Genomic DNA, 45917 nt, shown 5'->3' on the forward strand with positions numbered 1-45917 from the left:
AATGCCAGTGAATCTGGCAGATTGGTTGGAATGAATAAATTTATGGAAGCTTGTGGGTTAGGCTGCGGAAAGTTGGTTAATCTACAGGCTCGTTAGATTACAAAACGAGGAATTTATGGAAGATAATGGAATATATGGTTCCGCTGCATTGTTTGAGTCACTTATTGACGATGTGGGTAATAACTTTAAGGTATTGGAGTCAAATAAGAAATCACAAACATACAGGCGAAATGCAATAAGAGCAGTGTTTGGATTTATAGAGGGTGTTAGCACTGTATTGCTAAACGAAGTAATCATAAAGAGACGAAAAATATCTAATAAACTGTCTAGTAAAGAAATTAAGGTACTTGATGGGTCTGAAACAGACCTAGTGCAGCGCTTAAAGAAATCATTTACATCTTATACTAAATTACATGGTTTTAATTTTACTTTAAATACTTCAAGCTCAGGGTATGATGACTTCAAGAAAGCCAAGCAAATTCGTAATAACCTAACGCACCCAAAGAGATATCGTGATATTGAAATATCAGAAAGTGATATGTCAATAATTGCTGGCGGGTACTTGTGGGTTAAGTCTGAGTTTATGCGTATTATGCAAGAAATGATTAACTTTAATTTACAAAAAATGCAGCCAGAAGATCGCGAAGCGTTTAATAAGCTATTGAGCAATGAAAATCAAAACTAACAATTGCATGCACTCGGACAATGAAAAGCACTGCTCTTCGTTGCTATGCTTTTGCTGCCGGTGATGCAAAGCGTTTAGATTTAGGAGGAATTGTGCCAGTAACGATCCAAGAAAAATTAAGCTGGGTTCCTATTCAGATAGAGATACTTTATAACCAAGAGATTCTTGGCGTAGGCACAGCATTTTTTTATTTCTTAGAAGATAGTAGTTTTCTAGTTACCAATTGGCACAACGTCAGCGGACGAAGGCCGGATAGCTTGACGATAATTCACAAAGAAGCTGCGATTCCAAATAAACTCAGATTGTTTTATCCACAAAACAAAAACGGATCTGACGAATTGCCTGAAGGGGACTCATTTGTAGGATGGAATGCCGTAGAATTAGATCTTTATGAGAATGACGAACCTATTTGGTATGAGCACCCAAAACACAAACAAAAGGTCGATGTTGTAGCAATCAAGCTTGGTATAGATGGTACTAGAATTTATTCTGCCAATGCAGAAGAACTCGATTTTACGAAAATCACCTTGCGTCCAAGTTTAGATGTTTTTGTTTTGGGCTACCCTCGAGGGTTAACTGGTGGCGCAAGGTTTCCAGTATGGAAGAGAGGTAGCATAGCCTCGGAGCCCGCAATTGACTTAGACGGACTTCCTAAATTTTATATCGATACGGCAACCAGAGAGGGAATGTCTGGTTCCCCAGTTTATGTACAGCATCCAGTTTATGTACAGCATAATGGTTACTGTGTCCCCGAAGGCGGTAGCGGTACCAAAGACGCAATAATCGGTGAAGCCAGAAGGTTTGCTGGAATATACTCTGGTAGAGTAGGCGATGATACTTTTAAGGCTCAGCTAGGCATTGTTTGGAAGGAGTCAGCCATTACTGAAATAATATCAGGCCGCATCAAGGGAAAGTCATCATTTGAAATCTAACAAATTGCTCCATTTGACGCAGCGGTCTACACTCCTTTTTGTGCATCGCCTACGGCCATTGTTGCACAAAAATCCACTACAACCGCCGCGCAAATGAGCAAAGCGTTAGAATTGTTCTGAGTTAAACATTTATGTCCTACTATTACGATCTTCCTGAGGATCAGAAAACCATTTCAAAAGCTGAGTTGAAGTCCAGACCAGAGAGATTTCAAATCGAGGTAATGAGAACCTGGTTTTTCCAGCGTTACCAAGATCCTGTTCATGAATGTCCCTACGACGGAAGAGAGGGCGGATATCAGTATATTCATGGTGGACCTTATGAAGCTGGCGAAGAGCTTTTTGATGAATTTGGTGAATTTATCGATGAGGAGATCATTGAAAAATTAGCAAGTGAGCTTGAAGATGAATGTATTGAATGGTCTGGAATTTCACAGCCAGACGATTATGACGACTACCTTTTTGATATTGCTGGTAGTGTCGCAGACCCTTATAAAGATCTCTTAGCATCAATTGAGAATCTGCGCTCTATGATCTCAATGGAGCTTGATGACAGTCATCAACAAACACTGTTTAAGATGGTTTTCACCAGCACAATTACATCTATGGAGGCTTTTCTATCAGAGTATTTCATAGGTAAAATTGAGCGAGAACCTTACTCCCTTCGTAAATTTGTAGAAACGAATACAGATTTCAAAAAAGAGAAGTTTTCACTATCTGAAATATTTGATAGAAGAGAAAATATTGATAAATATGCCAAAGAATATTTAGTTGATCTGCTTTGGCACAACTTACCAAAGATACGCCCTATTTATAAGAAGGCGTTGAATATAGAGTTCCCAGAGTCAATTGAGAATCTTGTCAAAGCCACCCACATGCGACATGATTTAGTTCACAGAGCTGGCAAATCAAAAGAAGGCAATACAATTACATTGCACAAAAAAGATGTCGTTGATTTGATCGATGAAGTAGAGAAATTTGCTAAGCATATTGAGCAAGCTGGAACACCAGAATTCTAACTACTGGTTCCAGGTGACGCCTACGGCGTACCCGTACCGGGCGCTCCAAGGGTTGATAGTTCGGTATTTCTACCGTCGTTCAGCCAAACTCGTTTATGTCCAGCTCCGACGCAGCATGGCAACCTGACTCATAAGTGCCCCATTGCGATTTATATAACGCTGTTCTGAAAAAACCTCTTTCGCAGGGAGTTATGATAGTTTGGCATCTGATAGTGATAGAAGGAATTTTGAAGAAAAGGATATTAGTAGAGTGAGCAATTTATCAATTAATTCCTATTTATTAATACAGCTAAATGGCAAACAGAGCGCGCAGAATGCTGGCATATATTGCATGAGTGTGAGCCTGACCTAGAGTATTTGCCTGGTAATAAAATACTCTGGCTTTTCTCAGGTTAAAACCGGGTCTGAGTCTCGTTCAATAATCTTTGTGCTTTGAACATGTTGCAGAGCGTCGGATGTGTTTCCATCTAACCGCTCGGTAAAGAACTTCCCAATTTTTTCGCCCAGCTGCTTCGGAAAAGCTTCAATACTCGTCAACGGCGGTGAAGTATGTTCACAGGCGGCGCTGTTGCCGTACCCCATTATGGCGATGTCCTTTCCGGGCACAAGGCCAAATTCACGGCAAGCAGTCATGGTGCCTATCGCGATGTCATCGGTGGTACAAACAATAGAGGTTGGTCTGGGCTCGGTTTTAAGCAGCTTTAAAGCGGTGCGGTAGCCATCGTCAATATTCAGACCAGACTCAACCAACCAGCGTGGGTAAAATGGTATGCCGCTGTCTTTTAAAGCCTGAACATAGCCTTCAGTTCGTAGCTGCGCGTAGTTATAACGCGACTTTGTGCTGATGAAGGCAATTTGCCGGTGGCCGCGCCCTACCTGGCGGATCACCGCGCTGTAAATGGCCTGCTCATGATCAACATCGACCCAGGTATGCTTGGTTTCTTTTTCGGTGCGCCCATAGGTCACAAACGGAAAGTTGTGCTGCAGCGCAAACTCTACTCTGGGGTCATTCGAGTGAGTTCTCAAAATCAGCAAGGCATCGACAAGCCCACGCTGGAACATTTTTCGGTAACTCACCACGTCATCGTCGCTGGCGCTGGTTTTTTGCGTGGTTACCAGAAGCTGTAAGCCAGATTTTTCCAGCTCAATAACCAGCGACCCCAGCATAGTTGAGTAAAAAGGCTCAATAAACGCGCCGTTATCCAGTGGTGGTGGCAAGACCACTCCAACTGCATTCGACTTGCCTTGTTTTAGCCGTTGAGCAACGGGATTAGGAATGTAGCCAATTTCTTCGGCGCGTTTTTGCACGCGTTCTCTCGTTTCAAATGAAACGTCGGGGTAATCATTTAGTGCTCGGGAAACAGTGGACTTCGATAAGTTCAGATCCTTGGCCAGCTGAGTAATCGACATATCAGATTCATGTTTTTAATAAGTAGGAACTTACGACTCTATCACTGCAGAAAGTTGAAGTGCAATTTTCGCCCGCCTTGCAAAGTACAGGTAAGTCTTATTTTGGTGCGACTCGCCTCATTTTGGGGAGCCGAATTAGTGCATTTTTGAAATTGAGTGCTTTATGTACCACCGAAACCGGTTTTGTATTTCACCGGAACCGGTTTCGGTGATTGGCATTTGGGTTGCAAATAGAGACTTAGGATGCCTGTTATAGGCGATAACTGTGAAATACACATAGAAATTCTGAGGGTTGCCATGAAAACGTTAAACATCAAGAGTTTGAAAGAGCTCGCCATGAAGAGCAAAAAGTCTACCGGAACCCGTCTGCTGGGTGCGTTGATGGGAGGCGCATTGGCGATCTCGTCTGCTGTGCCAGGCATGGCATTCGCGGCCAGTTCGGAGCCGGTTGTTGTCGCCTCGAAAATCGACGGTGAAGGTGCGCTTTTGGGTAATATTTTGGTGCTGATGCTTGAGAAAGCGAACATCCCATATGTTGATAAAGTTCAAATGGGTGCAACCAATGTTGTTCGTCAGGCTCTGCTAGCGGGCGAGATCGACATCTACCCAGAATACACTGGCAATGTGGCCTTCATGATGAATGACCCGGTTAATCCGGCCTGGAAAAACTGGCAGCAGGGTTACGACCTGGCTAAAAAGCTGGATTTCGATGCGAACAAATTGGTTTGGCTGCAGCCATCACCGGCTAATAACACCTGGGCGATTGCTGTACGTGAAGACGTAGCTGATAAATACAAGCTGAGCTCGCTTTCTGACTTACCTTCCGCTCTAGACAGCGGCATGAAGTTCAAAATTGCCACCAGCGCCGAGTTTGTTGAGCGTGCCGATGCGCTGCCGAGCTTTGAAAACACTTACGACTTTAAACTGACTCAAGATCAAATTCTGGCATTCCCGGGTGGTGATACTACGGTCTTTATTAAGTCGGCAGCCGAGAACAACTCTGGTGTGAACGCAGCGGTTGTTTATGGTACCGACGGTTCGGTTTCGGCACTGGGTCTTAAAGTTCTGGATGATCCAAATGGTGCGCAACCAGTGTATGCACCGGCGCCGGTTGTTCGCGCCAGCGTTCTGGAAAGCCACCCTGAAATTGCTGAGCTGCTGGACCCGGTATTCGACACGCTGACGACAGAAACCCTTCAGAACTTGAATGGCGCTGTCAGCATTGATGGTATCGATGCCAAAACCGTTGCTCGTGAGTACCTGACCAGCAAGGGCTTCCTGTAATGAAACGCGTTAATGCGGTACAGCTGACGTTGACTGTTCTTGTGTGGGGCGCATTGTTCGTCCTGCCACTAATGGGCATGGCACCAAACCGCATTCTTACACCCAAGGGCCTTTCTTTGTGGTCTGATATTGGCGGCACGCCTTTGGTGGTGATGCTGATATTGGGTGTTTTGTTAACCCTGTCTGTGTTGCTACCAGCCAAGCTTTCGGCACAGGCCAAAAAGCTCAGCAATGGCCTGATCTATTTCTTCAGCGCGGCGATAGTGGCTTACCTTTTCTGGCTGGCGGGTGATTTTGCCGCCTCGCAAGTTGAGCTATCTGCACGGGTGCGTTGCTCGTTCGGCGCGGGCTTTTGGGCGCTGCTGCTGCTGTGGCTTATGTCCATTGAAGCGGTGCGTCCACTGGCGAAAACGCCGCTCGTGAGCACGCTGATGGCGGTGATCTTTTGGCTGCCGCTTATGGTGCTGGTTTCGCAATCGCACTTTCAGTATCTGTCGCTGTTTATTGAATACCGAGCCAACAAGAGCGCCTTCGACAACGCCTTTTTTGTGCATAGCCAAATTGTGCTGATTACTCTAGTGCTGACCATTGTGATTGGGCTCTGGCTGGGCATTCGCAGCTATCGTAGCCCGCGTTTTGGTCGCGCCTGCTTGAGTACGCTAAGTATTCTGCAAACCGTGCCGTCCATCGCGCTGTTTGGCTTGCTGCTGGCACCGTTGTCTTACCTCACCAAGAAGTTGCCGTTTTTATCGGAGTTAGGTATCAGCGGCATTGGTATGACCCCGGCTATTATTGCGCTGTTGCTTTATTCATTGCTGCCCATGGTGCGCTCAACTCAAACGGGGCTTAAGCAGGTTTCGCCACTGATGTTAGAGGCCGCCTACGGCATGGGCATGAGCCGCTTTCAGTGCCTGTGGAAAGTGCATTTTCGCCTGGCGTTGCCGGTCATTCTTTCGGGCTTGCGCATTACCACGGTGCAGGCCATTGGCCTGACCATGGTGGCCGCGCTGATTGGTGCCGGAGGCTTCGGTGCCATCATGTTTCGCGGGCTGTCGGGCAGTGCAATTGATTTGGTGCTGCTGGGTGTGATCCCGGTGGTCATCATGGCTGCCGCGGCCGATACCTTTTTCAAAATGTTGGTTCACCTGACCGAACCGTCGCCAAAATCTGAAGCGGCAACGCTCGCACAAGGAGGCTAAAACCAATGATCGAATTTCAAAATGTCAGCAAGAGTTATCACGGAAAAGCGGTGATTGAGAATCTTTCTTTGCACCTGGAGAAAGGCAAAATCACCGTGATTATCGGCTCTTCAGGTTCCGGTAAATCGACCACGTTAAAAATGATTAACCGCCTGGAAGAGCACAACGCCGGCAAGATTCTGTTTGCCGGTGAAGAGATTGCCAGTATCCCGGTTGAGCAACTGCGTTGTCGTATGGGTTATGCCATTCAGTCGAACGGCTTATTCCCGCATTGGAGCGTGGCTGAGAACATTGCCTGCGTGCCAAACCTTCTTAAGTGGGATAAGCAGAAAATTGCCAGGCGAGTCGATGAACTGTTAGAAGTTCTGGACTTGTCGCCAGAGCAATATCGGGATCGTATGCCGCACCAGCTCTCGGGTGGACAGCAGCAGCGTGTTGGCGTAGCCCGCGCCATGGCTGCTGACCCGGAAATACTGCTCATGGATGAACCCTTTGGTGCGCTCGACCCGGTGACACGGGCCAGTATGCAAAAAGAAGTTCGCCGCATTCATCGCCTGTACGGTAAAACCATTCTGGTCATTACTCATGACATCGACGAAGCGCTGTATTTGGCCGATCACCTGATTCTTATGGATAAAGGCGCCATTGTTCAGCAGGGCGCGCCGATGGAAATTTTAACCCAGCCCGCTAACGACTTTGTGCGCGACTTTATTGGTCGCAGCGACATCGGCTTAAAGATGCTGTCGCTGCAAACCGTTGAAAGCCATATGGTGCCGGGTGAGTATCGAGCCGGCTGCGGCGTGATCTCCAGCGATATTGCGTTAAACGAAGCGCTGTCACGTTTTATTTCTGAACAGAGCGATGTGCTGAATGTGACCGGCGCCGATGACGTGCACTTAGGGCTGGTCACCTTTAGCGGTCTGCTGAAAATACCAGCACTGCAAAGCCAAATGGGAAGAGGGGCCTGATATGTCTACACAGGCAATAAAGGCGCGCGCTAACCAAGCCATATGGTTGTTTCTGGGTTTGCTGGTGGCCTTCAGTGTGGGTATGCCGCATCTGGAGACAGTTTTTCATGCGCTGTTTCCTAAGCTGGCACGGCCGGTTTATCTGCAAACCAGCTTTGTTGATTTGCTGTTTTCACACATTTGGCTGGTGGTGGTTTCCAGCGTGATTTCGGTGTTGATCGGTGTGGGCGTTGCGCTGTTCGTAACACGGCCAGCCGGTGTTGCCTTCCGGCCGCTGGTAGAAACCGTGGTGGCCATTTGCCAAACCTTTCCTCCGGTCGCGGTGTTGGCTATTGCTGCACCTTTAATTGGCATGGGTTCGTCTCCGGCACTAATCGCGCTGGTGCTCTACGGGTTGTTACCGGTCGTTCAGAGTAGTATCGCCGGGTTAACCAGTGTGAACCCAGCGGTGCTTGAAGCGGCCAAAGGGTTGGGCATGTCACCCTTCGACCGGTTACGCCGTGTTGAACTGCCGTTGGCGTTACCGGTGATATTAGCTGGTATCCGTATTTCGGTGACCATTAACATTGGCACCGCGGCCATTGCCTCGTCAGTTGGCGCAAAAACTCTGGGTACGCCCATCATCATTGGCCTTTCCGGTTTTAACACAGCCTATGTGATTCAGGGCGCAATAGTTGTGGGGTTACTGGCGATTACTACCGACATGCTGTTTGAACTGCTCCAGCAACGTTTGGAACGTTCCGTTAATAATACTGAGAAGAATTAATATGCAAGATACGAAAATCTATGACCAGCTTTTGCTCGGTCATGTGGTTCTGCACGACTGCGAAATACCCAAAGGGTATGTTGCCATTCACGGTGGGCTGGTTGCAGACGTTGGTGATGCTACCAGCGGTCACCCCGAAGCCAGTGTAGTTGAAGACTTTGGCAGCAACTTTTTGCTGCCGGGCTGTATTGATGCGCAAACGCACAGCCGCAGTCAGAAAGATAACGAAGATTTCATTTGGTCGACACGCACCGCTGCGGCAGGTGGTGTGACGACCATTGTCGATATGCCTTACGATGCAGGTTTACTTATTTGCAATGCAGAGCGTTTTAACCAGAAAAAACAGCAAGCCGCCGAGCAGGCTCGCGTCGATTTTGCCCTGTACGGTACCGCGCACCCGGAAGAAGGCAGCACTAAGCTGGCCGAGCTAGCTGAGGCCGGCGCCATTGGTTATAAGTTTTCAACCTTTGGCACCGACCCGGACCGCTTCCCGCGAATTCCGCCATACCAGATGCATGACTGCTTTAAAACCGTTGCCGAGTTAGGACTGGTTTGCGGCGTGCATAATGAAGACGATGAAAGCGTCAAACACCTTATTGAACAGGTGAAAGCGCAGGGCAAAAGGGACTACCAGTCGCATACGCTTTCGCGGCCTAAATACACCGAAAACCTCGCAATTGCACAGGTTTATGAGCTGGGGGCCGACACCGGCTGCCGGGCGCACATTGTGCACTGCTCCAACAAGCGCGGCATCGATATTTGTAAAAGCTTTCAGGATCAGGGCTTTGAAAGCACCACCGAGGTTTGCCTGCATTACTTCACCCTGTGTGAGGAAGAAGACGTGGCACGCCTAGTGGGCAAAGGCAAAGTTAACCCGCCTATTCGTGACGGAGCTGAACGCGAAGCACTTTGGCAGCACCTTGATCAGGGCAATATTACCGCTGTTTCGACCGATCATGTCAGCTGGTCTGAAGACCGTAAAAACAAACCCAACATGTTTGAAAACGCCTCTGGCGCAACCGGCCTGGAGCTGCTGCTAACGCTGATGCTGACCGGTGCTGAAGCTCGCGACATTGCCTTCCATAAAGTCGTAAAAGCACTGAGCTGGAATGTGGCGCGTCTGTTTAAGCTCGATAACTGCAAAGGCGCACTGGAAGTTGGCAAAGACGCCGATATCGCCGTGGTTCGTCGTGAACCTTATCAATATAAAGCCACCTCCAGCGGGCACAGCTTTACCGACTGGTCACCCTACGATGGCCGCACGGTGAACTATCGCGTCAGCAAAACCATGCTGCGCGGTCAGTGGATTTTCGATGGCAAAGATGTGTTAGCTGAGCCCGGCAGCGGCCAGTTTGTTTCACCGCTTACCAAGAGGGCCAACTAATGAACCCTACTTACCCAAATAAACAACGATTTTGGGATTGGACCATGGCGTTAGCTGAAATCTCAGAACCCGGTGTACCTTACACGCGGCGCTCGTTCAGCCCGCTCTTTATGGAAGGGCGACGCTGGTTAGAACAGCAAATGCAGGCGCTGGGCTTAACTACTTCGGTCGATGCGGCCGGTAACCTTATTGGTCGTCTGGAAGGCACCGACCCAAACGCTAAGACCATTATGATTGGCTCGCACAGCGACACCGTGCCCAGCGGTGGCCGCTTTGACGGCATCGCCGGTGTAATTGCCGGGTTGGAGTGCATTGCCAGCTGGAAAGATGCCGGTAAGCAGCTGCGTCACTCGGTTGAGATTGTTGATTACTTGGCTGAAGAACCCAGCGAATGGGGCATCTCCTGCGTGGGCAGCCGTGGCATTACCGGTTTTTTAACGCCTGAGCTGCTGGCAACGGAACACCCAGACACCAAAGAGCTGCTCAGCAGTGCGTTAAAACGTGTGGGCGGTGACGGTGAGCAACTGTATAAGCGCGAAGACGTTGCCGCCGCATTTGAACTGCACATCGAGCAAGGCACCGTGCTTGAAACCGAGCGGTTGGATGTCGGCATTGTCAGCGGCATTGTTGGCATTTTACGCCTCAACATTCTGTTTGAAGGCGCAGCCGGGCACGCCGGAACCACGCCGATGGATATTCGCCGCGATGCCTCGGTTGCTGCCGCTCGCACTAACTACCTAGCCAGCGAGGCAGCGACTCGCATCTGGAAAGACAGCGGCTACTACCTGACCGCAACCTGCGGGCAAACCTTTATTCACCCGAACGCCAGTAATGTAGTACCGGGTAAAGCAGAGCTGGTGTTCGACATCCGCTCTGACGACAAAGCCACCATGGAAGCCTTTGCCAGCGAACTTAAACGCATCGCCGAAGAGTCTGCCGAGCTTGCCAACGTCGAGGTCACCGAGTTTCAGCGCATGACCGACACCTACCCGGTGAGAGCCGATACCCAACTGATGGCAAACATTCGCAGCGCCTGTGATACGCACAACATAAAAGCACGGGAAATGCCCAGTGGCGCGGGTCACGATGCCGCATTTCTTGCTCATATCGCACCCATGGCCATGGTGTTTGTGCCAAGTAAAGAGGGTGTGAGCCACCGTCCCGATGAGTGGACAACAGCCGAACAATTTGAAAAAGGCATCGCCGCGTTAATCACGGCTGTTGAGTCTTTTGATCAACTTAATTAAATGAATTTTTGGAGGGGAAAATAATGGGTCGCATTCTGACACTGAAAGATGTGGATTTTGCAATTAAAGGTGGATCAATTTACGCCTGTGGCGGCGGCGGTTGGGCCGAGCACGGTCGCATGCTGGGCACAGCGGCGGTCAGCGCTGGTCAGCCAGAACTGGTAAGCATGGACGAAGTGGACGATGACGCCTGGATAGCCACGGCAGCCGCCATTGGTGCACCGGGTGAAAGCACCAACTGGCAAATGCTGGGTATGGATTACGTGAAAGCCACCGATTTGCTGCAAAAAGAGCTGGGCGCACCTCTGTATGGTTTAATTATTGGTCAGAACGGTATGTCTTCTACGCTGAACGCCTGGTTGCCCAGCGCCGTTTTAGGCACCAAAGTGATTGATGCCGTGGGCGACTTGCGCGCTCACCCAACCGGTGACATGGGTTCACTGGGCTTGGCTTCTTCAACTGAACAAATGATTCAGACGGCTGTTGGCGGTCACCGTGAAAGCAACTCTTACATTGAGCTTTGCACACGCGGCGCAACGGCCAAGGTGTCGCCGGTACTGCGTAAAGCGGCCGATATGTCGGGTGGATTTATTGCCAGCTGCCGAAACCCGATTCGCGGCAGCTACGTTAAACGCCATGCTGCACTGGGTGGTATTTCTATCGCACTGGGTCTGGGCGAAACCGTTGCTGCTAACGAAGGCCGTGGTGCCACGGCGCTGCTCGATGCGATCTGCGATTACAGCCAGGGCAATATTCTGGCCTCTGGGGTGGTCAGTAAGCGTGACATTGTTTATACCGATCAGGCCTTCGATGTAGGTACTATTGAGCTGAAGACCGATAAAGGCACCGTTGTACTGCATGTCATGAACGAATACATGGCCGTCGACACCAAAGAAGGCGAGCGCCTTGCCACTTACCCAGATGTCATCACCACGCTCGATAAAGAAGGTGCTCCGGTCAGTGTTGGTCGTGTAAAAGAAGGTATGACGCTGCACGTATTGCATGTGCCAATGGATAACATTCCACTGTCCAGCTCGGTAAAAGACCCTGAGGTTTACCCGATTGTAGAAGAAACACTAGGCATTAACCTAAGCGACTATGCCTTAAAAAATACCGGTGCCTAAAGCAGAGTTCAGGGAGAAAACCATGACAACCAATAAAGACCGTAAAGAATTTGCCGTCACTTCCGGCACCGAGCTTCGCTGCCCGAGCTGGCGGGAAGAAGGCCTGCTGCGCCTTTTGGAAAATGTACTGTCGGTGGGTGAAGACCCGTCACGTTTGGTGGTGTATGCCGCGTTAGGCCGTGCTGCTCGCGACTGGGATGCGCACGATGAAATCGTCGCTGGCTTAAAGCGCCTTAAGGCTAATGAAACCTTGGTGATCCAGTCTGGCAAGCCGATTGGTGTGTTAAAAACCCACGCCAAAGCGCCCAAGGTGATTATGGCTAACTGTAACCTGGTGGGTCAGTGGGCGAAGGCTGAAATCTTTTATGAGCTTGAAAAGAAAGGCCTCACTTGCTGGGGTGGCTTAACGGCCGGTGCCTGGCAGTACATTGGTAGCCAAGGTGTGATTCAGGGCACTTATGAAATTTTCTGCCGTATTGCCGAGCAAAACTTTAATAGCGATCTTGCCGGCCGCTTTATTTTAACAGCTGGCCTGGGCGGTATGGGTGGCTCACAGCCGCTGGCGGGTGTGATGGCCAAAGCGGCTATTTTGGTGGTCGAGATTGATCCGGAGCGCATCGCCAAGCGTATCGATAACGGTTACCTGCAACACAGCGTAACCGATTTAGACGAAGCCCTGGCGCTGATTGATAACGCCCGAGCCAAAGGCGAAGCCGTTTCGGTGGGTCTGGTTGGCAACGCCGCCGAGGTTTACCCGGAAATTCTGCGCCGCGGCATTGTGCCGGATATTGTGACCGACCAAACATCAGCGCACGATCTGGTGTATGGCTACATTCCTAAGGGTTACACTGTTGCGCAGGCCAAATCGCTGCGCGGTGTCGATAACGAGCGCCTGATGAAAGACGGTATTGAATCGATTGCTGAGCATGTTGATGCCATGCTGGCCTTCCAGAAAAAAGGCAGTGTGGTGTTCGATAACGGCAACCTGATTCGAACTCAGGCAGAAAAAGGCGGCATCGCCAACGCCTTCGATATTCCGGTATTCACTGAAGCCTTCCTGCGACCGCTGTTCTCGCGTGCCATTGGCCCGTTCCGCTGGATGAGTTTGGCCAACTGCCCGGAAGACATCGCGAAAATTGATGCCTACATTCTTGAAGCCTTCCCAGAGAACAAAATTGTGACCAATTGGGTCCGTCTAGCTAAAGAAAACGTACCGTTCGAAGGCTTACCGGCGCGCATTGCCTGGTTGGGTCATGGTGAACGTACCTCATTGGCGGTTTCTGTGAACAAGATGGTCGCCAGTGGCGAACTGTCTGGCCCGGTCGCGTTCAGCCGTGATCACCTGGATGCCGGTGCCATGGCACACCCGAATATCATGACGGAAAACATGCGCGATGGCTCCGATGTAATCGCCGACTGGCCATTGATTAATGCCATGGCCATGTGCTCATCGCAAGCCGATCTGGTCACCATTCACTCGGGCGGTGGTGGTTATGCCGGTTACATGACCAGCTCCGGTGTAACCGTAGTGGCCGATGGTACTGAGGCGGCTGAAGAACGCCTGACGCTGTCGTTAACGAACGATACCAGCCTGGGTGTGATGCGTTATGCCGATGCCGGTTATGAAGAAGCGTTGGATGAAGCGGCTATCAAGGGCATTGATTACATTGATTTGCACAATGAGTAAATTTTCAGAAATACCCACCGAGCAACCGGCGCTGCCAAAATTGGTTTTAGACCCGGCGTCGCTATCTCTCGCACCGGAGCTGATATATCAGGTTGCCCATGAACAGGTTGATATTGAAATGGCCGAGCGGGCGTTAGCCAAAGTGCGACAGGGCCATGAGGTTGTTTTACAGGCCATGCGCAACCATCAGTCCATTTACGGGCTGACTGTAGGCGTGGGTTGGAACAAAGACAAACCGGTGTTCTCTGATAAACAGTCTTGCTTTGAAAGCCAAATGATTCACTCGCAGCAACATAATTTGTATAGCCTACGGGCGCATGCGGCAGGTGTGGGCAAACCGTTGTCAGAAAGTACGGTTCGCGCGGCCATGCTGATTCGGCTGAACATGATGCTCATTGGAGCCTCGGGTGTTCAGCCTGCTGTGGTGGAGCTGCTGTGCAAGTTTTTGCAAAAAGGCATCACACCGGTTGTGCCGGGCAAAGGCTCGGTAGGCAAGGCCGACATCACCCAAAACGCCCACATTGGCTTGGCTCTGGCAGGCGAATGGGACGTGATGTATCAAAATCAGTGTATGTCTGCGTTAGAGGCGATGGAACTGACCGGTCTCGCGCCGGTGGAGCTGGTGGGTAAAGACTTTTTGGCGCTCGTTAGCAGTAACAACATTACCGCCGCCCGATTTGCGCTGGCGCTGTCCGATGTATCGCTGCTGATTAAACGGCTTGAGGTGATCTTCCCACTGGCGCTGGAAGCCATGAATGGTAACTTAACGCCGTTCCTCGACGCGGTCACCTCGGCGCGGCCATACCCGGGCATGCGCCAGGTGTCGCAAACCATGTGCCGAGTACTTGAAGGCAGTGACTTGTGGAAGCCCGACCCTAACCGGCAACTGCAAGACTCGCTCTCATTGCGCGATATTGCTTACACCATGGGCCAACTGGTGATTCTTACCCAACAGGCTGAAACCGCCTTGCTGACGCACCTGAACCATTCCGACGATAACCCGCTGGTGGTTATTGGTGAATCTGAAACGTCTACCGCGTTGGATGAGATTTATCAGGTTCGAAATGAGCAGGGTGAACTGCTGGGTGCGATCTTCCCTTCTGCTAATTACGACGGTCAGCCACTGGCGGTGACCATCGAGCACTTGCTGGCGGCGCTGGCCCGTATTTCAAACATACTGGCCATGCAACTGGTGCGAACCGGCTCGCCTGCGCAAACGGGATTGCCTAAGTTTCTCAGCCACCCGGAAAATACCGGGCATGCCTTTGGCGCACTGCAAAAACCGATGCTGGCACTCGATAAAGAGAATCAAATTCTGGCGCAGCCGGTGTCTCTGGGTCATGCAGTGATGGCCGGTGGTGTTGAAGATGTCACCAGCTTTGGCATGTTGGCGACTGAGCACCTGGAACTGATTCTTGTCAACCTGTATGAGATGGCTTCTTTGCATTTATTGCATATGACGCAGGCCATCGATTTGCGCGAAGGCTTTGTGATGAGCACGATAACTAAGCAATTGCATGCGGCGTATCGTGAGCAAGTGAGCATGGTGAAGAGCGATCGGGTTTTCACGAAAGACATTGAGCTGGGTGTTAGCTTTTTACAAGTTTGGTTCCCTGATCATGATTGATTGATGCGGAAGTAATGATCAAAGTAATAAAAGGGGGGCGTTTGTGCCCCCTTTTTTAGTTCTTAAAAAACTGAAGATAAGAATTTTTTTAAACGCGGGGGCTCAGGCGATTCAAAAGCCTTTTCAGGCTTATCGTCTACCAACAGCTGGTCATCTTCCATAAACATAATTCGGCCGGCGACTTTGGCAGCAAAGACTATTTCGTGGGTAACCACAATCATGGCAGAACTGGTTTAAGGTATCTTCAAGGCAGAATCAGTAGCCTATTTTCAGAAGGCGATCCGTAGGTTAAAGGGCAAAGGCTGTGATGCAATTATTCTTGGATGTGCAGAAATACTATTAATTTTTGATGATTCAAGTTCAGCACTCCCAACATTAAACTCAAATCGTCTGTTGGCAGAGGTTGCGATTAGGTCGGCAACAGAACATAAAGCAGTGTCTAGCAAGTAGCGACATCAGATAAGCTGATGAACTAAACCCTCCGAGAATAGATAATTCGGCACTTCTATCTTCGTTCGGCCAACCTCGTTTATGTCCAGTTTCGACGTAGCTCAGCAGCTTGAATCATATCTGCCCCGAAATAACGCATCTATCACTGTTCTAGTTTGTGTCTAATCTAGTAATTCTGTCGTTCCTATATTCTGCTCTGCGGGCTCTCGTTATTGCCCAGAAATGATAACAAATGGTCACCTGACCTCTAATGCTGACAGTTTTGCAATGAGAGCCAGTCCTCAGTCGTGTCATTTTTGTATCCATAATGTATGCGAATTTCAAATGACTTAGGAATGAAACTGTGAGAACTTATTTGTTAAATTGCTTTTCATAATCAAGAATTTTTCTTAATGAGGTTAATATGAATGTGATGTTTTCAAGAATGAATATGGTTCTACTTTGTTTGGTAGTCTGCTTGATTTTCGCTATGCCAACTAAAGCATTTGCGGACTATTTCTCTTTGTTAAGAAAATCTACGGCTATAGACGCGGCTGAGTATATTGAAGATAACCTCGTAAATAGGATTGGTATATATTGGATCCCTGGTGCAGGAAGCCATAGACAAGCCGACGTTATCCGTATTCATAAGACTTGGATTGAACCATCCCGAACCGGTGGCAACTACCATGTGAAAATTTTATTTGAGCACATTTATCACGCTCCTAATTTCTCAGTGGACGAAGAAGGAAACGTATTAGCGAATGTTAAATTTTATCAGGTACCTCGCTCAATACTGCCACTGGAGTCATCAGATTTGCGTGACCGTAGAATTGATCTTGCATTCCTCTATCTTTATGAGAACGGTAGTTTTACGCGTCTTGCAGAATTAATTGGAAAAGGAATTGAAGAAGGCCGAAATAGTAATTTTGTATTGTCAGAGGATGTGTTAAGTCATTTTTATCAATTTACCTATAAAGCTTTTTGTGGCGCATCATCGTGTGATTTACCGCAAACTGTGTCTGTAGCACCTAATAGCGATGAATGGGGGTGGGAGGAACACAGTGTAGTGTTTAATAGCCCACTAATAATCCCGCCAAACTTGAGTTATCCATCTTTTAATTGTCAAAAAGCCGGTACACCTGTAGAGCACGCGATTTGTGATTCCGATCTAATATCAAAGTTAGATAGAGAATTGGCTGATAGATATACGATTTATAAGGTCTTTGTTCCGTATGGGGAGGACTATTTTGCAGAAGAAGTTAAAGCGGACCAGATAGAGTGGGTAGCGTCAAGATCTGAATGTGTTGACGATGAAGCAGTTGCACTAGATTGTTTAGCTGAAAAGTACATAAATCGTATTAACGAGCTGAAGTTGCATCCAAACCCAAGATTGCTTTGACGCTGTCAATGCTTGTAGACATAGAGGTTATTTTTCAAAAAATGGATTTCTAACAGGTTTTCAATTGATGTTCAGCTAAACACGAAACTGTCCAAAAGCAATTTAGGGCCTACCTCAACCCGTTACATCTGCAACAGCCCGAGAATTTCTAATTGTCATTAAATTTAAAGTGATTTTGCGAGAGCTTAGTGTCAGTTGTATTTGATGTTTCGAACGTCGTTAGCGTGTTTTTTCTGATGTTTTAATTATCGGCTGTAAGGAGATTTCAGAGGGGTGCTAATGCAGATCTTTGAATCGGGGCTTAAAAAAGCTCTCAGAAGCTCTACGGAGCTCCTGAGTTGCAGCTTATGGTGGTAAAAGTCGCAGCTTATGGTGTCCAAGTCGCAGCTTATGCGCACACCCACACACTGTGGGTGTGCGCATAAGCTGCGACTTTCTTTTCAGGTTCGACGGGGAGTTAGGTTTTAACTTCCACCATAAGCTGCGACTAAATTTACGCCATAAGGTGGGATTCTCTTACCAAAACTGCACATAAGGTGCGATTTTCTCATTAGCCGTGGATTTTGAAGTGCAAAGTGTTAGTTTTGGTCAAATAAAGTCTAGAGAATGATCGCATTCTCAAGTTGTAACTAACATTGAGCCACTAAAAGGAGGTCCAACCCCGCCTTAAAATGGCGACATCACTTTCCGACAAAGGCAGCGCTGGCAACGCAAGGTGCCGCTCGAAACCCTTAAAGCCGACCACAACAATCCCTGACTCTTTGTTCTTGATGCAAATCCTCGTTGGAACCATTAAGCCCAGTATCTCATCAACGTAAGCATTGCTAATGTCTTCATACTCACCATACCTTTTCACAAGGCATCTGCTGGCTTTTAGCTCACAAACACTAGCTTTCAAAGCCCGATACTCACGAATATCCATATCGTTTTGGCTGGCAGCACGCAGATAACCGTTCAGACTCTTATATTTCTTTTGACGGTGCCTATTCATAAAAGTACCTCTAAGACGGAACCAACAACCTAAATCCTGCCATTAAAAGGGTCTGATTCATACTCATCAATAAAGTACACTCAAATGTGATCAAAACATGAGGTGCTGGTCTAATATTCGCCCGCCATCATAACGTTGCCAAACACACTTACTTCTTCGTTTGTCCGGTAATTGTTGACCACTACAGGGGGAGTCAGCAGGGCCAGAAGTTAAAAAGATACCATTTTAGTTGCGTGCATACGATGCTGGTGAAAATACATGTTTTGAGTCACAGATCACGGCAACAAAGACAATAACGACTAATTAAAAATGACAACGTTAAGGACTAAAAACTGTGAGTAATCTCAACGGGCAGCAGAAAACGCAGCAGAATCTCGATGCCTTTAGGTCTTGGGTTGCAACTCAGCCTGATTCTGCCTCCAAGCAAATCATCTTCAGAGGCCAACTAGGCAGAGGTGAAATAGCCAAAGCTATTGGGTGCGGTAAATCTTCATTGACTCAAAACCCAGTCCTAAACCAAGAGCTGGCAAACCTAAAGACAGAACTACGCAATAAAGGGGTTGCTGAACCGCAGGCAATTCAGAAACATTATCATAACCCTTGCCAACAACCCGCCTATTCATCAGCTAAACATTAATTGACCAATGCCAAGTTGAGTGATCAGATCAGTCAAAGGTCACCCAGTTTCTCCTTTTAGATGCCAAATAGCCTGCTGCAGACAAATCTAACGTTCTAATGTCTAGATCAATTAATAACGGCTGATGGATGCGTTTAGCACGCCTAATAGAATTAGAGATAAGAATTTATCTCTGATCCAGTTCAGCTAATACTCTAAGAATAGCCGAGTCGCGGGCCTTCGCTCTACTCACCCAGGGTTCTTTTCCAATCTCCTGGCAGTCTTCACCTGACTTCAGGCGGAACACCCAAGATTTTGAGTAACTAAATTTTCCCCTATACACTGACTCTAGATCTGAATGTTTCTCCCATGGAGGATATTCCCAATTATCCCAAGCACCAGGAACTCCAAGTCTCATTAATAGATCAACCTTAGGGCGTCGCCCATATGGTCGATCTTCATCAAATAGAAACTTGGTTTTAGATCCAAAAATTAGTTGTGGCTCACAAGGTGTTAAAGAAGAGTGGACTGCTGTCAATGGGTTTATATTGTTACCTAGCCTGAACATCGGTAGAACAAAGCATTTGTCTAACGTATCACTGTTTAATAGTTCATTCTTAAGTACTTCAAGAGAGGAATTTTGAAAGTAACAATTACCATCCAGGGGTAGGACCCAGTTATAGTCATTGCGATATTTTCGTATAACGAAGTTTCGCGCGCCATTGTTATTCATAGCATAAATAATTTTTTTTCTATTTTTTGCTACACTTTCTATTTGATCAATCCGTTCTATATCATTAGCTAAGGATCGTGAGTAAGCAGAAGGCTTGGCTAGTCGATTAACTAATAACTCGTCTTCGCTTATAGATACTTTCTTGTATTCAGAAAGTGAAAATGGTATCTCGACATATTCTGCATCAAACTCTCTTAGAAGTTCTAAAACTTCATTCCTTTCTGATAAATTAAAAATCCTATTTACAATAAAAACTTTTTTAAAGCATTTTTCTGTAGGTTCATTTTCCAATAGAAATCTCAGATTATCGACTGTTTGTCCAGAATTATGACGGGGGGGTAAGGAATTACCAATTATGCGAGCTAAAAGAAATTTCATTGAAAACCCACTTTACGTTTGATGGAAATTAAATAGGATAATGGTGCTATTATTTTAAAAAGTTCGCTTATGGGACCTCACAAGAAAGAGTGTTTGATTCCAAAACATACCCCCTTTCCTGTGCGACATTGTATGCTTGAGTAAGACTGTATCGAGCCATATGTAAAAGATCTAACAGTCGACATGGCTTATTACTGACTACAAGTTTAGCTATCTCGTGTGCATCTAGTTCGGGGTAGTAGCTGCTAAATATCTCAATATTGTTAGTTATAGTTATCAACGTCATATCAAACTCACTGATCTGATAATTAGATATTCGATCATCAGCACTATGAATTCGATACATAAAGTTAGCTTCAGGGAAGTATTTAATTCTATTTTGTAAGTTTTTCTTATATCTATTGTTAAGTATACTTACACCAAATGACCAATCTTGCCATTTGCGTATCTCCGAATGATAGTGCTCACTACAATCGGATAGATCCGCCTTTCGGAATACTATGCTTGTTTGAATGTGATGTTTGTTCAAAGCATCTCTTTCAGAAATTGGATAAGAGCCAATTGTTAAGCCTTCAAACTCACCAAACATCTGGACCGCTGAATAGCAAAATGCATAGTTAGGATTGGAATGTAAGAACTCAATTGCGTTAAGGATATAGGGTGTTTTGCTCCCTTTCTCTACTGTCAATCTGTCATCAGAATCCAATACTTGAATATACTTAAACTTGCATAAATTTAATCCGATGTTCCTACTTTTTTGAACTCCAAGGTTGCATTTATTTATGATTAACTTGGTGACATCGGCATACTTCCTCACTATAAATTCTAGTGATTTTTTAGTTTTCCGTTTGAATGAAGAATCGTCTACGATTATAATTTCAAACTCACATGTTAGATTCTGCTGAACTATTGAGTCGACTAACTCAACGAGCATATTGCCACGGTTGTAATTTGTAATAACGAAAGAAATACTAAAATCCACTCTGAAATACCTATCGGTTAACTGCTACAAATTCGAGGACATCTGATCTAAAGTAAGTATGTTTTTTAACCTGATCATGCTCACTATATTTGGAGATTGTAAACCTAATATCACCCCACTTTTGAAAGGTGTTATAGAGGAAGCTAATTAGCTCCTCTGTTTTGAACTCTGCTTCATCTTCAAATTTTAAGGTTGCACCTTCCTTTGTTTTTCTTTCAATATTTGAAAATACTCTAAACAACGTGCCGCCTCCTTTATTTGTGCTCTTTTCCACATCTTTAATTAGGCGGCGTGCAATAGATTTAGGGAGGAAATGTAAAACATCTATGCATAACGTGATGTCGTGACCATCATAAAATTGAAAATCCGATAAGTCACACTCTATTAGATTTAGATTAGGTAGTAATTCTTTTGGTACGCTACTCTTAAATATACTCTTATCGACTAAGTCAACGGCATCAACATTATATCCGCTTCGAAGAGCATCTATAGTGTACTTCCCATTTCCGTACCCGAGGTCGAGAACTCTGCTTCTTGGTATTGATGACTTAAGGTCAAAGTATTTTTCTGAAAGTGCCCCAGAAAGATTTTCATACTCTGGAACCTTGCTACCAAAAACTTTTTCATAGTGTGCTCTTATCATTTCTCGGCTGCGAACAATTGTCGTCATAGTGTGAACCTAACTTCTTTTCCATCATTGTTTGCTGATTCAAGCATTGCATAAGAAAAAAGATTTACATTTTTATGCTTGCCTATCGTGCTAAGGTGTTCTTTGCCTTCTAGCCAATGATTCATTAAAGACTTGTTAGAGTCTGAGTGAAAAAGTCCAGTGTAAGTATCTAAGGTTACAGGAGATTTATGTTTGGTAATCTCACAATTGGATCTTTGCAGTATGTCGGCTCTAGCATCGATTCTATCAATATTTTTACCTTGGAGAACGGGAACGTCGTAACACTTAATATTCATTGAATGTAACACGCTTAATTGGACTTCAACATCGACGGAAGACGTCCTACCGTTTTTATTGTATTGGCCCTCTGGAAAATCACCCCATGTTCTTATAGATGGAGTTGTTTGCTCTAACGAAACTGTACCAATTGTGACAATCTTTCTGCTCTTTTTTTTCATTAGTTTATAGCTACAGACGATGTCAGTTTCACCCATTTCATTTAGGCTTTCGTCAATAAGGGGCTCTTCATCATTTACAGCTTTTGACGAGGACTTAGCTATTCGAGCTGACTGATCTATAGGGTGTGCGCTGAATGAACGAACCGCCAGTTCAAGTTCTTCATCTATTAGCAGCTTGTTAAGCTCTAGGAATTGAGTAACTAGATCCAAATAGTGGTAGCCGCCATGCATTACCATCCCGTACCCATACTTATACGGGTGGTCTTCTCTCTCACTATATTCTCTCAGTCTATTGTGAACCCCCCCCGCGTGTCTGAAGTGTAATGAGGAGATCGGTGCATCATTATTTATCATTAAATCTCGAATAGAGTTAAGCGCATTGAAGTTATAAATCTCATGATATCTACTTAGAGTCATAACAGAGTGCCTTTCTGGTGAGCTGAACTTGGATATGGTGTCTATTAGCTCTTTATAGTTATACTTCAATCCTGTGCAGTCGAAACGTCCAGATGAAAATGGTGCAATCAGAGGCTTTTCAGTGAGAGTCTGGATGTCATTTTGTATGCAATATAAAAGATAACCTTCGTGGGCCCTTACTTCGGTTGCAATGTATACTTTTAGCTCCCCGTAAAGTGCAGTTATTTGATTAATTGCGGTTGCAGTCAGGTCTTCATTAAAAAAATTATTTTGCACAGTGAACTCATCGTCACTGAAAAAGAACTCTAATGACGGCTTAATTGAGAGTGAATCAATTGAATTGGATATATTACGCTTTTGACTTTCTAAATCGATTATCGAGTAGCCATTTAAGTCACCCGAATGGATTCTACTTTCGATTAGTGGCATGTATTTATTTATTACAATTTCATCCATTCCAATTACCAGCAAATGCATGATTTCTCCTTAATTAGTTTCTGTTTGCTTTCTTGCAAGCAAGTTCAGCTTGCAAGATCCCTGTGTAATATAAGACCTTAAACAGCCCGATTTTTTTTGTAATTGCTTATCTCATTCATAGAATAAAACCTAATAACAGAAGCCCGTAGTCGTTTGCTCGATATCCTGCTAAAAGAGATCCACCCACTTGAAAATCCTCTCTTGTTCTATCGCTGCTATTAATTAGCGTCTATATACCATCTATAGATTAATGAGCTTTGAGGCGCGTTATCCAAACTAATGGTTCTGCCGTAGCCTTGACTCCAGCGCAATACCGCAAGAAAACTTACTTGAAGCTGGGCCCTTATAGAGGTTTTTTTTACTAGTGCTAGTGCTAAAGACCTCAATATAAAGGTTAAAAGACAGTTGTTACTTAAGTATTATTTTATTGTCTGAACATAACTATTTTTATAATTAATTCCATTTAACTACATGTCGAAGTACCCGATCAATTTTACTTTTTAAATTTTATGAATCACCTCTATAAAAATAAACGAAAATTACTTTAAAAGTGATTGAGATCATCTAAATATAAAATATGGAGATTTTGTATTACAAAATACAATAGGATGATTTAGTCGAACTTAAAATAAATAAAAAGGATGCTTAATGCTATTTTTAGACGGCTTTATTAGTAAGGTAAAAGATCTTATTGACCCTTATTCCGATAGTGGCATCGTTCCAGCAAGTGGAGTAATACGTTATCTTCTAGATCACACTGTAAAGCTTCGATCAATAATAATCTTAAGTATACTTCTCACTATTGTAACCGCTTCGGTAGAAGTTTACCTTGTTCAATACGCAGGTAGATTGATTGACATTCTTTCAGAAGCATCACCTCTTGAAGTCTGGATGGAAAGCAAAGGTGACTTGCTGTGGGCTTCATTCTTTATACTGCTACTAAGGCCGATTTCTCATTTCGCTAGGAACCTTATCAATCTAATTTCATTTCAGTGCAACTCAACTTCTACATTTAGGTGGAGTGCTTATCAATATACTTTAAAGCAACCAATTTGTTGGTTTCAAAAAGATATGACAGGTAGGGTTGCTTCTAGGCTATTTAGTGTTGGAAATTATGCAACAGATATTATATTCCATAGCTTGAATGTTGGTGCGTTTGCTCTAGTGTATTTAGTCGGAATTATTATAATGCTTGGCTCAATAACTCCAACATTAACTATACCTATTATTTTATGGTTCGTTTTTTATATTTGGCTTTTGGTTTATACGATTCCACGTGCAATTAAAACCAATTTGGATTTTCAGAATGCGAAGTCAAGCCTTATGGGTAGATTAGTTGATCGGATAGCAAATATCGAAACTGTAGCATTCTTTTGCTCTATTAAAGAGTCGTCTCAAGACTATAAAAATCAATTAGAAGAAGTTCGTGATGCACTCTTTGTTGCAAAGAGTGTTCAGCTATTTTTAAAGACGATGTTCGTATTGCTTGAAGGATGTATGTTGGTGGGGTTTGTTGGGTATGGAATTTGGCTATGGTCTCAAGGGCTAGCTAGTATCGGGATGGTTGGCGTGTCCTTGGCACTAAGCTTTAGAATTTCTTCGCTGGCCGAAATGGTTTTTGATGCAGTATGGATAGTATTTGAGAGAGTTGGGAGTTTAAAAGAGGCTTTAGCAACAATTTCTCAACCTCTTGAGATTGAAGATGCTCCTAACGCGGACCGCCTTAAAGTTAATGGGGCGGCTATTAGCCTTAATAATGTGTCCCATAAATATGGGCTAGGTTCGAAAGGAGGTGGCGTTAATAATCTTTCATTATCAATATCGGCTAAAGAAAAAATCGCAATAGTTGGTAGGTCTGGAGCTGGAAAATCAACGCTAATAAATATAATAATGAGAGTTTTTGATGCGGAAAGTGGGACGGTACATATTGATAATCAAGACATAACGTCCGTTACTCAGGAGAGTCTACGAGATTCTTTTTCTGTTGTGAGTCAGCAAACAAACTTACTAAATAGCTCAGTTTTGTACAACATAACGTTAGGTAAAAGCTCCTACTCATTAGAAGACATCGTTCTAGCAGCAAAAAAAGCAAAAGCGCACGATTTTATAATGGAATTGAAAGATGCTAAGGGTAGAGTTGGCTATGAAGCGCATATTGGTGAGAGAGGGGTAAAACTCTCAGGAGGTCAACGTCAAAGGCTTGCGCTGGCCCGGGCACTTTTTAAGGATTCTAAAATTTTAATATTAGATGAAGCCACTAGTGCATTAGACAGTGAAGTAGAGTTCGAGATTCAAGAGGCATTAAAGGCGGCCATGTTAGATAAGACAGTAATAGCTATAGCCCACAGGTTATCAACAATTACTCAGATGGACAGAATAATAGTTATGGATAAAGGAAATATTGTTGAGCAAGGGACTCACCAATCGCTTCTGTCTCAGGACAGTCTTTACTCTAAGTATTGGCTTAGACAAACTGGTGGGTTTGACATATTAGAGGACAACCCGTCAGTTGGTAAAAACGGAACGTATGTAGCTAATGACTTAGTTGCAAACTAATAAATACGGGTGGCTACTTTCTCGGTTAGATTGTCTAGACTATTTGCCGGGAAATTATGTGACGTAAATTGATTAATCTGGTTTTGTGTATTTGAGGTCCGTAATATATATGAAAGCACTATTGGCTAGAATCATCGGAAATTCTCTCCCCCCGAGACATAGCCCCACCCAAGCATTTAGAAATTTAAAATATATTTTAGAAAATGAAGTAGGAAATTCTTTTTTTGATAAGGTTTATATCGTAAATCGAATATTTGATGAGGTAGAGCGCTCCAAAATTATTGGCTTGCTTAGTGAGACTGGCTCGAATTACCTGGAGATACCATTTAATATCGAAGACTACAGGTCTATATCAATCATTGATGACATAGAATGGGTTGAAAGGCAAGTGGCACTGAACGGGTATTCTAAGACGATGCAGGATTACCCAGAGAAAATTAGGTTAATTGAGGAAGTTGCAAAGAACAGAAGTAAGATAGTCTATGCTATGAACAATAATGGCGCACGGAATTTTGTGCTAAACCAGTACATCCGCAAATACACATGGACAATGCCACTTGATGGGAACTGTTTTTTTACCCGGGAAGCTCTAGCTCTACTGGAAAATGAACTAATGGAGTTTAAGCATACTGAGAACTGTGTTGTTTTGCCTATGTACAGGCTGGGAGAATCATTAGATCCTTTGGTCGCTAGTCCACAAGATTTGAAGCCTTGCGAACCTCAGGTGATTTTTGGGTGTAATGCAGCATGCACATTTGATGAAAGACGGCCTTACGGGAGGCGCCCTAAAGTAGATTTACTAAAGAGACTTTCTGTCCCCGGGCCTTGGGATCATTGGGAGGACATGCCTTGGGAGATTCCAACCAATACAGATGAAAACCTGAAAGGTAGGTTCTATAGGTCTAACTCATGGGTCTTTAGGCTTCGGTCGGGCGATGATTCCCAAGAAGTTGGCTCAAACTCTAGTCTATCAAGGGTAGACGCAAGAAATAATGCTATCTTACATGCAATTAAAAGGCTCGATGAAAATGTGAGCACAGTCTGTTTGTGAAAGGTTTTTAGGTCTTAGGTTTAATGCTCTACTAAGTTCCTATCATTACTCTTTATAGAATAGAAGAGTATGGATAGGGGCTAACCCGATGAATATTATTCTCTCATTGACCTAAAAGCAAAAGGCTTTTTGTGAGGTAATTTGATCCTCACATTTTAGTAACGGAGTTATTAGATTAAAAGATCTATTTAACCTCACAAAGTTCATTATTGGAGAAGACGTTTTCTAGGAATGCATGGGTGCTAAATTTGAGTAACCGTTTTCTATTAGATCCTCCTAAAAAGAAAGGCACAGTCGGCTTAATTCGTGTGGAATAATATATCTAAAGATCAATTGCCCCTATAGATTGTACCGCTTTAATTTATTTATAAGGTAAATTATCAGTACCCTTGAAAATAAAAATTAAATTTAAAATCAGTGTTGCTGACATTGATATATCACTGAATAGAATGAGGTTATCTAAATATACAATATCATGGAAGCTTACTAACCATCATGTTAGCTAGATTTTTTTGTCATTGATAGCCTTCAATAGGTGACTTACAAAGTACTTTATTAATCTGAAAGCTTAGCCAAATAATTTTCTTGTATCAGAGAGGTTAAGCTTAAGTATAGAAATCGAATTGTGATTTTCTACAAACAACTAAAAATTACTAGGAAGTGAAGCAATGTTTAGAAAAGTTAGGCTGGAAGCAACACCAATATGCCAATTAAACTGTCCGTCATGTTCAACTGCAAAAGGCCAGAACACAAAGTTTCTTGGTAAGGGTTTTTTATCAGCAATGGATTTCCAAAGATTTGTGAGCCTTAATCCAGAGTTAGAATTTATCGAGTTGTCAAACTATGGAGAAATATTCTTAAACAGAGATTTATCTGAAATAGTTTCAATAGCACACTCCAATGGCGTTAAGTTAACTGCTATGAATGGCGTGAATTTAAATAGCGTAAAAGGGGGTATCTTAGAGGATTTGGTAAAGTATGGATTTTCGGAAATGCTGGTTTCTATTGACGGAGCAAGTAATGAAACTTATGAGATCTACAGGCGTAGAGGAAACTTTGATAAAGTTATTGAAAACATTAAGAAAATAAACTTCTATAAGACGAAGTATAATAGTCAATTTCCTATGTTGCATTGGCAGTTTGTAGTGTTCGGTCATAATGAGCATGAATTACCGTTGGCTAAGAAAATGGCTAAAGACTTAGACATGAACTTTATTCCTAAAAAATCTTGGGATGAGGTTTTCTCACCAATAAAAAATCCACAGTTTGTTAGAGAGCAAACCAATTGGCAATATGCTACAAGGACTGAAGAAGCAGAACTGAATAAGATGGATGAGAAGTACTATGCTTGCCGGCAGCTCTGGAGCAACCCGCAAATTAATTGGGATGGTCGAGTATTGGGGTGTTGCTGCAATATTTGGAATGATTTTGGGGTAAATGCATTTACTGCTCCTTTGAATGAGATTTTGAAGGGTGGAAATATTGGGTATGCAAGGGATATGCTCACCGGTAAAGCTCCTTCAAAAAGAGAAATACCTTGTTATAATTGTAAGAAGTATAAACTAATGGAAAAGACAGGGTCATACCTTGAAGTGTAAGTGACAAGACGGTGTGCAATAAATTGAGATCTGAAATCAGCTCTTCAATACGCCCGCTGCTTTCCATTTCTTTAAGAATTTCCGTTAACTCCGGTATCAGCTGTGCATTCTTAGTATGCAGGTAGTGAAACAACTTATGCGTAACAACAGTAGGGGTTAGCGGGTGAATGCCTTTGTCACCATATTTAAGTTCATCGAACCGTAGTTGCCGGAATACAACAACATCGGTCTGGCCGGTAGTAAGTGAATGAAGTAATAGCTCTTCAGTATCTGCCGGGAAGGTATCCATCCCCTGTGTGGACCCTGTAATTAATTCTGTGTAACTGCAGAGTTTATAAGTAATCTATCAGGCGCTCTTCAAATTCAATCATGAACCGATTGAGCGCCGCTTTCCAATTTCGTATCGGCATTGACCATTTTTTCGATGCATCCATGATCGCCAGATAGACGTTAGCGTTCACTCCAGACCGTCATTGACCCATCAAGCCAATGGCGATCTCAACGGACTTGCAGCAAACTTTTCTTTCCAAACCCGTGGCGTCAGCTCAATCACATCTTTCGCCGGATGACGGCTAACTCGTTGCAATACATCCGTCAGATAAACACTCGGATCAATGTCATGCAGCCTACAGGTGCTGATCAAACTCTGGCTGATGCCAACGTGTTCCGCACCCAGTTCTGTCCAACAAAGTCGAGTCAGCCAGGGAGAATTTCACTCCCAAGCTGCTCACAGAACCGTACGTGACAGTCTCCCGTCATACGGCTCCTCATCACACATTTGATGCACGTAGTATTTCCCAATGCGCAAACTGCTTTGGATTCGCTTTCCTGAGGAAGTTGAGCCGATGCTCAGCCTCTCTTATCGAGATCCGGTACTTATTGCAGGCCCATTTGATAAAGCGTGACTGGAAAGCACTCCAGATCCGGTAGCTGAAGTTTCGATACCAAAATTTCCCATAGTAGTTAATTCAGCCACGCAATACAGCATTGTTCCGCTTTGCTAACACCTTGATGCTTGCTTCTGTAGAACGATGAACCTTCCATGCCTTGATCGTTTGCGTGATCTTTTTCATCGCTTTCATCGCAGCGCCCGGTGCACAAGCTCGGTACAGTTCGCCTTTGTAGTTCCTCTTGGTTCGAACTTTGAAGTCGTATCCCAAGAATGTAAAGCAATGCTTCACGTTCCGTCGTGGAAACGTATCAATGTAGACCACGTTGGATTTGACCTCATTAATACTCAAACCAACTTCTTTCATCCGCTCCCTGATTTGATCTTTCAAGCGAACCGCTTCGCTCATGCGAGAACAGTGACAAACAATGTCATCGGCATAACGTTCAAATGGTGTGTACGGGTTTTCCCTGCACATCCACTGATCAAACGCATAATGCAGAAAGAGATTCGCAAGCAACGGAGAGATAACTCCCCCTTGCGGCGTCCCTTGTTGTCTCTCTTGAAGCTCTCCCGAGTTCAGCTTCATCGGTGCCAGCAACCATCGCTTGTAATACAAGGTGACCCAGGCTGGAACTTTATGGTGTTTTAACGCTTTCATAATAAGGTCATGGTCAACATGATCAAAGAACGCTTTAATATCAACCTCCAGCACCCAACCTTTTCGCCGGCAGTGATACTCGCATTGAGCAAGAGCATCGTGGGCTGGTCGATCTGGACGATAGCCAAAGGAGCTGTTATGGAATAACGGCTCCAGTATCTTTTCCAGATAGATTTTCACGACGCCTTGCGCCACGCGATCACTTACCGTTGGTATGCCTAATGTTCGTTCGCTGCCGTCCGCTTTCGGGATGCGTTTTTCTCGTACCGGCGGCGGAAAGTAACTACCTGAACTCAGGCGATTCCAGATCTTGTACAGGTTACGATCCCGCTGTTCATCAAACTGCGTAATGGTCTGACCATCGCACCCAGGTGCACCTTTGTTCTGGCGCATCTCTTGATACGCTTGCCAAACCAACGCTTTGGGAATTCCAAATGTTTTGCCCTGTTCCAAACATCATCCTCTTTTGAGTTGTGTCAGGTTCAGTTCGGTGATGCAGACCCCTTCGCTCCCATTCCATTACAGAATGCTCATCACTACTACGAGCCTGTCCGCCCCTGCATTCCAATGCGTGCCGAATGTAGGTTCTCACGTTCCCTAAACTGGCCTGTCTTGAGCTCTCGCTGCCTTAACACCGGATGCCATGTTGTCAGTAAACAGGCAGCCACAACACTCATCAGAGAGGGGCTATGCACTCTCTTTTTGACATAAGCTCAGATTTCGATGCTTCTTCGTACAGTTCACTTGCGTTCGACTTCTCAAGACTCACGTGACGGTAGTATCCCAGCCTTTTTCTGAAACGCTCACCACCAATCTCCTTAGAAACCAGCAGCATCAGGTTGTTTGATCAGTAGTCCTGCAACCCCTGACCGGAGGGCCTACCTCCATCCAATTTAGAGCATGTATTGACTATGCTGCGACTTTTACGTTTTCGTCATAGTTTCTACTTCGTGACACACATAGCCAGTTCTTCTTGCCCATTGGGATCGGCCGGATTTCTCGTTCCAGATGATTGGTATCCATCGCCACATCGGGGCTTTCCAAAAACACCTTCAGTTGGCGTGTGCGGTTCAAGGCGTAGTTTAAACCTTTCATCCAGGTATCATCCGGCAGTAAATCCGAGCGTTGCTTTTGTTCTTCGCAGAAGGCAAAAAATGCATCGACTATCGGCTTGCTGTGCTCGGCTCGATACCTCAGTTTCTTCTCAGTGCTTAGGTTTTTACGCTTGATCTCTTTTTCATGCCGATAGAGCTTGGCGATGAGCTCGAGCGCTTCGCTGACTGCCTGTTCTTCTTCGGCTTCGGCCTTGAGTAATTGTCGGCGCATGTGCACCCAACATTGGGCGTTGATCACTCTCTCTGACTTGGCTTCGTAACTGCTGTAGGCGGCATAGCCGTCCGTTAATAAGGTGCCTTCCCACACTTTATCCAATAAGTTCTGGATGTGCGCCATCCCTCGACTTTTCGAGAACGTGAACACAACTTCATCCTGCTCGCCGAATATCAGCCAGAAGTATGCCTGTTTCATTTTGCCGGGCTGTTTGCCTGCCCCAGGCTGACGCGTGGCTTTGATCGGGGTCTCATCCATAGCCAAGACTTTGCTTTCCAGCACATGGATGAGCTGTTCTACAACAATGGGGCGCAGTAACTCAATGGCCCGTTGAGTAATGTTGGTTAAGGTGGCTCGACTCGGCTGTATGTCCGCAGCCGTTAGCTGCTGATGCTGCCGGTGCAGCGGTAAGTATTACTGATACTTGTTCACCAGCAAGCCCACGGCAAAGCTGACATCGGCAATGGAGCTTTCAAAGACCATGTCCGGCAACGGTGCGGTGATTAATTGCGAGCTGTCTTTACGCTTAACGATCTGACGCTTGGTCACCACCACTTCATAAGCGCTGGTTTTCTGTACGATGTGGCTGACTTCTTTGTAGCCAACCACTTCATACTGGTCGGCATCACCGCCTTTGAGTTCATAGGCCTCAATGATGACCTCACGCACAGGCACGTTCTCATCAAAACGTAAACCGGTGGCATTGATTTCTGAACCCGTGCGTTTTTTGGGGGCTTTGCCACGACTCGATGTTTTTTGATCATCACCTTTATCACAGGAGGGTGTTGCATCTTCCTTCGACGGTTCGGCGGGTTCCGCTGGTAATGGGCCAGGCAAATCCGCCAGTTCATTTTGCTCGGGTGTGAAGCCAGTGCAGCGTTCGCTTTTAGCGCCAAACAGCTCTCGCTTTAAGGCCCGGTTTTCAGCTTCAACGATACGGTTATGCGAACGAAGGGCTTCGACTTCAGCACGCAGCTTTTCGACCTCACTCGGGTGGAGTAAGTCGTCGGTGATCGGTGCGGTTTTTGAAGCGGAAGTCGTTGGGTTCATGGCCGTGGATTATACCACGACTGGCCTTAACGATTGGCTTGATAGCGCTTATATTGGCGATATTTTTCAACTTTAATTCCCGCCAAGATGTGCTGCAAATCGACAGCATTGAGCGATTGCTTGCCAATAGGGTTTTCAGCGTAATTGAACTGCCCCTGGATAAGTCGCTTACTCCAAATGCAATAGCCCGTCGATTCAAAGTAAAGCACTTTCATTTGAGTTTTACGGCGATTGATAAACACATAATAGCCATTAAGCGGATCCTCCTGCAGTTGCCGCTTGACCTAACCCAGTAAACCGCGATACGACTTACGCATATCAGCGGGTTTGGTATAGAGCCAGATGGGTGACCGACTATTGGGCGTGAACACGATTAGCCCCGGCTCAATGTAAGTTCAACACCATCGCCTAAAGCCAGCGTGATATGCCATTTATCAGAACCGGGTGAGATAGATCTCAGATCCACAAAGTCAGACTGACTCCGTTCGTTGCGGTCAACCTGCGAAGTAGGAAAGCGTTGTTTCCATTTGCAAAAACTGGTGTAGGCGATTTGGTTTTGCTCACAAAACTTCGCGGCGGAAAGGCCGGAATGTTGTTGAGCTTCAACTAAAGATTGCCATTGTTCAGAAGATTTACGCCGATAAAGTTGGGACATAAAAAGGATTCCTGTGATTGGTTAAAAACAGGATCCAGTGTAAGGTGGTGTGATTAGCTGGTGAATGACGGCGTGGAATGAACGCTTACTTTATAGCTCCCTGCCTCAGCAGATTTACCAGCGATAATTTCATATCCTATGCCTGAAGCTACTCCCATCAGTTCCGCTGCATCTTTCTTGTCTTTCACATTTTGAGAGTCGATCATATGTTCACCTTTTACTTCGATCATGACATAAGATCCGTCTTCTTTTTTAATTAGGAAGTCAGGATAATAACTGCGAACGCGCTGAGTATCTGAATCAACGTAGTGGATAACAAAGTCACTTTGGCCATGAGTTAGCATGCCGGTAAACCATATCTTGTTGACCTTTTCATCGTGGAGCATATCTTAGAAATACTGGCGCTCAGGGTTAGAGTCAAAGCAATGGTCACTGACGTGAAAACTCTTATTTGCGACATCAGAAACCTGGTCACTAGTTTTTCTTATGATCTTATCTTTAGATGCAGTTACGGGGTAATAGCCCGGATCAATTGGCGGCTCTTTTACCAACTCTACTTCGAATTCCTCGGTAAAGCTTTCGAACTCAATATCGTACATTGCTTTAAACAGGCGTGGAATTATTTGGTCATATAGTACTTCGCTAAATTGGTTAACGAGCTCTAGAATGCCCTTACACCATACGTCACAGCCTCGACAAAATTGCCGACAGCACACCGGAAATTCCAACGCTGGAAGAAGTTGTCGGCCATCGGCCGCCCACATCGGTTAACCCGGAAAACCCGTTCCTTTCCACCAGCTCGCTTTCCGAGCTGATTAAAATCCGCAACGAAGCCGAAGCGCGTGAAGCTGAAAAACTGGCCAGCATAGAGCGCATTAAACCGGTTAATGAAATCATCGTCACACCTGAGCAGCCCGATTTTCTGGACGAAGATTTAAGCTCGACAGAAGAAGTGGCTGCCACCGAGCCTTCAGAAGCAGAGCGCCCAGCACAGGAACAAGCAGCACCGGAACAGACAGATGCCGAGCCGGAAACTCTCGAGCTGCCAAATATTGAGCAACCCGACCCGGAACGCATCGTTACCAGCCTGGCCTCTGCATTCGACACCAGGAAAGAGCAGGCAGTAAAAGAGCAGGTTGCCCTGTTTGAAGCCGAATTGCGCGACCGACTGGAGCTGGACTTCCGCGAACTGGTACGTAACTGGTACCGCGAACACCATATGGCCATTCCGGAAGCCTTTATTAGTCGCGATCAAAATTAACCACGCCAGCTATTAAAAAGCCCATACAAAGCCTGACCTTAGCAGGCCAAAGCTGTATAATCGCTCTTATGCCTGCGCCAGCCGCACCTATTGACGACTAGCTCGAATTAACAAAAAGCAGAGACTGAACCCTCATGGAAAAAACCTATCAGCCGAATCAGATTGAAACCAAGCATTATCAGACGTGGGAGCAAAACAACTATTTCCGCCCGAGCGGAAACGGTGACCCCTACTGCATTATAATTCCGCCACCGAATGTCACCGGCAGTCTGCACATGGGGCACGCATTCCAGCAGACCATTATGGATGCACTAACCCGCTACCACCGCATGATGGGCCACGACACCCTCTGGCAGCCCGGTACCGACCACGCTGGCATCGCAACACAAATGGTTGTTGAGCGTCTGCTTTCTGCTGAAGGTAAAACCCGCCACGATCTTGGCCGCGAAACCTTTATCGATCGCGTTTGGGAATGGAAAAACCAATCCGGCGGTACAATTACTAACCAGATGCGTCGACTGGGCGATTCGGTGGACTGGGAACGCGAACGCTTCACTATGGATGAGGGCCTGAGTGAAGCTGTACGTGAAGTCTTTGTTCAACTGTATGACGATGGCTTGCTGTACCGCGGTAAGCGACTGGTGAACTGGGATCCTAAATTCCACACCGCCATTTCAGACCTTGAAGTAGAAAACCACGAAGAACAGGGCAACCTGTGGCACTTCCGCTATCCGCTGGCCGATGGCGAAACCACCTCCGATGGCAAAGATTATTTAGTTGTAGCAACGACCCGTCCGGAAACTATGCTTGGTGACTCCGCCGTCGCCGTCCATCCGGAAGATGAGCGCTACACCTCGTTAGTTGGCAAGTTTGTAGACCTGCCATTAGTTGGTCGCCGCATTCCTATCGTTGCTGACGATTACGTTGATATGGACTTCGGTACTGGCTGCGTAAAAATCACCCCTGCGCACGACTTTAACGACTACGAGTTAGGCAAGCGTCATGGCGCACAGCTGATCAACATTTTCGACCAGAGCGCTGCTGTACTAGAAACCGCTCAGGGTTTCGATTACGAAGGCAAGCCATTAGAAAGCTTCGACGGCTCATTACCAGAAGGTTATGCCGGCCTGGACCGTTACGATGCACGTAAGAAGATCATCGCAGATTTCGAAGAAGCTGGCTTATTCGATTCCATAAAAGACCACACACTAATGGTGCCACGCGGTGACCGCTCTGGCGCTGTTGTTGAGCCTTGGTTGACTGACCAATGGTATGTGGCTGCTACGAAAATGGCACAGCCTGCAATCGACGCCGTAAAAGATGGCCGAATCGAATTTGTACCAAAGATGTTCGAAAACGAATACTGGCGCTGGATGGACAACATCCAGGACTGGTGTATTTCCCGTCAGCTCTGGTGGGGCCACCAGATTCCGGCATGGTATGACGCCAGCGGCAAGGTTTACGTTGGCCGCAGCGAAGAAGAAGTACGCGAAAAGCACAACCTGGGTGCCGATGTAGAACTGACGCGAGACGAAGACGTACTGGACACCTGGTTCAGCTCCGCGCTGTGGACATTCTCTACGCTGGGTTGGCCGCATGATATGGAAATGGTGCATCGTTTCCACCCAACTGACGTCCTGGTTACCGGTTTCGACATTATCTTCTTCTGGGTGGCGCGCATGATTATGATGACCATGCACTTCATCAAAGATGAGAACGGCGAACCGCAAATCCCTTTCAAAAAGATTTATATGACCGGCCTGATTCGCGATGAGCACGGCGCGAAAATGTCCAAGTCTAAGGGTAACGTACTTGACCCAATTGATTTAATTGACGGCATTGACCTGGACAGCCTGGTAGCCAAACGCACCAGCGGTATGATGCAACCTAAGCTGGCCGCCAAGGTTGAAAAAAATACCCGTAAATCCTTCCCGGAAGGCTTTACCGAGTCTGGCACCGATGCCCTACGCTTCACACTGACTTCACTGGCTTCTCTGTCACTCGATATTAACTTCGACGTAAAACGCTTAGAAGGCTACCGTAACTTCTGTAACAAGCTGTGGAATGCTTCACGCCTGGTACATATGAACACCTTTGAAGCCATTGAAGGCTCAGATGAGTTCGGTGCACCTTTAGATTGCGGTCAGAACGGCGGTGAAGTTGAGCTTTCTTTAGCCGACAAGTGGATTCAATCGCGTTTGCAGGTATTAATTGGCGAAGTCCACAAACACTACGCCCAGTACCGCTTCGACCTGATGAGCCAGGCACTCTACTCCTTCATTTGGGACGAATACTGTTCCTGGTACTTAGAGCTTTCCAAGCCGGTATTCTGGAACGAAAGCAGCACCGAAGTGCAACTGCGCGGCACCCGTAAAACGGTTGTGTCTGTGCTGGAAACACTGCTGCGATTAATTCACCCAATCACACCGTTTATCTCCGAAGAGATCTGGCAGAGCCTGAAGCCGGTTTCTGGCTGTGCTGGCGATTCCATTATGCTTGAAGCCTTCCCGGTGGCCGATGAAAGCATGATCGATGAGAAAGCCGAAGCTGATCTTGAGTGGGTTAAGGGTGCGATTCAGGGCATTCGTAACATTCGCGGCGAAATGAACATTGCACCGGGTAAACCGCTGAATGTTCTGCTGCAAAACGGTGATGCCGAAGACAAGCGGCGCTATAAAGAAAACGAAACCTTCTCAAAACAGCTGGCCAAGCTTGAAAGCATTACCTGGCTTAACGAAGGCGATGAAGTACCACCAAGCTCAACGGCACTGGTTGGTCACCTGAAAGTTCTGGTACCAATGGCAGGCTTAATTGATGTCGACGCTGAAAAAGCCCGTATCAATAAAGATGTTGAGAAAACCGAGAAAGAACTGGCCCGTGTAGATGGTAAGCTGAACAACGAAAAATTCGTTAGTAAAGCGCCAGAAGCCGTTATCGCTAAAGAGCGCGAAAAAGCAGAAGCCCTGAAAAGCAAACTGACTGATTTGAAAGCTCAAATCGAACAGTTAGACGCACTCTAATAGTTCACAGCAGTAACAAAAGAGGAACGTCAAATGGCGTTCCTTTTTTTGCCTGACTGATCCACCCTGAAATAAGTTGCCACTAATAACGACGGCGGCGCAAGCTATGAAAAGATTTGTTATTGGATTTTTGCTCTGCTTTTTTCCGTTCTGCTTCGCGACGTTTTTTAGCCTCTAATCGAAAGCGTTCTTCCTTTGCTTTTTTCATGAAAAAAATAATTTTCAGCAACAGAATAACGGCTAACATTACAGCGAAAAACAGCAGTATCATTTGCACCTCTAACGATGCGCCACCACTATTCATGTAGCGAGCCATCCCCTGAATGCGCTCCGTTTGATCAAGCTGCGGTAATGGTAAAAATAAGCTATTAAAACTCAAGTTTCGGAGTTCAAATTCAGCCAAAAAATCCGCCTAATACCCTAATTTAAAGGGAGGGCGGCCTTTAAAATGGTAAACTTTAATCACCACAAAGAAAGAACCAAAGAAAAGGCCGATATGAATACTGACACACCCTCCAAACGTTTGCCAACCCTGATCAGCGAGTTCTTCACATCACCGTCCGAATGCTTCGATAATATCTTCTCCGAAAGCTGGAAGTCTTTAAATATGAACCATCACATTCGTCGATCTGGGTTCACTAAGCGATCTGGCCTTGGCATCAGCGAAGCCGTGTTCCTGCTGCTTATCTGGAAGTGGATCAACGTCAACTCCATCTGCATGTTTGCGCGCCAGTCATTAGGTTGCTTTGCCAATGCGTCCAAGGATGTTATGTATGATTTGCTCAAACGACCCGATGTTAATTGGCGTAAGTTCAACCTATTGGTCGCGGCTCAAATCCATAAATCGCCCGCCATCAAGCATAGCCAAACCCGAACGTTTGTTCTGGATGATTCAGTGAAAACGCGGCGTGGTAAAAAATGGAGGGCGTGTCCTGCCACTTTGATCATACCGAAGGTCGGCATGTCATGGGCGAGCAGGTCTTAACGCTTGGGCTGGCCACAGAAGAAGAATTTTTACCTTTGGACTCCAATATCTTCATCAGCCAATCAAAAGCACAGGGGCTTAATCAGCCCTTTTCGGATCAACGCAGCGTTGTCGCCAAACGCTATCAAGACGCAGTAGCAAACGATAAGCCATCAATGGCGGAAGGCATGATCCAGCGTGCCCAAAACCAAGGTATCCAAGCAGACTACCTCGTAGCTGATGCGTGGTTTGGTACCAAGCGTATGGTGGATGTCGCGATCAGCCAAGGGCTAACTGGCATATTTCGCATGAAAAAGGGCCAGCAAAAGTTTACTGCCCAGCTGATCCATGACAGCTATCAGCAACAAGATCTCAACTTGAAAGAGAGGTACCATAAAATCGTCAAGTCGCAGTGGCGCAAAGTTGCCGGACTCCCGTGGAAAGCCTGCAGCATTAAAGCGGAGATGGATCTGAACACCGATCAAGGGCAACCTGCGCGAAAGGTGGGTGTTAAACTCTTGTTCGTACGAGGATTAAAAACAAAGGAAGGCCAGACGCCGGGACGCAAAGATTGGGCGGTATTTTTAACGACGGATGCCACCATGAGCATGAGTAAAATGTTGGAAGTGTACGCATTACGTTGGAGCATTGAAGTGTACTTCAAGGAGGCGAAGCAACACTTAGGCTTTCTGAAAGAACAAACGGTAAGCTTTGCCTCACACATAGCCTCCATTCACTTAACGGCGATCCGTTATCTGGTTTTAGTGCATGCGAAAAACAAGAGTAAGAGCGCCAACCCAGCGAGTGTCAGGCGTCAGATTAACGATCAAATGAATCTACTGAGCATGGCAGGTCGACTCTGGCAGATGTTCAGAACGGTGATACAGGGGGCGCTCAATGAGCTGTCAGCTGAGTTTGATGTGATGGGCGTTCTTAAAAAAAATCGATGAAAAGATCGAAGCATTTTTTGTTCAAGCGCTCCAGTTAGATACGTTCACTATGAAGCAAGAGCACTGTGTCGAAACTTAGCTGAAATGAACTCCGAAACTTGAGTTATAAAAAAGGATCTTGGCGTCAACCTCCAACTGCTGAGCAATCGAAAGAAGACTGCTCTGGTTGACGCCTTAACGAGACGTTTACTGATTACGTCACCAGTATTCTGAATGAAGACGGCACCGTGATCGCAAACATCGATTACAACGACGATGGCAAAGCCATCTTATCGGAACTGAACGACAACGCCGAACGCGTGGAAGTGAGTTATTCCGATACCGAAGATAAAGCCAGCGTGAAGTTTTATCGAGATTACGACGTGGATGCGTATCGGGAAGAAGAATACAGCTACGGCAAATATCGAGGTGTTTATAAACTCACGCAAAAAGAAATCACCGTGTGTGATGACTGTGAACTCTCAATCGAGACGTGGGAGTTTAACGACGACGAACTGTTGGAACGTCACACCAGCCCGGCCGGCATCATCACCGAATACAGCTACGACGATGAGGATCGCAAGATCAGTCAAACGAATGCGGTCGGTACCGCAGAAGAGCAAACCACAACCTATACGTGGAACGACACACACAACCAAATTGAAACGATCACGACGCCAACGGAAGTCACGAGCTACACGTTTGATGACGATGGCAACCGATTAACCACCACCATTACGCCAGTGCAGTAACGGAAGAAAGATGCAACTTATGCGATTTACCAATAACCGTCAACCCATGCAGATGAAAGGTATCGCACTGGCGATGTCTTTGTGCATTCTGGGTCAGGCTGAAGCCAGCCGTCAAACCAGCTACACCTATAACGATTACGATCAGGTCACATCCGTTGATGGGCCTCGAACGGATGTGAGTGATGTCACAACCTATACCTATGACAGTGCAACGGCGGAATTACTGACGGTCACGAATGCCTTAGGTCATACAACAACCTACAGCAATTATACCAACGGAGGCCTGGCACAAACGATCACCACACCAAGTGGCGCCGTCACCGATGTTGAATACCGCTGGGATGGACAGATTAGCTCGCAAACCGTGACCAGTGATGCCGGAACGCAAACCACGGAATACACCTATGATAACAATGGGAACTTAACGGCCGTTGTGATGCCAGATGGTAGCGAGCTGTTCTATGAGTACGACGGTGCACAGCGACTCGTGGCGATGAGTAATGGTTTGGGTGAGCGTATTGAGTATACGTTAGATACCGCAGGCAATATCGTCGCCCAATCGATCCAAGACAGTGCCGCGACCATTTACAGCCAGCACTCGCAAGTGTTTGATGACCTGATGCGTTTACGTGAGCAGGTCGGCGGAACGGATTATCAAACCACACAACTGGATTACGATGCGGATGGTCGGAATACCAGTGTGACAGACCCGAAACAAAATCCAGCCACCGAGTACAGCTACGATAACCTCAATCAGCTGACGGACATCGTTGACAGTGCTTATGGCACAACCACCATGACCTATAACGACCATGGTCTGATTGAGACAGTAACCGACCCTCGTGGCTTAACCACGACCTATACCTATAATGGTTATGGTGAAATCGAAAGCATTGTGAGTCCAGATACCGGTACGACCACCTTTGAGCACGATGATGCCGGCAACGTCACCAGCCGCACCAATGCAAACGCGACAACCATTAACTACAGTTACGATGCTCTAAACCGACTGACGGAGCAGAGCTACCCTGACGATCCGACGCGTAATATCTTGTTTGAATACGACGATACCGGTACCGGCATAAATGGCAGCGCAAACTACGGTATTGGCCAGCTGACCCAGGTGACGTATTACGGCGGCCAGATTGATTACCAGTATGATCAACTGGGCCGTTTAATTGCGGAACAGCGCAGCATTGACGGCATCGCCTATGTGACCGAGTACGGTTACAACGAAGCCGGCCAACTGACCACCTTAACCTATCCATCTGGTCGGCTGGTTAATTACAGCTATGACACACAAGGTCGATTAGCAGGCATTACCACACAAGACGACGCCAGTGCTGAGAGCGACGTTGTTGTCTCTGAGATCAGTTACCTGCCGTTTGGCCCAATCAGTACGTTTACCTATGGCAACGGTGTCGTTCAGACCTACGACTATGATCTGGACTATCGACTGACCAGCATGGCCAGCGAGGTCAATGACTGGGCTTATTACTATGACCTGAACAGTAATATCGAGTCGATCATCGACAGCAGTGACAGCGATGGCTCGCAAACGTTTGAATATGATGAACTCAATCGACTCATATACGCTAACGGCCCCTATGGAGAATACACCTACAGTTATGTATGAGGTGGGTAACCGAACGCAGCGTACGGTAACGGATGCAAGCAGTGTAGTGACAACGGAAGACTATACTTATGCAGCGGATGCGAACCAGCTTACCAATATTGATGTGGATGAGGATGGCGTGACGACGGATAACCGTCAGTTTGCTTACAGTGAAAGTGGACAGTTGCTGTTGGACATCAACAACGAGCGCACCATTGACATCGCGTACAATGAAGATGACCGGCCCGAACAAGCGGATATCTACACCACCGAGACCCGTACAGAAACGTATCAATATAACCCGATGGGGCAGCGAATTGCATACACCTCTGAAGGTGATACGTATCACTTGCATTACGATGCGCAAGGTAATCGGATAGCAGAGACGGATGGCAGTGGCAGTGTCCAAAACGAATACATCTACTTGGGGGCGTTGAAGGTTGCTGTCATCACTTCAGGTTCTGCCGGATCACGTACTGTGGGAACGGTAAGCCCTATGGAAATTGATATCGAAGATGATGGGGTGCTCACCGGAGATTGGACTGCATCAACTTCGGTATCAGGTTATGAAGGGGGCAATTATTTATATTCTCACGCGAATAGGGTGTCTGTCATTGAGTCAGGTAATGTAATTGACAACCTCGATCTGGAGGCTTCGTCTACTAGTAACTGGAATAGCTCTGTCAGCGTGAGTGGCTTCGTTGGTAGTAATTATCAGTATGCTGCAAAAGGTGATGGGAGTCAGCAGTTTACGTGGCTGCTTAGTGATTACACTGGTACTTATGAACTGCTTGTGAATTTTACTTCTCATGGAAACCGAGCCAGCAATGCGCCCTATACTATTTACCATGTAGGCGGGAGCACCACTGTAGAGGTTAACCAGACAACAAATGGCGGAAGCTGGGTAAGCCTTGGGGCTTATGATTTGGACGAAAATAGTTCCATCGTTCTATCTAATAACGCCGATGGTTACGTCATTGCAGATGGCATAATGGTCGTCAACGAGCTTGAACTTGAGTATCCAATAGCCAATTGGCCAATCACCATTGCCGAAAGTGGCACTTATAACCTCTATGCCAACTGGACGTCGAATAGTAATCGGGCGAGCAACGCTGTCTATACTGTCAGTAGTGGCGACAATCACTATATAGTGGAAAAAAACCAGCAAGTCGATGGTGGCGAATGGCAATTGCTGGGTGAGTACACGTTAAGCAGTGAGAATAGTAATAGTATTAGTTTAATCGCTGGTGCAGATACTGACGGTTATGTTATTGCGGATGCTGTAAAAGTCGAGCTCGTCGAAGCGGTTCAAACATCGGAGCTTGCAGGTATGTTTTTTATCCATAACGATCACATTGGCACACCGAAGATCGTTACAGATGAAAGCCAAGCGGTCGTTTGGGAGGTGTCGACGAAACCGTTTGGGGAAGTGGATGTGGTAACGGAACTGATGGAGTTTAACGCTCGGTTCCAGGGGCAATATGCCGATGGTGAGACTGGGTATGTTTACAACTACTATCGGGATTACGACCCATCAATCGGGCGGTATATCCAGAGTGATCCGATAGGGCTACAGGGTGGGTTGAATACTTATGGGTATGTTGGTGGGAATCCTATAAACTTTTTTGATTTATTCGGGCTAGAAGTTACAGGTGGCTGGGCGAAGGAGCCGAGTATTTCTTTTACTGCCGGTCTGCGGCGCAATCGAGATACGTGTTATGACGGACATTTAGGAGGTTGTTACTGGTCAGGTACAGATTATGGCTTAGGTGTAGAAATTTATATGCAGCTTCGTTTAGTTGTATCTGACTGGGTTCTAGTATGTTCAGATACTGAAACCTGTGAAAACTGGACCGTAGAGGGGAATGGCTTTTTCGACTACAGAGACATTACAGTTACCAATGCAAATCCTGTACTAGCTTGTGGAGCGGCTAAGGGGGCGGGAGCAATCAAAGTTCTGCCTTATACTTGCCCAATACTACCAGTTGTGGATTTCTATAGTTCATATAGTGCTTATAAAGAAGAAATGCTGGCGGCGGCAAAAGCATATGTCGAACGATTAAGTCCCGAGCAAAGAGCCGAGTTATGCAGACTAAAGCGTAAGTTAAATGGCGGGGGTTAGTAAATCTCATGGATTACCAGAAGTATCTTAGAGTTGCTGTTTTTATAGGTTGTATCGTGTTTCTATACATCCTAGTTTTCAACTATGGATCAGTTGAGGTTGTAAATACCTCCAACACAGAAGAGCTGTACCTAAGTGAGTTAGTTGAACAATGTAACTCGCTTAAGCGCGGCTCTTCACTAAACGTGGTACAGTCCAAAATTACAGCTCGTAACAAGGAGTTGACCTTTAGAGGGGATAGCCAAACGCAGGTTATTTATTGGATATCAAAGAAGCCTGATAGCGATGTTAAACCTGATGACAGCTTTTGCTATGTTGAGTTTGATTCTGAAGGTAGGTTAACTGAGGCTAAAATGAAATAGGCATCAGCCTATGTATTAGGCTTTAGTCTGAATTATCGACTGTTAGTTTACAGATAGAAGTTCCCAAGTAGTTTGCATTATCACCAGCACGGCATGCACACCTAATCAAATTCGGTGTGCACGTTTCACCAGTAGGGCATGCATTTGGGTGCAGCGCCTACAATTGCGGACGCTGGCTTAAATGCATACTCGTACTGTTCCAGTGTGCAGGCTGAATCTGAAAAAGTGTGCATGGGATTATGGTGGAAGTGCAAACTTAGAGGATGCTCAGGTAAGAAATAACTAAGAAAGTTTCTTATCTAAACCAGAAATAAGAAAGAAATTTATTATACCAGCATTCTATTAGATATCGTTGTGCTGCATGACAAATGTCGTGTTGCGGCTAATCGGTATTTTCTTCTGTGCCGATCAATTCCTGAATTTTTCCAGAAAATAGCTCTTTGAACTTTTCTAATCTGCTGGGTAGTTGATCTAAGTGTCCCATGCGACATTTTTGGTCTACCAATTCCCGTACCTTCGCCTAACTGGGATTTACCAAATTAATTTATAGTAATAAGGATTCTTATGTCTCAAGGGCTATTTTTTGCAATTTGGTATGTGGTTGCTCTTGTGGTTTTAATGTATTTGAACACAAGACTAATAAGAAACGTAAAGTCAGAATATAAAGGGTTATGGCATGGATTATTATTGGTCAAACCCGAGCGGCTTAATGAAAAAGGGCTTCGATTAAGGCGCATCGCCATCCTATTTATATTTATATATTTGATAGGTGGAGTCCTTGTATTAAGAACTATCTACTGAACGTTTGTTCTGAATTAGATATTACCTGCATATTCACCAGTATCATGTGCACACCTAATCAAATTCGGTGTGCACGTTTCACCAGTGGCGCCTGAATTTGGGTGCAGCAGTTGCAGTCAGATAGAAAAAGGAACAAACTTGGTCACACTCAGGCGCTTATGCTTGGGTCAGTATGTTGTATCGAAAATTGAAAGCGGTGTTGATTTATATTTCTCGGATTTAACTCCGAGGTGCATTACTGTTTAGCTTATAATGCCAATTTTCAACCATCGATAATCTGGCTAGATAATTAAGACTGTAGAAAAGGAATCATATTTAGCGATAGCTATAATAAAAATCTAAAGGAGGTAGATTTATGCTTACACTGAATCGTAAATTAGGTGAATTAATCCATATCAATGATTCAACGTCAATTGAAGTATCCCGTATCAGCGCTAACTCAGTCAGGCTAACAATATATGCACCTGACTCTGTTAGCATCGTTCGACAAGAGTTACTTGAGAGAATTCAGAAGGGTGACAAAGCCCCTGAATCTGGTCGTATAATTTCGATATCTCATTCTTCAGACATCTAGAGTCAGGTGCTGTCATTTGAAATCTGAGTAAGCCTCGCTTTTAACAGCCTAAGCGTTGTGCTATTTGACTGTCAGAGGTTATGTTAAGCGCTTCAATTGGGAGGTCGCTCATTGAGATTTGAAAGTCACAAAAGTTATCTTTTCGGCTAATTGTCTGGGGTAGCATGAAGGCAGCTCCATGGCCTTTGATGTCATACACGACTTTATAGTATGCGCTTGGAACTGAGTGGGGCTCATCTGCACCAGGCAGTTTTAGTTCGGAATTTTCAAAGGTTGGTCCTGTAATAACCCACAGTGAATCCCGGAAACTTACTGCGTTCCTTACGGAGTCCTCTAATGCTTTCCAAGGTCCTTGGTTTAGATCTCTATCCTGGGGTGTAATATTCGAGAGGTAGTTAGCTTCGTACCAATATTTACTCCCGGCAAATGTGGCTAAAGGCGCTTGGTGGCCGCGATCTGATTGTAGGTTGGATGAACTCGCTCCTTTGTAGTCATCTGGCTCTAAGGTCATGTCTGGGCTTAATGCTGGATTATTGTTCCAGTCCCGCCCTGGTGATACCCCGAAATTAGTTGAATCCACCTCATAAGCGACCCAATCAGCTAGTTTAGTGTTCGGATTCATAGAAAGGGCATAAATATGCCCAAAAAACTCAGTATTATTTGTGGCGCTCACCGGGCACCCTAGAGGGCAGTGAACAGATACGCTAGTGCCTGCAATTGATGTAGAGGCCAGTAGAGCTGAGAGCGCGGTCTTAGTATCAAGTTTGAAGTGCGACACCGATAGTTATTTTCCATAGTACATTTCCTCCGGTGTTTTGTAGTCGTATCTTTTCCTGGGGCGGCTAT

At 45.7% G+C, this 45917-nt stretch carries 41 protein-coding genes and 1 pseudogene; 26 read left to right on the forward strand and 16 right to left on the reverse strand.

From position 1 onward, the window contains the following. Positions 1-115: 115 nt before the first annotated feature. From BCF53_RS17310 to BCF53_RS17320, 3 genes are all read left to right on the forward strand, one after another. Complete coding sequence (locus BCF53_RS17310; RefSeq protein WP_132703701.1) at positions 116-685, forward strand: hypothetical protein; 570 nt, start codon at positions 116-118, stop codon at positions 683-685. 20 nt (positions 686-705) lie between these two features. Then, a complete protein-coding gene (locus tag BCF53_RS17315; protein WP_207902773.1) occupies positions 706-1617 on the forward strand; it encodes a S1 family serine peptidase in 912 nt (303 codons plus the stop codon). A gap of 131 nt (positions 1618-1748) precedes the next feature. Then, positions 1749-2633, forward strand: a complete 885-nt coding sequence (locus tag BCF53_RS17320) for a hypothetical protein (RefSeq protein WP_132703703.1) — start codon at positions 1749-1751, stop codon at positions 2631-2633. 387 nt (positions 2634-3020) lie between these two features. Here BCF53_RS17320 and BCF53_RS17325 read toward each other — a convergent pair whose 3' ends face one another. Then, positions 3021-4043, reverse strand: a complete 1023-nt coding sequence (locus BCF53_RS17325) for a LacI family DNA-binding transcriptional regulator (protein ID WP_132703705.1) — start codon at positions 4041-4043, stop codon at positions 3021-3023. 297 nt (positions 4044-4340) lie between these two features. On the opposite strand from BCF53_RS17325, the gene osmF reads away from it, so the two are divergent. The 10 genes from osmF (at position 4341) to BCF53_RS17380 (ending at position 17160) form a co-directional block, all read left to right on the forward strand. Continuing rightward, positions 4341-5327 (forward strand): glycine betaine ABC transporter substrate-binding protein OsmF, encoded by a 987-nt coding sequence (gene osmF / locus BCF53_RS17330; RefSeq protein WP_279389145.1) that lies wholly within the window; start codon positions 4341-4343, stop codon positions 5325-5327. Further along, the gene (locus BCF53_RS17335; RefSeq protein WP_132703707.1) at positions 5327-6526 is read left to right on the forward strand and encodes an ABC transporter permease; all 1200 of its coding nucleotides are present in this window, start codon (positions 5327-5329) and stop codon (positions 6524-6526) included. Before osmF ends, BCF53_RS17335 begins: the two co-directional genes overlap by 1 nt. A gap of 5 nt (positions 6527-6531) precedes the next feature. Continuing rightward, entirely contained in the window at positions 6532-7494 is a 963-nt protein-coding gene (locus tag BCF53_RS17340; RefSeq protein ID WP_132703709.1) for an ABC transporter ATP-binding protein, read from the forward strand. Position 7495: 1 nt separating this feature from the next. Continuing rightward, on the forward strand, positions 7496-8260 hold the full coding sequence (locus tag BCF53_RS17345; protein ID WP_132703711.1) for an ABC transporter permease: 765 nt from the start codon (positions 7496-7498) through the stop codon (positions 8258-8260). 1 nt (position 8261) lies between these two features. Next, complete coding sequence (locus BCF53_RS17350; RefSeq protein ID WP_132703713.1) at positions 8262-9644, forward strand: dihydroorotase; 1383 nt, start codon at positions 8262-8264, stop codon at positions 9642-9644. Beyond that, the gene (locus BCF53_RS17355; protein WP_132703715.1) at positions 9644-10891 is read left to right on the forward strand and encodes a Zn-dependent hydrolase; all 1248 of its coding nucleotides are present in this window, start codon (positions 9644-9646) and stop codon (positions 10889-10891) included. Before BCF53_RS17350 ends, BCF53_RS17355 begins: the two co-directional genes overlap by 1 nt. Positions 10892-10914: 23 nt before the next feature. Next, positions 10915-12015 carry a DUF917 domain-containing protein gene (locus tag BCF53_RS17360; protein WP_132703717.1) on the forward strand — a complete coding sequence of 367 codons (1101 nt, stop codon included), beginning with the start codon at positions 10915-10917 and terminating at the stop codon, positions 12013-12015. Between the two features lie 22 nt (positions 12016-12037). Beyond that, positions 12038-13702: a urocanate hydratase gene (locus BCF53_RS17365; RefSeq protein ID WP_132703719.1), complete on the forward strand. Its 1665-nt coding sequence runs from the start codon at positions 12038-12040 to the stop codon at positions 13700-13702. Further along, complete coding sequence (locus BCF53_RS17370; protein WP_165901971.1) at positions 13695-15329, forward strand: HAL/PAL/TAL family ammonia-lyase; 1635 nt, start codon at positions 13695-13697, stop codon at positions 15327-15329. The genes BCF53_RS17365 and BCF53_RS17370 overlap by 8 nt, the downstream gene beginning before the upstream one ends. A gap of 853 nt (positions 15330-16182) precedes the next feature. Then, a complete protein-coding gene (locus BCF53_RS17380; RefSeq protein WP_132703723.1) occupies positions 16183-17160 on the forward strand; it encodes a lysozyme inhibitor LprI family protein in 978 nt (325 codons plus the stop codon). 643 nt (positions 17161-17803) lie between these two features. Here BCF53_RS17380 and BCF53_RS17385 read toward each other — a convergent pair. Further along, positions 17804-18151, reverse strand: coding sequence for a hypothetical protein (locus BCF53_RS17385; protein ID WP_132703725.1), 348 nt, complete (start codon positions 18149-18151; stop codon positions 17804-17806). Positions 18152-18485: 334 nt separating this feature from the next. Here BCF53_RS17385 and BCF53_RS17390 point away from each other — a divergent pair, with 334 nt between their 5' ends. After that, positions 18486-18788 carry a VPA1267 family protein gene (locus BCF53_RS17390; RefSeq protein WP_132703727.1) on the forward strand — a complete coding sequence of 101 codons (303 nt, stop codon included), beginning with the start codon at positions 18486-18488 and terminating at the stop codon, positions 18786-18788. A 166-nt stretch (positions 18789-18954) separates the two neighbouring features. Here the strand turns inward: BCF53_RS17390 and BCF53_RS17395 are convergent, their stop codons facing one another. The 4 genes from BCF53_RS17395 to BCF53_RS17410 form a co-directional block, all read right to left on the reverse strand. Continuing rightward, the gene (locus BCF53_RS17395) at positions 18955-19878 is read right to left on the reverse strand and encodes a hypothetical protein (protein ID WP_132703729.1); all 924 of its coding nucleotides are present in this window, start codon (positions 19876-19878) and stop codon (positions 18955-18957) included. Positions 19879-19945: 67 nt separating this feature from the next. Continuing rightward, complete coding sequence (locus tag BCF53_RS17400; RefSeq protein WP_132703731.1) at positions 19946-20860, reverse strand: glycosyltransferase family 2 protein; 915 nt, start codon at positions 20858-20860, stop codon at positions 19946-19948. Positions 20861-20870: 10 nt separating this feature from the next. Continuing rightward, positions 20871-21530: a class I SAM-dependent methyltransferase gene (locus tag BCF53_RS17405; protein WP_132703733.1), complete on the reverse strand. Its 660-nt coding sequence runs from the start codon at positions 21528-21530 to the stop codon at positions 20871-20873. Next, positions 21527-22882: a hypothetical protein gene (locus BCF53_RS17410; protein WP_132703735.1), complete on the reverse strand. Its 1356-nt coding sequence runs from the start codon at positions 22880-22882 to the stop codon at positions 21527-21529. Before BCF53_RS17410 ends, BCF53_RS17405 begins: the two co-directional genes overlap by 4 nt. A 648-nt stretch (positions 22883-23530) precedes the next feature. On the opposite strand from BCF53_RS17410, the gene BCF53_RS17415 reads away from it, so the two are divergent. From BCF53_RS17415 to BCF53_RS17425, 3 genes are all read left to right on the forward strand, one after another. After that, positions 23531-25438, forward strand: coding sequence for an ABC transporter ATP-binding protein (locus BCF53_RS17415; RefSeq protein WP_132703737.1), 1908 nt, complete (start codon positions 23531-23533; stop codon positions 25436-25438). A gap of 109 nt (positions 25439-25547) precedes the next feature. Next, a complete protein-coding gene (locus BCF53_RS17420; RefSeq protein ID WP_132703739.1) occupies positions 25548-26489 on the forward strand; it encodes a hypothetical protein in 942 nt (313 codons plus the stop codon). Between the two features lie 668 nt (positions 26490-27157). Further along, positions 27158-28087, forward strand: coding sequence for a radical SAM/SPASM domain-containing protein (locus BCF53_RS17425; protein WP_132703741.1), 930 nt, complete (start codon positions 27158-27160; stop codon positions 28085-28087). A 481-nt stretch (positions 28088-28568) separates the two neighbouring features. Here the strand turns inward: BCF53_RS17425 and BCF53_RS17435 are convergent. From BCF53_RS17435 to BCF53_RS19245, 8 genes and pseudogenes are all read right to left on the reverse strand, one after another. Then, positions 28569-28778, reverse strand: a pseudogene (locus BCF53_RS17435) (transposase domain-containing protein); the annotation flags it as partial. A gap of 277 nt (positions 28779-29055) precedes the next feature. Then, positions 29056-30090: a group II intron reverse transcriptase/maturase gene (ltrA, locus tag BCF53_RS17440; protein WP_207902774.1), complete on the reverse strand. Its 1035-nt coding sequence runs from the start codon at positions 30088-30090 to the stop codon at positions 29056-29058. 456 nt (positions 30091-30546) lie between these two features. Then, positions 30547-31371, reverse strand: a complete 825-nt coding sequence (tnpC, locus tag BCF53_RS17445) for an IS66 family transposase (protein ID WP_132703743.1) — start codon at positions 31369-31371, stop codon at positions 30547-30549. A 9-nt stretch (positions 31372-31380) separates the two neighbouring features. Beyond that, on the reverse strand, positions 31381-32016 hold the full coding sequence (locus BCF53_RS17450; RefSeq protein ID WP_132703745.1) for an IS66 family transposase: 636 nt from the start codon (positions 32014-32016) through the stop codon (positions 31381-31383). A 26-nt stretch (positions 32017-32042) separates the two neighbouring features. Next, on the reverse strand, positions 32043-32288 hold the full coding sequence (tnpB, locus tag BCF53_RS17455) for an IS66 family insertion sequence element accessory protein TnpB (protein ID WP_132703747.1): 246 nt from the start codon (positions 32286-32288) through the stop codon (positions 32043-32045). Positions 32289-32389: 101 nt separating this feature from the next. Continuing rightward, positions 32390-32671 (reverse strand): IS66 family insertion sequence element accessory protein TnpA, encoded by a 282-nt coding sequence (tnpA, locus tag BCF53_RS17460; RefSeq protein WP_132703749.1) that lies wholly within the window; start codon positions 32669-32671, stop codon positions 32390-32392. 53 nt (positions 32672-32724) lie between these two features. Then, positions 32725-33057 (reverse strand): TnsA endonuclease N-terminal domain-containing protein, encoded by a 333-nt coding sequence (locus BCF53_RS19320; RefSeq protein ID WP_207902775.1) that lies wholly within the window; start codon positions 33055-33057, stop codon positions 32725-32727. 298 nt (positions 33058-33355) lie between these two features. Beyond that, positions 33356-33568, reverse strand: coding sequence for a hypothetical protein (locus BCF53_RS19245; protein WP_165901969.1), 213 nt, complete (start codon positions 33566-33568; stop codon positions 33356-33358). Between the two features lie 55 nt (positions 33569-33623). On the opposite strand from BCF53_RS19245, the gene BCF53_RS17470 reads away from it, so the two are divergent. Both BCF53_RS17470 and BCF53_RS17475 read left to right on the forward strand, forming a co-directional pair. Beyond that, entirely contained in the window at positions 33624-33932 is a 309-nt protein-coding gene (locus tag BCF53_RS17470) for a hypothetical protein (RefSeq protein ID WP_132703751.1), read from the forward strand. Positions 33933-34066: 134 nt separating this feature from the next. Beyond that, positions 34067-36952 carry a valine--tRNA ligase gene (locus BCF53_RS17475; RefSeq protein WP_132703753.1) on the forward strand — a complete coding sequence of 962 codons (2886 nt, stop codon included), beginning with the start codon at positions 34067-34069 and terminating at the stop codon, positions 36950-36952. An 82-nt stretch (positions 36953-37034) separates the two neighbouring features. Here the strand turns inward: BCF53_RS17475 and BCF53_RS17480 are convergent, their stop codons facing one another. Continuing rightward, positions 37035-37355, reverse strand: coding sequence for a hypothetical protein (locus BCF53_RS17480; RefSeq protein ID WP_132703755.1), 321 nt, complete (start codon positions 37353-37355; stop codon positions 37035-37037). Between the two features lie 45 nt (positions 37356-37400). Between BCF53_RS17480 and BCF53_RS17485 the strand changes: the two genes are divergently transcribed. The 7 genes from BCF53_RS17485 (at position 37401) to BCF53_RS19630 (ending at position 45071) form a co-directional block, all read left to right on the forward strand. Then, positions 37401-37937 carry a hypothetical protein gene (locus BCF53_RS17485; RefSeq protein ID WP_132703757.1) on the forward strand — a complete coding sequence of 179 codons (537 nt, stop codon included), beginning with the start codon at positions 37401-37403 and terminating at the stop codon, positions 37935-37937. Continuing rightward, entirely contained in the window at positions 37919-38866 is a 948-nt protein-coding gene (locus tag BCF53_RS17490) for a transposase (protein ID WP_165901973.1), read from the forward strand. The genes BCF53_RS17485 and BCF53_RS17490 overlap by 19 nt, the downstream gene beginning before the upstream one ends. Positions 38867-39093: 227 nt before the next feature. Further along, on the forward strand, positions 39094-39597 hold the full coding sequence (locus BCF53_RS17495; RefSeq protein ID WP_243645858.1) for a hypothetical protein: 504 nt from the start codon (positions 39094-39096) through the stop codon (positions 39595-39597). A gap of 10 nt (positions 39598-39607) precedes the next feature. Beyond that, positions 39608-41233, forward strand: coding sequence for an RHS repeat domain-containing protein (locus tag BCF53_RS17500; protein WP_132703763.1), 1626 nt, complete (start codon positions 39608-39610; stop codon positions 41231-41233). Then, positions 41145-43334 (forward strand): golvesin C-terminal-like domain-containing protein, encoded by a 2190-nt coding sequence (locus tag BCF53_RS19590; RefSeq protein WP_132703765.1) that lies wholly within the window; start codon positions 41145-41147, stop codon positions 43332-43334. The genes BCF53_RS17500 and BCF53_RS19590 overlap by 89 nt, the downstream gene beginning before the upstream one ends. An 8-nt stretch (positions 43335-43342) precedes the next feature. Beyond that, positions 43343-43696, forward strand: coding sequence for a hypothetical protein (locus BCF53_RS17510; RefSeq protein WP_132703767.1), 354 nt, complete (start codon positions 43343-43345; stop codon positions 43694-43696). Positions 43697-44852: 1156 nt separating this feature from the next. Then, positions 44853-45071 (forward strand): carbon storage regulator, encoded by a 219-nt coding sequence (locus BCF53_RS19630; protein ID WP_132703769.1) that lies wholly within the window; start codon positions 44853-44855, stop codon positions 45069-45071. A gap of 40 nt (positions 45072-45111) precedes the next feature. Here BCF53_RS19630 and BCF53_RS17520 read toward each other — a convergent pair whose 3' ends face one another. After that, positions 45112-45744, reverse strand: coding sequence for a DNA/RNA non-specific endonuclease (locus BCF53_RS17520; RefSeq protein ID WP_132703771.1), 633 nt, complete (start codon positions 45742-45744; stop codon positions 45112-45114). Positions 45745-45917: the final 173 nt, after the last annotated feature.

The sequence above is a fragment of the Reinekea marinisedimentorum genome, from assembly GCF_004341165.1.
Lineage (GTDB): Bacteria > Pseudomonadota > Gammaproteobacteria > Pseudomonadales > Natronospirillaceae > Reinekea > Reinekea marinisedimentorum.

Excerpts from the sequence above, each read along its gene's own strand:
- BCF53_RS17425 (WP_132703741.1), top strand. The coding sequence starts at position 27,158 with ATGTTTAGAAAAGTTAGGCTGGAAGCAACACCAATATGCCAATTAAAC.
- BCF53_RS17350 (WP_132703713.1), top strand. The coding sequence starts at position 8,262 with ATGCAAGATACGAAAATCTATGACCAGCTTTTGCTCGGTCATGTGGTT.
- BCF53_RS17490 (WP_165901973.1), top strand. The coding sequence starts at position 37,919 with ATGGGCGAGCAGGTCTTAACGCTTGGGCTGGCCACAGAAGAAGAATTT.
- BCF53_RS17360 (WP_132703717.1), top strand. The coding sequence starts at position 10,915 with ATGGGTCGCATTCTGACACTGAAAGATGTGGATTTTGCAATTAAAGGT.
- BCF53_RS17370 (WP_165901971.1), top strand. The coding sequence starts at position 13,695 with ATGAGTAAATTTTCAGAAATACCCACCGAGCAACCGGCGCTGCCAAAA.
- BCF53_RS19245 (WP_165901969.1), bottom strand. The coding sequence starts at position 33,568 with ATGATTTCATTAACCGGTTTAATGCGCTCTATGCTGGCCAGTTTTTCA.
- osmF (WP_279389145.1), top strand. The coding sequence starts at position 4,341 with ATGAAAACGTTAAACATCAAGAGTTTGAAAGAGCTCGCCATGAAGAGC.
- BCF53_RS17385 (WP_132703725.1), bottom strand. The coding sequence starts at position 18,151 with ATGAATAGGCACCGTCAAAAGAAATATAAGAGTCTGAACGGTTATCTG.
- tnpA (WP_132703749.1), bottom strand. The coding sequence starts at position 32,671 with ATGTCCCAACTTTATCGGCGTAAATCTTCTGAACAATGGCAATCTTTA.
- BCF53_RS17320 (WP_132703703.1), top strand. The coding sequence starts at position 1,749 with ATGTCCTACTATTACGATCTTCCTGAGGATCAGAAAACCATTTCAAAA.
- BCF53_RS17335 (WP_132703707.1), top strand. The coding sequence starts at position 5,327 with ATGAAACGCGTTAATGCGGTACAGCTGACGTTGACTGTTCTTGTGTGG.
- BCF53_RS17420 (WP_132703739.1), top strand. The coding sequence starts at position 25,548 with ATGAAAGCACTATTGGCTAGAATCATCGGAAATTCTCTCCCCCCGAGA.
- BCF53_RS19320 (WP_207902775.1), bottom strand. The coding sequence starts at position 33,057 with ATGCTCCACGATGAAAAGGTCAACAAGATATGGTTTACCGGCATGCTA.
- BCF53_RS19630 (WP_132703769.1), top strand. The coding sequence starts at position 44,853 with ATGCTTACACTGAATCGTAAATTAGGTGAATTAATCCATATCAATGAT.
- BCF53_RS17380 (WP_132703723.1), top strand. The coding sequence starts at position 16,183 with ATGAATGTGATGTTTTCAAGAATGAATATGGTTCTACTTTGTTTGGTA.
- BCF53_RS17450 (WP_132703745.1), bottom strand. The coding sequence starts at position 32,016 with ATGAACCCAACGACTTCCGCTTCAAAAACCGCACCGATCACCGACGAC.
- BCF53_RS17310 (WP_132703701.1), top strand. The coding sequence starts at position 116 with ATGGAAGATAATGGAATATATGGTTCCGCTGCATTGTTTGAGTCACTT.
- BCF53_RS17405 (WP_132703733.1), bottom strand. The coding sequence starts at position 21,530 with ATGACGACAATTGTTCGCAGCCGAGAAATGATAAGAGCACACTATGAA.
- BCF53_RS17355 (WP_132703715.1), top strand. The coding sequence starts at position 9,644 with ATGAACCCTACTTACCCAAATAAACAACGATTTTGGGATTGGACCATG.
- BCF53_RS17340 (WP_132703709.1), top strand. The coding sequence starts at position 6,532 with ATGATCGAATTTCAAAATGTCAGCAAGAGTTATCACGGAAAAGCGGTG.
- BCF53_RS17475 (WP_132703753.1), top strand. The coding sequence starts at position 34,067 with ATGGAAAAAACCTATCAGCCGAATCAGATTGAAACCAAGCATTATCAG.
- BCF53_RS17415 (WP_132703737.1), top strand. The coding sequence starts at position 23,531 with ATGCTATTTTTAGACGGCTTTATTAGTAAGGTAAAAGATCTTATTGAC.
- BCF53_RS17315 (WP_207902773.1), top strand. The coding sequence starts at position 706 with ATGAAAAGCACTGCTCTTCGTTGCTATGCTTTTGCTGCCGGTGATGCA.
- BCF53_RS17395 (WP_132703729.1), bottom strand. The coding sequence starts at position 19,878 with ATGAAATTTCTTTTAGCTCGCATAATTGGTAATTCCTTACCCCCCCGT.
- BCF53_RS17410 (WP_132703735.1), bottom strand. The coding sequence starts at position 22,882 with ATGCATTTGCTGGTAATTGGAATGGATGAAATTGTAATAAATAAATAC.
- BCF53_RS17325 (WP_132703705.1), bottom strand. The coding sequence starts at position 4,043 with ATGTCGATTACTCAGCTGGCCAAGGATCTGAACTTATCGAAGTCCACT.
- BCF53_RS17365 (WP_132703719.1), top strand. The coding sequence starts at position 12,038 with ATGACAACCAATAAAGACCGTAAAGAATTTGCCGTCACTTCCGGCACC.
- BCF53_RS19590 (WP_132703765.1), top strand. The coding sequence starts at position 41,145 with ATGGCTCGCAAACGTTTGAATATGATGAACTCAATCGACTCATATACG.
- BCF53_RS17500 (WP_132703763.1), top strand. The coding sequence starts at position 39,608 with ATGCAACTTATGCGATTTACCAATAACCGTCAACCCATGCAGATGAAA.
- BCF53_RS17345 (WP_132703711.1), top strand. The coding sequence starts at position 7,496 with ATGTCTACACAGGCAATAAAGGCGCGCGCTAACCAAGCCATATGGTTG.
- BCF53_RS17485 (WP_132703757.1), top strand. The coding sequence starts at position 37,401 with ATGGTAAACTTTAATCACCACAAAGAAAGAACCAAAGAAAAGGCCGAT.
- BCF53_RS17510 (WP_132703767.1), top strand. The coding sequence starts at position 43,343 with ATGGATTACCAGAAGTATCTTAGAGTTGCTGTTTTTATAGGTTGTATC.